General features: G+C 35.4%; 54 protein-coding genes and 2 tRNA genes (1 of these 56 running past the window's edge). 18 read left to right on the forward strand and 38 right to left on the reverse strand.

Annotated features, from left to right (window positions below; all coding sequences use genetic code 11):
• Window positions 1–194: 194 nt before the first annotated feature.
• The 5 genes from VB776_RS18250 to VB776_RS18270 form a co-directional block, all read right to left on the reverse strand.
• Entirely contained in the window at window positions 195–1,187 is a 993-nt protein-coding gene (locus VB776_RS18250; protein ID WP_323698316.1) for an aspartate-semialdehyde dehydrogenase, read from the reverse strand.
• A gap of 40 nt (window positions 1,188–1,227) precedes the next feature.
• Entirely contained in the window at window positions 1,228–1,725 is a 498-nt protein-coding gene (locus VB776_RS18255) for a hypothetical protein (RefSeq protein ID WP_323698317.1), read from the reverse strand.
• Window positions 1,726–1,926: 201 nt separating this feature from the next.
• A complete protein-coding gene (locus tag VB776_RS18260; RefSeq protein WP_323698318.1) occupies window positions 1,927–2,499 on the reverse strand; it encodes a 5-formyltetrahydrofolate cyclo-ligase in 573 nt (190 codons plus the stop codon).
• A 150-nt stretch (window positions 2,500–2,649) separates the two neighbouring features.
• Window positions 2,650–5,202 (reverse strand): M14 family metallopeptidase, encoded by a 2,553-nt coding sequence (locus VB776_RS18265; protein WP_323698319.1) that lies wholly within the window; start codon window positions 5,200–5,202, stop codon window positions 2,650–2,652.
• A gap of 196 nt (window positions 5,203–5,398) precedes the next feature.
• Window positions 5,399–5,791: a TraR/DksA family transcriptional regulator gene (locus VB776_RS18270; RefSeq protein WP_184130671.1), complete on the reverse strand. Its 393-nt coding sequence runs from the start codon at window positions 5,789–5,791 to the stop codon at window positions 5,399–5,401.
• Between the two features lie 419 nt (window positions 5,792–6,210).
• Here VB776_RS18270 and VB776_RS18275 point away from each other — a divergent pair, with 419 nt between their 5' ends.
• Window positions 6,211–7,485, forward strand: coding sequence for a Glu/Leu/Phe/Val family dehydrogenase (locus VB776_RS18275; RefSeq protein ID WP_323260467.1), 1,275 nt, complete (start codon window positions 6,211–6,213; stop codon window positions 7,483–7,485).
• A 51-nt stretch (window positions 7,486–7,536) separates the two neighbouring features.
• Here the strand turns inward: VB776_RS18275 and VB776_RS18280 are convergent, their stop codons facing one another.
• From VB776_RS18280 to VB776_RS18295, 4 genes are all read right to left on the reverse strand, one after another.
• Window positions 7,537–8,301, reverse strand: a complete 765-nt coding sequence (locus VB776_RS18280; RefSeq protein ID WP_323698320.1) for a phosphoglycerol geranylgeranyltransferase — start codon at window positions 8,299–8,301, stop codon at window positions 7,537–7,539.
• Window positions 8,279–8,677: a hypothetical protein gene (locus tag VB776_RS18285; protein WP_323698321.1), complete on the reverse strand. Its 399-nt coding sequence runs from the start codon at window positions 8,675–8,677 to the stop codon at window positions 8,279–8,281. Before VB776_RS18285 ends, VB776_RS18280 begins: the two co-directional genes overlap by 23 nt.
• 140 nt (window positions 8,678–8,817) lie before the next feature.
• Window positions 8,818–9,171 carry a phage holin family protein gene (locus VB776_RS18290; RefSeq protein WP_323698322.1) on the reverse strand — a complete coding sequence of 118 codons (354 nt, stop codon included), beginning with the start codon at window positions 9,169–9,171 and terminating at the stop codon, window positions 8,818–8,820.
• A 28-nt stretch (window positions 9,172–9,199) separates the two neighbouring features.
• Entirely contained in the window at window positions 9,200–10,510 is a 1,311-nt protein-coding gene (locus VB776_RS18295; RefSeq protein ID WP_323698323.1) for an Nramp family divalent metal transporter, read from the reverse strand.
• A 244-nt stretch (window positions 10,511–10,754) separates the two neighbouring features.
• Between VB776_RS18295 and VB776_RS18300 the strand changes: the two genes are divergently transcribed.
• A complete protein-coding gene (locus VB776_RS18300) occupies window positions 10,755–11,420 on the forward strand; it encodes a metal-dependent transcriptional regulator (RefSeq protein WP_323698324.1) in 666 nt (221 codons plus the stop codon).
• 413 nt (window positions 11,421–11,833) lie between these two features.
• On the opposite strand, the gene eutC is transcribed toward VB776_RS18300, so the two are convergent.
• The 4 genes from eutC to VB776_RS18320 all read right to left on the reverse strand — a co-directional run bounded on the left by eutC (window position 11,834) and on the right by VB776_RS18320 (window position 14,437).
• Complete coding sequence (gene eutC / locus VB776_RS18305; protein ID WP_323698325.1) at window positions 11,834–12,589, reverse strand: ethanolamine ammonia-lyase subunit EutC; 756 nt, start codon at window positions 12,587–12,589, stop codon at window positions 11,834–11,836.
• Window positions 12,590–13,135: 546 nt separating this feature from the next.
• Complete coding sequence (locus VB776_RS18310) at window positions 13,136–13,684, reverse strand: hypothetical protein (RefSeq protein ID WP_323698326.1); 549 nt, start codon at window positions 13,682–13,684, stop codon at window positions 13,136–13,138.
• Window positions 13,685–13,734: 50 nt separating this feature from the next.
• Complete coding sequence (locus VB776_RS18315) at window positions 13,735–14,064, reverse strand: hypothetical protein (RefSeq protein ID WP_323698327.1); 330 nt, start codon at window positions 14,062–14,064, stop codon at window positions 13,735–13,737.
• Between the two features lie 79 nt (window positions 14,065–14,143).
• Entirely contained in the window at window positions 14,144–14,437 is a 294-nt protein-coding gene (locus VB776_RS18320) for a hypothetical protein (protein WP_323698328.1), read from the reverse strand.
• A gap of 188 nt (window positions 14,438–14,625) precedes the next feature.
• Here VB776_RS18320 and VB776_RS18325 point away from each other — a divergent pair, with 188 nt between their 5' ends.
• The gene (locus VB776_RS18325; RefSeq protein WP_323698329.1) at window positions 14,626–16,038 is read left to right on the forward strand and encodes a hypothetical protein; all 1,413 of its coding nucleotides are present in this window, start codon (window positions 14,626–14,628) and stop codon (window positions 16,036–16,038) included.
• Window positions 16,039–16,683: 645 nt separating this feature from the next.
• Window positions 16,684–17,388 carry a hypothetical protein gene (locus VB776_RS18330; RefSeq protein ID WP_323698330.1) on the forward strand — a complete coding sequence of 235 codons (705 nt, stop codon included), beginning with the start codon at window positions 16,684–16,686 and terminating at the stop codon, window positions 17,386–17,388.
• A 112-nt stretch (window positions 17,389–17,500) separates the two neighbouring features.
• Here the strand turns inward: VB776_RS18330 and VB776_RS18335 are convergent, their stop codons facing one another.
• Window positions 17,501–18,880 (reverse strand): ethanolamine ammonia-lyase subunit EutB, encoded by a 1,380-nt coding sequence (locus tag VB776_RS18335; RefSeq protein WP_323698331.1) that lies wholly within the window; start codon window positions 18,878–18,880, stop codon window positions 17,501–17,503.
• A 209-nt stretch (window positions 18,881–19,089) separates the two neighbouring features.
• On the opposite strand from VB776_RS18335, the gene VB776_RS18340 reads away from it, so the two are divergent.
• From VB776_RS18340 to VB776_RS18375, 8 genes are all read left to right on the forward strand, one after another.
• Window positions 19,090–21,900 carry a M16 family metallopeptidase gene (locus VB776_RS18340; protein WP_323698332.1) on the forward strand — a complete coding sequence of 937 codons (2,811 nt, stop codon included), beginning with the start codon at window positions 19,090–19,092 and terminating at the stop codon, window positions 21,898–21,900.
• A gap of 232 nt (window positions 21,901–22,132) precedes the next feature.
• Window positions 22,133–23,413 (forward strand): hemolysin family protein, encoded by a 1,281-nt coding sequence (locus VB776_RS18345; protein WP_323698333.1) that lies wholly within the window; start codon window positions 22,133–22,135, stop codon window positions 23,411–23,413.
• Between the two features lie 182 nt (window positions 23,414–23,595).
• Entirely contained in the window at window positions 23,596–26,433 is a 2,838-nt protein-coding gene (gene uvrA, locus VB776_RS18350; protein ID WP_323698334.1) for an excinuclease ABC subunit UvrA, read from the forward strand.
• 49 nt (window positions 26,434–26,482) lie between these two features.
• Entirely contained in the window at window positions 26,483–27,142 is a 660-nt protein-coding gene (locus VB776_RS18355; protein WP_323698335.1) for a hypothetical protein, read from the forward strand.
• A 62-nt stretch (window positions 27,143–27,204) separates the two neighbouring features.
• Window positions 27,205–28,089 (forward strand): PPK2 family polyphosphate kinase, encoded by an 885-nt coding sequence (locus tag VB776_RS18360; protein WP_323698336.1) that lies wholly within the window; start codon window positions 27,205–27,207, stop codon window positions 28,087–28,089.
• A 53-nt stretch (window positions 28,090–28,142) separates the two neighbouring features.
• Window positions 28,143–28,862 (forward strand): RluA family pseudouridine synthase, encoded by a 720-nt coding sequence (locus VB776_RS18365; protein ID WP_184130612.1) that lies wholly within the window; start codon window positions 28,143–28,145, stop codon window positions 28,860–28,862.
• Window positions 28,863–28,890: 28 nt separating this feature from the next.
• Window positions 28,891–28,962, forward strand: a tRNA-Arg gene (locus tag VB776_RS18370).
• A gap of 179 nt (window positions 28,963–29,141) precedes the next feature.
• Complete coding sequence (locus tag VB776_RS18375; protein WP_323698337.1) at window positions 29,142–30,035, forward strand: Fic family protein; 894 nt, start codon at window positions 29,142–29,144, stop codon at window positions 30,033–30,035.
• A gap of 1 nt (window position 30,036) precedes the next feature.
• Here VB776_RS18375 and VB776_RS18380 read toward each other — a convergent pair whose 3' ends face one another.
• The 7 genes from VB776_RS18380 to VB776_RS18410 all read right to left on the reverse strand — a co-directional run bounded on the left by VB776_RS18380 (window position 30,037) and on the right by VB776_RS18410 (window position 36,026).
• Complete coding sequence (locus VB776_RS18380; protein ID WP_323698338.1) at window positions 30,037–30,657, reverse strand: ABC transporter ATP-binding protein; 621 nt, start codon at window positions 30,655–30,657, stop codon at window positions 30,037–30,039.
• A gap of 75 nt (window positions 30,658–30,732) precedes the next feature.
• Entirely contained in the window at window positions 30,733–31,509 is a 777-nt protein-coding gene (gene lpxA / locus VB776_RS18385) for an acyl-ACP--UDP-N-acetylglucosamine O-acyltransferase (RefSeq protein WP_323698339.1), read from the reverse strand.
• Window positions 31,510–31,545: 36 nt separating this feature from the next.
• Window positions 31,546–32,940, reverse strand: a complete 1,395-nt coding sequence (locus VB776_RS18390; RefSeq protein ID WP_323698340.1) for a bifunctional UDP-3-O-[3-hydroxymyristoyl] N-acetylglucosamine deacetylase/3-hydroxyacyl-ACP dehydratase — start codon at window positions 32,938–32,940, stop codon at window positions 31,546–31,548.
• The gene (gene lpxD / locus VB776_RS18395) at window positions 32,933–33,967 is read right to left on the reverse strand and encodes a UDP-3-O-(3-hydroxymyristoyl)glucosamine N-acyltransferase (RefSeq protein ID WP_323698388.1); all 1,035 of its coding nucleotides are present in this window, start codon (window positions 33,965–33,967) and stop codon (window positions 32,933–32,935) included. Before lpxD ends, VB776_RS18390 begins: the two co-directional genes overlap by 8 nt.
• Window positions 33,968–34,021: 54 nt before the next feature.
• Window positions 34,022–35,254, reverse strand: a complete 1,233-nt coding sequence (locus VB776_RS18400) for an HD domain-containing protein (protein ID WP_323698341.1) — start codon at window positions 35,252–35,254, stop codon at window positions 34,022–34,024.
• Window positions 35,255–35,349: 95 nt separating this feature from the next.
• Window positions 35,350–35,502, reverse strand: coding sequence for a hypothetical protein (locus VB776_RS18405; RefSeq protein WP_323698342.1), 153 nt, complete (start codon window positions 35,500–35,502; stop codon window positions 35,350–35,352).
• Between the two features lie 107 nt (window positions 35,503–35,609).
• Window positions 35,610–36,026, reverse strand: a complete 417-nt coding sequence (locus VB776_RS18410) for a hypothetical protein (protein WP_323698343.1) — start codon at window positions 36,024–36,026, stop codon at window positions 35,610–35,612.
• Between the two features lie 135 nt (window positions 36,027–36,161).
• Here VB776_RS18410 and VB776_RS18415 point away from each other — a divergent pair.
• Window positions 36,162–36,235 (forward strand) — tRNA-Ile (locus tag VB776_RS18415).
• Between the two features lie 177 nt (window positions 36,236–36,412).
• Here VB776_RS18415 and VB776_RS18420 read toward each other — a convergent pair.
• The 8 genes from VB776_RS18420 to VB776_RS18455 all read right to left on the reverse strand — a co-directional run bounded on the left by VB776_RS18420 (window position 36,413) and on the right by VB776_RS18455 (window position 45,557).
• Window positions 36,413–36,739, reverse strand: coding sequence for a helix-turn-helix domain-containing protein (locus VB776_RS18420; protein WP_323698344.1), 327 nt, complete (start codon window positions 36,737–36,739; stop codon window positions 36,413–36,415).
• 25 nt (window positions 36,740–36,764) lie between these two features.
• The gene (locus VB776_RS18425) at window positions 36,765–37,070 is read right to left on the reverse strand and encodes a type II toxin-antitoxin system HigB family toxin (protein ID WP_323698345.1); all 306 of its coding nucleotides are present in this window, start codon (window positions 37,068–37,070) and stop codon (window positions 36,765–36,767) included.
• A gap of 279 nt (window positions 37,071–37,349) precedes the next feature.
• Entirely contained in the window at window positions 37,350–40,487 is a 3,138-nt protein-coding gene (locus tag VB776_RS18430; RefSeq protein ID WP_323698346.1) for an efflux RND transporter permease subunit, read from the reverse strand.
• Window positions 40,488–40,790, reverse strand: coding sequence for a DUF190 domain-containing protein (locus tag VB776_RS18435; RefSeq protein ID WP_323698347.1), 303 nt, complete (start codon window positions 40,788–40,790; stop codon window positions 40,488–40,490).
• 12 nt (window positions 40,791–40,802) lie between these two features.
• Window positions 40,803–42,176 (reverse strand): magnesium transporter, encoded by a 1,374-nt coding sequence (mgtE, locus tag VB776_RS18440; protein ID WP_323698348.1) that lies wholly within the window; start codon window positions 42,174–42,176, stop codon window positions 40,803–40,805.
• A 280-nt stretch (window positions 42,177–42,456) separates the two neighbouring features.
• The gene (locus VB776_RS18445; RefSeq protein ID WP_323698349.1) at window positions 42,457–43,503 is read right to left on the reverse strand and encodes an efflux RND transporter periplasmic adaptor subunit; all 1,047 of its coding nucleotides are present in this window, start codon (window positions 43,501–43,503) and stop codon (window positions 42,457–42,459) included.
• Window positions 43,504–43,505: 2 nt separating this feature from the next.
• On the reverse strand, window positions 43,506–44,765 hold the full coding sequence (locus VB776_RS18450; protein ID WP_323698350.1) for a TolC family protein: 1,260 nt from the start codon (window positions 44,763–44,765) through the stop codon (window positions 43,506–43,508).
• A gap of 150 nt (window positions 44,766–44,915) precedes the next feature.
• Entirely contained in the window at window positions 44,916–45,557 is a 642-nt protein-coding gene (locus tag VB776_RS18455) for a transposase (RefSeq protein ID WP_323698351.1), read from the reverse strand.
• Window positions 45,558–46,050: 493 nt separating this feature from the next.
• On the opposite strand from VB776_RS18455, the gene VB776_RS18460 reads away from it, so the two are divergent.
• The gene (locus VB776_RS18460; RefSeq protein ID WP_323698352.1) at window positions 46,051–46,755 is read left to right on the forward strand and encodes a hypothetical protein; all 705 of its coding nucleotides are present in this window, start codon (window positions 46,051–46,053) and stop codon (window positions 46,753–46,755) included.
• Window positions 46,756–46,895: 140 nt separating this feature from the next.
• Here VB776_RS18460 and VB776_RS18465 read toward each other — a convergent pair whose 3' ends face one another.
• Together VB776_RS18465 and VB776_RS18470 are read right to left on the reverse strand one after the other, a co-directional pair.
• Complete coding sequence (locus VB776_RS18465) at window positions 46,896–48,104, reverse strand: NADH-quinone oxidoreductase subunit D (RefSeq protein WP_323698353.1); 1,209 nt, start codon at window positions 48,102–48,104, stop codon at window positions 46,896–46,898.
• Window positions 48,105–48,350: 246 nt separating this feature from the next.
• Window positions 48,351–48,905 carry a DUF4833 domain-containing protein gene (locus VB776_RS18470; RefSeq protein ID WP_323698354.1) on the reverse strand — a complete coding sequence of 185 codons (555 nt, stop codon included), beginning with the start codon at window positions 48,903–48,905 and terminating at the stop codon, window positions 48,351–48,353.
• Between the two features lie 383 nt (window positions 48,906–49,288).
• Between VB776_RS18470 and VB776_RS18475 the strand changes: the two genes are divergently transcribed.
• Together VB776_RS18475 and VB776_RS18480 are read left to right on the forward strand one after the other, a co-directional pair.
• On the forward strand, window positions 49,289–49,969 hold the full coding sequence (locus tag VB776_RS18475; RefSeq protein WP_323698355.1) for a response regulator transcription factor: 681 nt from the start codon (window positions 49,289–49,291) through the stop codon (window positions 49,967–49,969).
• Window positions 49,966–51,333, forward strand: coding sequence for a HAMP domain-containing sensor histidine kinase (locus VB776_RS18480; protein ID WP_323698356.1), 1,368 nt, complete (start codon window positions 49,966–49,968; stop codon window positions 51,331–51,333). The genes VB776_RS18475 and VB776_RS18480 overlap by 4 nt, the downstream gene beginning before the upstream one ends.
• Window positions 51,334–51,379: 46 nt before the next feature.
• Here the strand turns inward: VB776_RS18480 and VB776_RS18485 are convergent, their stop codons facing one another.
• Genes VB776_RS18485 through VB776_RS18510 form a run of 6 tightly spaced genes read right to left on the reverse strand, consistent with a single transcriptional unit; the run spans window position 51,380 to window position 55,465 of the window.
• Complete coding sequence (locus VB776_RS18485) at window positions 51,380–51,991, reverse strand: hypothetical protein (RefSeq protein ID WP_323698357.1); 612 nt, start codon at window positions 51,989–51,991, stop codon at window positions 51,380–51,382.
• A 15-nt stretch (window positions 51,992–52,006) separates the two neighbouring features.
• Entirely contained in the window at window positions 52,007–53,299 is a 1,293-nt protein-coding gene (locus VB776_RS18490) for an LVIVD repeat-containing protein (RefSeq protein ID WP_323698358.1), read from the reverse strand.
• 55 nt (window positions 53,300–53,354) lie between these two features.
• Window positions 53,355–53,744 (reverse strand): hypothetical protein, encoded by a 390-nt coding sequence (locus VB776_RS18495; protein ID WP_323698359.1) that lies wholly within the window; start codon window positions 53,742–53,744, stop codon window positions 53,355–53,357.
• 4 nt (window positions 53,745–53,748) lie between these two features.
• Window positions 53,749–54,288: a hypothetical protein gene (locus VB776_RS18500; RefSeq protein WP_323698360.1), complete on the reverse strand. Its 540-nt coding sequence runs from the start codon at window positions 54,286–54,288 to the stop codon at window positions 53,749–53,751.
• Between the two features lie 5 nt (window positions 54,289–54,293).
• A complete protein-coding gene (locus VB776_RS18505) occupies window positions 54,294–54,935 on the reverse strand; it encodes a hypothetical protein (RefSeq protein ID WP_323698361.1) in 642 nt (213 codons plus the stop codon).
• Window positions 54,935–55,465 (reverse strand): RNA polymerase sigma factor, encoded by a 531-nt coding sequence (locus VB776_RS18510; RefSeq protein WP_184130546.1) that lies wholly within the window; start codon window positions 55,463–55,465, stop codon window positions 54,935–54,937. The genes VB776_RS18505 and VB776_RS18510 overlap by 1 nt, the downstream gene beginning before the upstream one ends.
• 306 nt (window positions 55,466–55,771) lie before the next feature.
• Here VB776_RS18510 and gatB point away from each other — a divergent pair, with 306 nt between their 5' ends.
• Window positions 55,772–57,229: an Asp-tRNA(Asn)/Glu-tRNA(Gln) amidotransferase subunit GatB gene (gene gatB / locus VB776_RS18515; RefSeq protein ID WP_323698362.1), complete on the forward strand. Its 1,458-nt coding sequence runs from the start codon at window positions 55,772–55,774 to the stop codon at window positions 57,227–57,229.
• Window positions 57,230–57,259: 30 nt separating this feature from the next.
• On the opposite strand, the gene VB776_RS18520 is transcribed toward gatB, so the two are convergent.
• Window positions 57,260–57,442 carry a hypothetical protein gene (locus tag VB776_RS18520; protein WP_323698363.1) on the reverse strand — a complete coding sequence of 61 codons (183 nt, stop codon included), beginning with the start codon at window positions 57,440–57,442 and terminating at the stop codon, window positions 57,260–57,262.
• A gap of 20 nt (window positions 57,443–57,462) precedes the next feature.
• Here VB776_RS18520 and VB776_RS18525 point away from each other — a divergent pair, with 20 nt between their 5' ends.
• Window positions 57,463–57,671, forward strand: partial view of a TlpA disulfide reductase family protein gene (locus tag VB776_RS18525; protein WP_323698364.1) — the start only. 931 nt of this gene lie beyond the right edge of the window; 209 of the gene's 1,140 nt are visible here — the first part of the coding sequence; it begins with the start codon at window positions 57,463–57,465; its stop codon lies off the right edge, out of view.

The raw sequence follows: 57,671 nt of genomic DNA on the forward strand, positions 1-57,671 counted from the left end.
AAAATCAAACAAAATTGTATTTTTTAAATAAAGCACCTCAGATGAAAGCAAAAATCCACCCAGAACATGAGTGGATTTTATCGTAAAGCAATATCGAAAAACAATTTTCAAGGGAAGCCGAAATAGCCTAAAAAATAAAAAGCCGAGATAAACATCTCGGCTTTCATTTTACTATCAAACAAACCTGTAAACTACTAAATAAGATTGTTTTTAGCCAAATACTCTACAATTTGTACAGCGTTTGTAGCAGCACCTTTACGAAGGTTATCCGCTACAATCCACATATTAATGGTGTTTGGTTGAGTTTCATCACGACGGATACGTCCTACAAAAACTTCATCCTTACCATGAGCATTGATTGGCATTGGATATACAAAATTCTTAGGGTCATCTTGTAAAATGATTCCCTCTTCATTTGCTAAAATATTTTTTACTTCTTCTACGTCGAAGTCGTTTTCAAATTCAATATTTACTGCTTCAGAGTGTCCACCAATTGTTGGGATACGAACAGTAGTGGCTGTTACTGCAATCGAATCATCCAACATGATTTTCTTGGTTTCATTCACCATTTTCATTTCTTCTTTGGTATAACCATTATCCAAGAATACATCAATGTGTGGTAAAACGTTCAAGTCAATTTTGTGTGGATATACCGCTGGTACATCTGTACGTCCTTCACGTTCTGCAAATAATTGATCAACGGCTGCTTTTCCTGTTCCAGTTACTGATTGGTACGTAGAAACAACTACACGCTTGATTTTATATTTTTTGTGCAAAGGATTCATTACTACAACCATTTGAATTGTAGAACAATTCGGGTTGGCAATAATTTTATCTTCTGGTGTTAATGTAAATGCATTAATTTCTGGTACTACTAATTTTTTAGTAGGATCCATTCTCCAAGCTGAAGAATTATCCACCACTGTAATACCTGCCGCTGCAAATTTAGGAGCTAATTCCAAAGAAGTACCACCACCTGCCGAGAAAATCGCCACGTTTGGTTGCATCTTAATAGCATCATCAAAACCAACAACGGTGTATTGTTTACCCTTAAATTCTACCTGTTTACCCACTGAACGCTCAGAAGCTACTGGTATGATTTCTGTTACAGGGAAATTACGTTCCGCTAACACTTTAAGGATTTCGCCACCGACCAAACCTGTGGCTCCGACTACTGCTACTTTCATTGTTGAAATTGATTATGAATTAATTTATATAAAAAAATGCTTAAAAATTATGCTTTAGCCCAATTCCCAAAACAGCTTGATGTTCGGGTGTGGTTTGAACATTCAAACCGATTTGGTTACTACTGATTACTTCGTTGTAACGATTAATTGCCTTTGATAAATGCACGTTTGACTTTACATTTAAGTAGGTCGAAATCAATAATGTACTTCCAACAGTTGACCAATAAAAACCGCTTGAAACTTTATCTCTATTAAAAATCGTATAAAGCGAAAGCCCAGCGGGAACGATATTAATTAACTTTACTAACCTTTGTTGTTGTTTGTAAGTCAGAAATTCCACATTTACTTTTGGATCTCTTGCTTGCAACAATGGTATTTGTAAAGCCGAAGCATTATCAATTATTTGGCGATCATAAATAAATTTTACTCCGAATAATTGCCGTTTTACTGAAATCGGATACAAGGTTCTTTTTTCTTCCTGAGCAAAGGTTTTGAAACCTAAAAACATCAAAAAGCCTATTAAAATCTTAGTTTTCATGGTTTCTTTCTAATGATTTATCCTTCAAATAAATCACAGGGTTGAATACTCTTCTGAATCGTTGAAATTTAATTTCCTTTAGAAGTCAGGGAAAATAAAAAGTTTGCAAAATTACTTGATAAAATTGGAAGAGAAAAGGAATATCTTAGGAATAGTAGAGTAAATATGTAGGAAATGTTGTTTTTTATTGAAATTTTGCTTTTATCCGAGCGAATAAAGACGATTTGGTGTAATACAGTAATCAATTTTGATGTCAAACTCATTTACATCATCAATTTTATCAATCGGTTCTTCAAGACATAAACCGATTTTAATAAGGTTCGGAGAACAAGTTTGGAGGAAACGGTCATAGAATCCTTTTCCATAACCAACTCTGTTTCCTGTTTCATCAAAAATTAATAAAGGGACAAGTACCATTGATATTTCAGACGGAGTAATTAATTCACCAGAAACGGGTTCTGGAATTTCCCATTTATTTTCAACAAGTTTATTTTCATCGTACAGAAAATGTTCCATTTCGAAAGTATTCGGAATACATTTTGGCACAACAATTTTTACTTGTGGAAATTCATCTTGAATTCTTTTAATCAACAAAAAAGTATTGATTTCATTTTGCTTGATGATTGGCAGAAAAGTATGAAGGTATTTTACAGTATCAAGCTTGAAATGTTGAAAAAAAAGCTCGACAATCGCCTGACTTTTTGCCAATACTTCTGTTTGAGAAAGAGCTTTTCGTTTAGAAAGATAATATTTTCTGAGGGCTGGTTTGTTCATTGTAAAAGCTTTAAGTAATGAGCGATGAGCTTTAATTAAATCAAAAAAGCCCTTAAATTTCTCTATTACATTAAAGAAATCTAAGGGCTAAATTGATAATAAATCTTAATTTTTCAAAACTCCTCAGTCAACACTCCCAACTCCGCACTTTTAGTCTTCCTCTCCGCCACGTACTCCTGAAAGTATCGTTGAGCCAAAGAAAATAGCATTCAAAAACAATTTGTTTGTGCCATACCAGAACGCTCTGAAATTTGGATTATCAGTCATCACAATTACTTTTCCTGCTCCGAAAGACGTTGCTACTACCGAAGGAGTATTTTTCATCAATTTCTTATTTCTTTCTGTTACGTAGCCACTCACAAGCGGGTCGTTTGTATAAATTAGTGGTGCATTGTACGGATCTTTGATTTTTTCTAAGTAAATATTATTATCTCTGAAAACACTTAAAGTTTGGTCTTTATATCCATAACCAATCGGATGCGTAGGGTCTAATTTTACTTGGAAAATCGCACCACTTGTTTGTTGCGCACCTTTGTAGCGTTCAGCCAAAGCATAAGGTTTAAACGAAGCAGTGTCAGCAGGAATTGTTTTGATTTTTACAGGCGATAAACCTTTGGCAACAGCCCATTCTACAGCATCGGTCAAAGTAATCAACGTTCCGCCATTGCGTACCCATGTTTTTATTTTCTCTTCATTCAATGTACTGTACTCGCCACTTGAAAGAATCAAAGTATTGTATTTCTCTAAACTCATGCGATTTACTTGCGTAATATCCGACATCGTTAATGGAATATTTACTCTGGTATCTAACAAATGCCAAATTTCACCTGCATCGTTTGGATTCACGCCTGCACCCGTTAGCATCAATACTTTTGGCTGACGCATCTGTGCGAAATAACTACTTCCTAAATCAATGCCCGAAGGCGTTAATCCAGTTTGCAAAGCATAAAAATCAATACCATCACGTTCTGCAAGTGTTTGAAGAAGCGTTTTTAAAGCCGCAAAATCAGCTTGCTGGTTTGACCCAAAAGTTACTTCAACCGTTCCATAGCTAAAGTTTTTCGTTCCGCCTTCAAAAACACCTGTGAAAGGTTCTGTGGCTACTTTCAGCTTGTAGCCTTTTTTCTGTAATTCATAAGCTGCTCTTGGGGCAAAATATCCGTCCCATTCAAACACATAGCCATAAGTAGTATTGCCAATAATTTTTCCTTTCGGGAAATCATTTTTAGATAATTTATCACCTAAAGTAAGTGCAACTTTTGCTTCTGAATAAGGCACATTAAAACAATGTGGCATCGACCAAGCCGAAATATCATAGAAAAGGGAATCTTCGAAAGTTGTTCGTTTTTCAAAAATGCCTTGTACTAAACGATATTGTGGTTGGCTTAATGGTACAACGAATGCTTCTCCTTTTTTGAAAGTTTTTCCGTCTAAAACTTCATCTTTCGATACATTGAAAACATCAATTTCGTGTTGGCGAAGAATGTTAATCATTTCCCAAACTTTTACTTTATCATTTCCACCGCCAAAAACGAATGCTTTTGTTGCCGAAGTAGATTTTTCTTGATAGAAATTTCTTTGATAATCTAACAAATCTTGACGCATAGCCTTAGCCGCACGCAAAGTAGAAAGTGTTGTTACAAACTGATTCCTTACGGTAAAAGCAAAACTCATATTGCCATTTTGAGTTTCCTGTAAATGTCCACGTGAACTGGCTTGTTCAAATAAAATACCAATACTTCCTTGGACATCTGGAAAAGTAGAGCCTTTTCCGTAATAAAAATCGTCGTAACCTTCTTTGGTGAAGTATAATGAACCGATTTTATCTAAAGCCGTAGCATGGAATTTCCCGATTAATTCTGTTAGGTCAATATTCTTTTTCGGAGTAAGTGGATGCGTTCTCGCTGGAATGCCAGGCTGGAAAAAGAAAGATGAATTTGGACCCATTTCGTGGTGGTCAGTCAGAATATTTGGTTTCCATTCATGGAATTTCTGGATTCTACCTTTACTTTCTGGGTGTTGCGTATAAAGCCAATCACGGTTTAAGTCGAACCAATAATGGTTAAAACGACCGCCTGGCCACATTTCATTCAATTCACGGCTGTTGGGGTCAGCTACCAAATTGTTACTTTTATTCGCATTTACCCAACTTGAAAAACGTTCGCCGCCATCTGGATTGATTCTTGGGTCGAGTAATATCACAGATTCATTCAAAATAGAATCTATTTCAGCACCTTGTGCTGCCGCCAAATAATACAAAGCCAATACCGAAGCATTTGTTCCACTTGCTTCGTTTCCGTGAACAGAATAACCCATCCAAACTACGATAGGCATATTTTTAGTATCTAAACTGGAAGATTTATCTGGTTCAACCAATTTGTGGTGGTCTGTTTTAATTTTATCAACGTTCGCAAGATTCTTTGGGGAAGAAATCGTTAGGAGTAATAATTGGCGGTTTTCATAGGTACGCCCGTACTCGCTGAGTTCTACTCTGTCTGACAATTCGGCTACTTTTTTCATGTAGCCCAAAAGTTGTTCGTGTTGAATGTGCCAGTCGCCTACTTGATAGCCCAAATATTGTTGTGGCGTAGGAATTTTAGGGTCGTAACTAATATTTTGCGGTAAATAGTAGCTGTTGGGAACTTGTGCAAAAGCAGTTTGAACAAGCATAAAAAACAAAAAAGCGGTTAACCGCTTTTTCATTGAAATGTTTATGGGAGAATTGTTATTCATATTTATTAGTTTGATGATGATAATGCAGGATTGTAAAGGAGCTATGATATACACAGCTCAGAAGTATTTTAAATTTTTGAAGAGTAAAACAAAGACACAAGAAGTTTTATTGAAGAGATTTTATAAAACCCTACAATCTTTAATGCTAAACTTGCTTCTTTGAAAACTAACGTTGTTTCATCAACTTAGCTTCAATTGTTTGTTGTGTATGCGGAACGGCTCTCAAGCGTTCTTTTGGAATTAATTTTCCAGTATCAATACATACACCATAAGTACCATTTTTGATACGAATCAAAGCATTTTCTAATTGCGTAGAAAATTTTTGTAAACGTGCTGCTAATTGACTCATACTTTCTTTTTCTGAAGTATCGGCGCCATCTTCCATTGGTTTTGAGCTACCCGCAGTCACATCAGTTCCTGGGTCATTACGTTTGTGCAATGCCTCACGAATGTAGTTTAGCTCGCCACGTGCATCTTCAAGTTTGCTCGTGATAAGTACTTCAAATTCTTTTAGCTCTTCCTCAGAGTAACGAGTTTTTTCTTCTACAATAGTGTTCATATTCTAATAGGGCTATTTGGGTTGAAGATTTTAATTAATAGCGTTTAAAATTTACGCAAAGATAAATGGTTCAAACTTAAATTTGCAATATTTCAAGAATAAATAAAATTTTTCTAAAATTTTATAATTCCTTAATTTTTGAAATTAACCAATGAATATTTGGCAAATGAACCTATCTTCCATAAAGTTAAAAAGCAAAACGCAAAAAAACCTCAAAATTATGTTTTTTGATTGAAAATCAGGTATTTCTACTTACGTTAAAAGTACTTGTTTTTGTTGTTTGAAGAGTGTTATGTTTGTGCATTATCAACAAAAACTAATCTCAAGCATTGATTACCATTCATTTAGAAAAAAACAGAAAATAGTATTTTCTTAATATTATAGTTTTCAGAAGGTTGGCAGTCGATGATATAAAGACAATGACTTACATAGAACCCGCTCCGATTAAGGACAAAGAGAATCCGCTAGAATCCATGATGCAACGCTTTGATAAAGCTGTTGAGTTATTGGGAATCTCTGATGAAATGTATTACATCTTGAAAGTACCTGCCCGTCAGGTAACTGTAGGCTTACCCATTACGATGGATAATGGAAGTATTAAAGTATTTGAAGGTTATCGAGTGATTCACTCCAATATTCTTGGTCCTTCAAAAGGTGGTATTCGTTTTGATCCTGCTGTAAACATTGATGAAGTAAGAGCTTTGGCTGCTTGGATGACTTGGAAATGTGCCGTAGTGGATATTCCTTATGGTGGTGCTAAAGGCGGTATTGCTTGTAATCCTCGTGAAATGTCGGCTGGCGAAATGGAACGTTTGATGCGTGCTTATACGGTTTCGATGCTAGATGTTTTTGGACCAGACAGAGATATTCCTGCACCAGATATGGGTACTGGTCCCCGTGAAATGGCTTGGTTGATGGATGAGTACTCTAAAGCAAAAGGAATGACTGTAAATGCTGTTGTGACAGGAAAACCACTGGTTTTGGGGGGGTCATTGGGTAGAACAGAAGCTACAGGTAGAGGAGTAATGGTTTCTGCTTTGGCTGGGATGGATAAATTGAAAATTAATCCTTATAAATCATCTGCGGCTGTTCAGGGTTTTGGAAATGTGGGTTCGCATGCTGCTAATTTATTGCATGAACGTGGCGTAATGGTAAAAGCGATTTCTGATATTTCAGGAGCATATTATAATGAAAATGGTATTGATATTGAAGGGGCAATTAAGTTCAGAGATTTGAATAAAGGTACTTTGGAGAATTTTCCGGGTGCTGAAAGAATCAGTCATGAAGAATTACTGACGTTGGATGTTGATGTACTTGTACCCGCTGCTAAAGAAGATGTTATCAACAATGAAAACGCTCCTTATATTCAAGCAAAATTAATTGTAGAAGGTGCTAATGGCCCAACATCAGCATCTGCCGATGATATTATTAATGACAAAGGAATTTTGGTTGTGCCAGATATTTTGGCAAATGCAGGAGGAGTAACGGTTTCGTACTTTGAATGGGTTCAGAATAGAATGGGCTATAAATGGAATTTAGACCGTATCAATCGCCGTTCTGACAGAATTATGAAAGATGCTTTTGATAAAGTATTCTTGACTTCGCAACAATTTAAAGTACCAATGCGTATTGCCGCTTATATTGTGGCAATTAAAAAAGTAGCAGATACTTATAAATTCCGTGGGGGTTATTGATAAATGTTTAGGATTGTCAGCTTTTCAAAAAGTTGACAATCCTTGTTATCTTTAAGAATTAACAAATCGCTCGTTAAAACCTCTTACCGTTTTTGCGATTTCTTGAATTAAATCTACTCTTTCTTCAATTGCGTTACCAACCACAATTACGTCTGCGCCAGCTTTTAGGGCATCTTGGGCTTTCTTGGCTGAATTAATTCCTCCACCAACAATTAAAGGAACTTCAATAGATTGCTGTACGGCAGCAATCATTTCTGGTGAAACAGCATTATAAGCTCCAGAACCAGCATCCATATAAATCAATTTCAATCCTAACATTTCACCAGCCATTGCTGTACAAGCTGCAATGCTTGGTTTATCGTGTGGAATTGGTGTTGTATTAGAAATATACGAAACCGTTGTTTGGCGACCGCTATCAATAATCATGTAGCCTGTTGGTAATACCTCTATGCCACTTCTTTTGAGAATAGGAGCGGAAATTACTTGTTGTCCAATCAAATAGTCAGGATTTCTTCCTGAAATTAAAGATAAGAATAATACGCCATCAACTTGATTAGTAAGATGTAAGCTATTTCCAGGGAATAGAATAACTGGAATATCACTACTTTTTTTAATTTCAATAATAACCATTTCCATAATGTGACTGGTAATTAAACTACCGCCCACAAAAAAGAAATCTACAGCTTGTTCCTTACTCAAGGCTATTAAATGCGAAAAGCTGTCTTCATTGACTTTGTCTGGGTCAATCAAGACAGCAAATGCTTTTTTGCCTTGGGCTTTTAGCTCGTAAAATTTATTGAGAAGATTTCTCTGCATGATTTTCTTTTAAAATCGAAAGGGCTTCCATGACTTTATCTTTGGCAATTGCCATTAAAAATGACAGCATGTAGCCTTTAATAGATGAAATAAGCCAAGATTCTTTCGTTTTTTCTTTTTTTACAACAACAGGTAAATTACTATTTTCTGATACCTTAGTTGTTACTTTTTTTTCGGAATCTGAACTGAAAAAACTAAAAATCAAATAAGTGGTAGCCAAAACGCCACCCACAATCAGTGCGGTTGTGCCGATACGAGTCGCCTCTGATTTAAGGTCACTTACTTGTCCGTCAATCGTTTCTTTATATGCTTTTGCTTCTAAATGTAATTCTCGTTTACGTTCAGAGATTTTTTTGGGGCTAACTACTGGAAACATAATCTTCACGTGGTTCTGTTATTGTCTAAGCAAAATTCATGACTAAACTTACCAATACAATAACTGTGTACGTATCTAAAACTATTCAAAAGTAATAAAAATTGCTTTTTTGACTGAAAATTTAAAGAAAGAATTCAATTTTAATTTTCCTGAAATACTGTTTCAGCTTCTTCTTCAATACTTTTTGTGATTGTATCAGGTTTAAGTAAGGTTTTTCCAAGATGAAAAACGTAAGCTACAACAATTGCCAATAAAATTGTAACCGCAAGAAAACCAAGATATTCACTTTTGAAAACATGGTTTAAAAATAAAGCCAAAGTCAGTAATGAAAACATAAAAAGCATTCCCGCAGAAAGTATAAGGATTGCTCCGATAACCAACTTTTTAATCGTTTCTTGAACACGTTCTTCTACTTCAAGTTTGGCAATTTCAATATGCGTTTGAACGTACTTATAAATATTTTCAATCAATCCGTTTGTCTCTGGTATTTTCATGGCTTACCTATTTTTTCAATACAAATAACTAAAAAATAGTATCCCAAAGCAAATATCCATTCAAGGCAATGATAATAATAGCTACAATCCAAGAGCAAACTTTCATCAATTTTGAGTTCACAAATTCGCCCATTTGCTTTTCGTCACTTGTGAAAACAATCAAAGGAACAACGGCAAAACTAAGTTGTAAGGATAAAATTACTTGGCTCAATACTAATAAATCTCCCGTACCTTTTTCTCCATAGATAATCGTAACAATCAATGCTGGAATTACTGCTATTAAACGAGTAATAAGTCGTCTCAGCCAAGGTTTGAGTCTTAAATTCAGAAAACCTTCCATTACAATTTGCCCAGCCAAAGTACCTGTTAAAGTAGAGTTCTGACCAGATGCTAATAATGCTACGGCAAAAAATATACCAGCGAATTTTACACCTAAAACAGGGTCAAGTAAATGATAAGCATCGTTGATGTCTGCCACATTTTGATTACCTGTGTTGTGGAAAGTTGCCGCTGAAATAATCAGAATGGCAGCATTGATAAAAAAGGCAAGTGATAGAGATAAGTTAGAATCTATCGTGGCAAAAAAGATGGCAGAACGTTTTCCTTCACTATTTTTTTCAAAATTACGAGTCTGAACAATGCTAGAATGCAAATACAAATTATGTGGCATTACGGTTGCTCCCAAAATTCCGATGGCAACATAAAGCATTTCTGGATTGGTGATAATTTGAGGTTTGGGTAAAATACCTCCCAAAATTTCCTTCACAGATGGTTGAGAAACAAAAATTTCATAACCAAAACAGCAAAAAATCATGAAAATCAAACCAGCAACGATACATTCTAAAGCTCTAAAGCCTTTTCCTTGAAAGTATAAAAGTACTAAAACATCTAAAACCGTAATGACAACGCCTACTGTGAGGGGCAAGCCAAAAAGTAAATTAATGGCAATGGCAGAACCAATTACTTCTGCTAAGTCGCAGGCGGCAATGGCAATTTCACACAAAACCCACAAAGTAATAGCAACAGGTTTTGAATAAGCATGGCGACAAGCTTGTGCTAAATCTCGTCCAGAAGCAATGCCTAATTTTAAGGAAAGATGCTGAAGTAGCATTGCAAAAAGATTGGAAATCAGAATGACAGAAAGTAACGTATAACCAAATTTTGAGCCTCCAGCAATGTCTGTCGCCCAGTTCCCAGGATCCATATAACCAACAGCTACCATTAAGCCTGGCCCTGTAAAAGCCCATAATTTTTTATAAAATGAACCTGTTTTAGGCACATTTATTGAACCATATACTTCTGGTAATGAATGATTAAAAATTGTGTTTTTTATATTCATATTAAATATGCGATGTAATTGTAAGGTTTGTTGAATACAATAATCAATATTTTCTTTTATAACCTGATGAAATGATTTACAATGAATGCTTCATGATTACCGCTACATAAGTAATGTAAATTTATTTTTTGTTAAGTACAATTCAAAATATTTTTTTAGATTAATCTAAAATTTAATTATTTGCTTATAAAATAATATCTTTGTTCAGCTAATAAAGCTATTATTATCCCTAAAAATTGCCATCATGACTTCATTCACGGAAGAAAACTACCTTAAAATAATTTATAAGCTTTCTGCGGAAACCGACAGTGAAGTCAGTACGAATGCAGTTGCAGAACTGACACTTACTAAAGCGGCATCTGTTTCAGATATGCTTAGGAAACTCTCAGAAAAACAATTAGTTAATTATCAAAAATATCAAGGTGTTAGGTTAACAGAACTCGGCGAAGCCGTTGCATTGAAAGTTATCAGAAAGCACCGTTTATGGGAAGTTTTTTTGGTAGAAAAGTTGGGTTTCAATTGGGATGAAGTACACGAAATTGCAGAACAATTAGAACATATTGATTCGGAAGAATTGGTTGAAAGATTAGATGAGTTTTTAGGTTTCCCGAAATTTGACCCACACGGAGACCCTATTCCAGATACTTTCGGAATTATGCCTGAATTGAGGTATCAGAATCTTTCAGAAATTAGTGTTGGGCAGAGCGTTGTGATGATGGGTGTTTCTGAGCATTCAGCAACTTTTTTACAGTACTTAGCCAAAATGGGCTTGACGTTGGGTTGCCATATTGTTGTGAAAGAGCTAAACGATTTTGATAAATCACTTAATGTAAAGCTTGGCGATTTATCAAATCATTTTATTAGCCATGAAGTAGCCAAAAATTTACTCGTAAAAAGTATTAAAAACTAAGAACATAAAAAAACCTAACAACGCCGCCACGTTGCTAGGTCAAAAAATCTACGTTACAAGAACGCAATACAAAGGTACAAAAAATGGAGTTTAAGTCAAGCATTTGCTAAAAATAGCAGATGTATTTTTTTGAATTTTGTACGAACTAAGATTTTTCTTTTATAAACGCCAAGAATTTATTGACGAAACAAAAAATCTCTTCTTTACTTTTTTAACTAATTTTTGCTGAAATAAGCCTTCTTTTTATAGATTATCTTTCAATATAATACCTTTTTTGAAATTTAAGATTGCTTCTATTTTTTGCTAGTTTTAATATTTCGAATAAATTGAATGGTATATCAGACATTACATTCTCAGTAAAGCATATTTAATTATTCAGTTTAAATGAAGACTAGCGATAAACACTCAATTTTTTAAAGTATCATTTTGTCATTCATTTCATCTTTCAGCTGTACTCCGCTAATCTTTTTTACTTTTATTTCATTGAGTAAATAGAAAATCTTTTCTGAAGCTAGTTCATAATTTAATCCTTCTGGGCGAATATTTGAAACACAATTTCTACTTTCGTCGGTCAGTCCTACTTTGGGTTGATAAGTAATATACGCACCCATGCTATCAGGAGATGTTAGTCCGGGGCGTTCGCCAATTAAAATGATTACGATACTTGCCTTTAGTAAAAATCCGATTTCATCGGCAATGGCTACTCGTCCTTGTTCTACAATACAAATCGGTGCGATTTCCAAGTTTTCTGCTTGAAGTTTAGGAATTAATTGATTTAAAAAAGGGAAAGCATGTTCATTAATCGCACTTGCCGAAAGTCCATCAGCAATTACAAAGCAAATGTCTGATTCGCTGGCATCTTCTTCCAACAAGATTTTTCTGGATGCTTGGTTAATTGTTCTTCCTAAATCGGGTCTTTGTAAATATTGAGGACGAGATTTTACTTCACTTTGTAACCGTAATACTTCTAAATTAAAAGTACTTAGTAAAACTTGAAATAAGTCTAAAACCTTTAATTCAGAATACACCGCATCACGAGCTTGTGCATGGTCTGCTTGGAATTTCAACAATTCAGCCGTTGGCAAACTATGTCCAACCCGACCACGAGCAATACGAGCGGGCGTATAATTTTGCAAAAATTGCCATTGGTCTGCTTTGTTGATTTCCATGATGTGATTCATTGAGTGATTTAATGAATGAGTGATTTAGTGATTAATCATTGAATTAAGAAAATGATTGTTTAATTGTATTAATGTAATTAGGGATTGACGATTGGTATTTTAATTATTTGATTATCAAATTTTTAGAAAAAAACGTTGCTTAAATTTTATTCGTTTTTATCAATAGGGTGGGAATTTATTCCCACAAATCTATGAATATTTTTATAATCCAATTAATACCCAATGAATAATATGAATGACGGGAATAAATTCCCGTCCTATTGATAATATCATTCAAAAACTCATCATATTATGACGGGAATAAATTCCCGCCCTATTGAAAAGAAACAACTCCTCGCTCAGTCTTAGAGTTTTCTAAGACCTAAAACTAATGATGTGTCACTCTTTTTTTATTTTAGGTCGTAGCGCAATGCTACAATTAATTGTTAGCGAAAAACTCGACCAAACAGTAAGCCAAACTTTTAGAGGAAGGTTAAGTATTTCGGATTGGTTGTTGAATTAATAGGTTTGGGGTTTCAATCATACTCTGAAAACTTATTTATTCATTTTATGTGAAAAATCTGTGCTTTTTACAGTTTGTTTTTTGATAACAGTCTTTTTGGTTTTTAATGTTAGAGAGTCTTTCATCTCTAGCCTATTTTTTGATTCTTCTATTCCTATTTTTTTATTGTTGGGGTATAAATAAATGAATATAGTAAAAACAAAAGCTAAAATGGTAAATATAATTCCAATAGTACTCAAATAAGTACTATTTTTTGCATGTTTAATATTTTCCCTTTCTCTTAACTCTCGTTCAATATATAGATTGCCTTCTTTGCTAAGTCTAACAAGATATTGATGAACTTCATTTTCACTTCCCCCCAACCTATTTATTCCTTTAGATGTTTTTTGATACATTCCTAAAGGAGTTTTGTAGCGTTCAATATAGTTATTTTCTTTAAGATCATTTAGGATTCTATGTTTAGCTTTATCCGTTTCATAACATAGTTCATTTAGTTTATTTTCAATATCATACCATTGACTATTTGAGTCAGTTTGTCTCTCCTTCAAATGAGACAGTATTTGTAGTATTTTATTACTCATCATTTTATTTATTTTATCAAAAAAACATTTGTTTGTATAATTTAGATATCTTACTCCCTATTTAATACTTTAAAAGTCAAAGATATTTTTTTCAACATATCTCTTTCAACTTTTAAACAATATTCTTGAAAACCAACTACATCTCCATTTGACATATCTCCAGTTAGTGATGGATAATCAGTATTTTTCCCTTGTGCAATTGTAGTAAATGTTACTGAAGAATCTATTTTCTTCAATTCTCCGTTAATACTCAGAGTTGCACTACTTTTTATTAGCAAAGCATAATTATCTTCTTCTTTATGAATCTCAACTTTTTTTAATATTTCTACTGTTGAGCTATTCTCCCATTTTTCGATTACTTCTTGTAAATCCGCTTTCATTGTTTTTCTGTTAAGTCAACTGTTCCCTTTTAATTATAAATATGAGATTATTAAATTTTTAACCAATATTCAGCTTTTATTACTTCGTAAATTCAAATTTTACTACTATTGTGCTTTCTGGTAAGTTAACAAGTAATGTGTTTACATAAGATATTACTTGAACTTCTTGGTCGTTTTCAAAAACCAGATATTCAGATATATCATGTGCCTCCATTTCCTTTATTATACTTTGTTTATCTCGTTCTGATTTTATATTAATAGGAAGCACCATTGGCATTTCCTTCACAGCATGAGACATTTTCACACTATCTGGGATAAAACTATCTTTACAAGCAAAAACAATAAACCCTTTATTTCCTTCTTTTCGTGACATTACTTTAATGATTTGAAATTATGTTATTGCGTACTCTAAAAGGTTTTCCGCTTCCCCTTTTATTTATAATTATCAAAAAACTTAACAAACCACTTTATAATTTTAGGTATTGTCAAGATATATTGTGTGAATCGTGTGATTCACATATTTTTCACATATTTTTGAGGTATTACAACCTATTCTAAACCATGTTAACAAGACCTTTCTTTGCTTTTTCTTTACTTCTTTTAGCGTGCTTGTTGGCTACTAATTCATGGGCTACTTATCTTACTTGGGCAGATTATCCCAATGGTCGGCTCTATCGGATTGATACAGAGAAGAAGATTTTAGAACAAGAAATCAATACTGAAAACTGGCAAAGGGTAGCTCCTATAAATTTTACAGGTATCAATCCAATAGATTTCCCTTTGAAAACAAGAGTTATCAGTATTGAAATTCCTAGCAAAAAATGGGAGCGTTATTTATTGATAGATTGTACCAATCAAGTCTATCATTTTGATTTTAAAAATTTAACCCTTACCAGAATTGACCGCACTTTTTTTCGTGGCTATAACTGTTTATCTACAAGGTTTATGCGAAAAGATACGCTCTATAGTTTTGGAGGCTATGGCTTTTGGCAGACTAATAATATTCAAACTTATTTTCAATCAAATACTCATGAATGGGAAAGTATCTTACCCATCAATATTCCTCCTAAAGCAATTAATCATGGTTTAAATGCTTATTTATCCAATTCAGATTTGTTTTTTTCTGCTTACAATAGTTTTCATATAGATTCAAAGAACAGTGGTAAAAGTGAATATGACAGAGATGCGTTTATGTATTCTTTTCAAACTAAAAAGTGGAAGAATTTAGGTGCGGTTTCTAACCAAAAGGTCATTGAAGTATTAACTCAAAAAGATAAAACACCCATTATCTGGACAGGAGAATATTTTCTCTTAGAATATAAAGAAGATGCCGTCATCAAATTTCTATTGATTGACCCTGTAAATAACCTTGTGTCAATTTGGCAGGATAGCCAAAAAGTATTTGGTTCTCAGATAGCTAAAACAATTGAAGAAGACCCTTTTGCATTGTACTGCTGGCATAATACGCTCTACTTTGTAAATGATACAGAAGTAACTAAACCATCTTTACGCCATAATATAGCGATTGCAACAATAATCAAAGAAGCAATACCAGACGGAAATCTATACAATCCTTATCGACATTGGTATTGGGCATTGGGTTTTGCTTTGGGTATAATATTAATTGTCTTTTTGATAATGAGGTTCAATCGTAAAGTATTTAACCATCCAATTGATACGACTCAACCAGAAATACTAACAACATTTAGTGAAATAGAAATTAAAGTACTAGACGTTTTGAAAGAACATTTTGAAGGTGTTGGCGTAGATAGTAATCAAATCAATGAGTTACTTCAAATCAGTGATAAGCTTCCAGATAATCAAAGAAAAATCAGGAATGATTTTATGAAAGCACTTAATCAAAAGCTAACAATAGTTTATCAAGTTGAAGAAGCGATTATTAAAAAGCCTTCTGTTCATGATAAACGTTATTATTTTTATCAATTATCAAAAATTGTGTTTGATAAAATGTAAATATGTCAATTCAATCTTTATATATGAGGCTTTCATTTAGTGATATGTCAATTCAATCTTTATATATGAGGCTTTCATTTAGTGATATGGCAATTCAATCTTTATATATGAGGATTTCATTTAGTGATATGTCAATTCAATCTTTATATACGAGGCTTTCATTTAGTAATATGTCAATTCAATCTTTATATACGAGGCTTTCATTTAGTGATATTCCTATTCAATCTTTATATACGAGGCTTTCATTTAGTGATATGCCAATTTAATCTTTATATACGAGGCTTTCATTTAGTGATATGTCAATTTAATCTTTATATACGAGGCTTTCATTTAGTGATATGTCAATTTAATCTTTATATATGGGGCTTTCATTTAGTGATATGTCGATTTAATCTTTATATACGAGGCTTTCATTTAGTGATATGTCAATTGCATCTTTATACATGAGGCTTTCATTTAGTGATATGTTAATTGCATCTTTATATACGAGACTTTTGTTTAGTGATATGCCTTCTTCATCTATATAATGGAATAATTATCAGTTATTTATAAAATAAAAATGCTACAATCGGTAGAAGTAATTTGCTCTTTTGTTAACTTTATGTACAGATAAATTAATATTTCCACCTTTAAATCATTCTACCAATGGCAACAACAACAGAGGCTACCTTCGGTGCAAAACTTGCTAACGCAATCACCCTTTCAACACATTTAAAAAGTTTCACAGGTTACTTCCCCCCAACATCCGAAATTACGATTGATGCTTATGATGCTTTAATTGCTTCCACTAAAATCGAAAACACTAAAGTTATTACCCAGCGAGCTGGCTACTCTGCCGCAGTAGAAGCAAGGCTAAAATTATTTGCCAACGAAACAAATTCCGTCGCCAAACTGATTAGTCCAATTTTGGCTACAGTTAGGGCTTCATTAGGGAAAAATGCCAAAGAAGTAGCTGATATTTCTGCCATTGCCGAGAAAATTAGAGGGAAGAGTGGTCCTAAAGTAAAGGAAGGAGAAAATGTTAATTCCATAAGCCAATCAGAGCTTTCTTATGGAAGCAAAACCCAGAATTTTTCAGATTTAATCAGTATTTTAGTCAGTTTAGGAACTGCTTACAATCCTGCCAATGAAAATGTAAAGCTGATTACTTTACAAGCCAAGCTTGAAGCAATCAACATAGCAAATATCAATGTTGCCACTAAGCTTGGCTTATTAAAAACAGTATCTGACCAGCGTAATACTTATTATGAAAAGTTGTCTGAAGTTACCCAACGCATCAAAGAGTCTGTAAAAAGCCAATATGGGGTAGCCTCAGTTGAATATAAATTAGTGAAAGGTTTGAAAGTGTGATTACATATTACGGTTAACAATGAGGGTTGAACATCCTGTAAATTTTAAAAGCCATCAATATTATTGGTGGTTTTTTTATGAATATTGGTAAGGACTTTTTATTACCTAGCATTTATTCCTCTAATCTAAACATGGCATTTAGTAGTTGCTGATTCCCCATCTTCAAGCTCATTTTCTCATCAAAAATATTCATTTTCATCAACCAATCTTCAAACTCTGGGGCGGGGCGTAAGCCTAATAAATGCCTTACATAAAGGGCATCATGAAAAGAAGTACTTTGGTAATGAAGCATCACATCGTCTGCTCCGGGAACACCCATGATGAAATTACAACCTGCTGTTGCCAACATAGTAAGCAAAGTATCCATATCGTCTTGGTCGGCTTCGGCATGATTGGTATAACAAACATCTACGCCCATTGGCAAGCCTAAGAGTTTTCCACAAAAATGGTCTTCTAAACCTGCTCTGATAATCTGTTTGCCATTATATAAATACTCTGGCCCAATAAAACCCACAACGGTATTGACCAACAAAGGATTAAAATGCCTAGCCACAGCATACGCACGGGTTTCACAAGTTTGTTGGTCGAGTCCGTGATGAGCGTTGGCAGAAAGTGAACTCCCTTGTCCCGTTTCAAAATACATCAGATTGTTGCCTACAGTTCCTCTTTTTAGCGAAAGTCCAGCTTCGTAGCCTTCTTGTAAAATATTCAGATTGACACCGAAAGAAGTATTCGTCGCCTCTGTTCCGCCGATAGATTGAAAAACTAAATCGACGGGTGCATTTTGTTCAATAGCTTTTATCGTTGTAGTAATATGGCTCAAAATGCAAGATTGCATCGGAATGTCAAAACGTTGTCGAACAGCATCCAACATTTCAAGTAAACGAATAACGGTTGGAACATTATCAGTTGCAGGATTTATGCCAATTACTGCATCGCCACTTCCATAGAAAAGTCCGTCAATCATACTAGCGGCAATTCCTTTAAAATCATCTGTTGGGTGATTCGGTTGAAGGCGAGTAGAGAAATGTCCTTTTAAGCCAATTGTGTTGCGAAATTGGGTGATTATTTCACATTTTGAGGCAACAGTTACCAAATCTTGAACACGCATTAACTTACTTACTGCTGCAACCATTTCGGGCGTTAAACCTTTTTGTAAAGCTTGAAGCGTAAGCGTATCAGTACTTTCTTCCAATAAAAAATTTCTAAAATCACCAACAGTTAAATGACTAATTGGGGCAAAAGATTTTTCATCATGTGTATCAATAATCAAGCGAGTAATTTCATCTTCTTCATAAGGAATGAGGTGTTCGGTAAGAAAGGTTTTTAAGGGAACATCCGCCAAAGCCATCTGTGCCGCTACTCTTTCTTCGGCAGTACTTGCTGCCACACCAGCCAATTCATCGCCCGAACGCAAAGGACTAGCCTTTGACATCAAGGTTTTTAGATTAGGAAAATGATAGTTTCGGTTTCGGATGTTGGCTTGATACATGATGAATTGTTATTTACTTGTGCAAAGAAACAGTTTTTAAGCATGGACTCAAGTATAATTTTGATTAATCATTCCCGTTATTCATCTTAGGAATGTTATCTTGCATTATTATTAAAGTAATCTACTTTGTATCTGTATTGATATAACCCCAAGATACAACAAACTTAAACAAACTTCCTCTCGATGGGGTCAGAGAGTCCTCTATTATCATGAAAAAAGTTACTACCCTTATCGCTGTGGTAGCGTTGAGTTTTATCTCAAGCTTTTCGGTGATGGCTCAAGAAGATTTGAGCAAAAAACTCCTTCCGATGGATCCTAAAGTAAAAACAGGAATCCTTCCAAATGGTCTCAAGTATTACATCATGAAAAACTCTGAACCCAAAAATAGGGCTCAATTGCGTTTGATGGTGAAAGCCGGTTCTATTTTGGAAAATGATGAACAACAAGGCTTGGCACACTTCATGGAACACATGAATTTTAACGGAACTAAAAACTTTCCTAAAAATGAATTAGTTGATTTTCTTCAAAAATCGGGTGTTCGCTTTGGGGCAGATTTGAATGCTTATACTGGTTTCGACGAAACGGTTTATATGTTGCCAGTTCCGACAGATTCAATCGAAGTATTCAAAAAAGGAATGCAAATTTTGGAAGATTGGGCACATAACGCTACGCTTGAAGCCTCGGAAATTGATAAAGAAAGAGGAGTAGTTTTGGAAGAATCTCGTACTGGAAAAGGAGCGCAAGCACGTATGCGAGATAAATTTTTCCCGATTATTCTTAAAAATTCGCAATACGCCAAACGCTTGCCGATTGGAAAAGATGACATCTTGAAGAATTTCAAATATGATGTATTGAAACAATTTCATCAAGATTTTTATCGACCAAATTTAGAAGCTGTTGCTGTAGTTGGCGATGTAGATGTAGCGATGGTCGAGAAAATGATTATCGAAAAATTTAGCGGTATTCAGAATCCTGCCAACGAAAAGCCAAGAACAAAATATAGAATTGAGCTAACTGGTGGAACAGATGTAGCCATCATTACCGACCCAGAGCAACCCAACACGATTGTGCAGATTATGCACAAACAAGAAAAACGTAAAGACGTTACTTATCAAGACCGTCGTGATGGCATGGTTCGTTCATTGTTCAATCAAATGCTTTCGGCTCGTATTCAAGAGCTTACTCAAAAAGCAGATCCTCCTTTCCAATTTGGTTATGCAGGTTATGGCGGTTTCTTAGGTAATTTGGATGCTTTCAACTCTGTGGTTGTAGCAAAAGGTGGAAATATTGAAAAGGGTTTGAAAGCGATTTTGGAAGAAGTAGCTCGTGCAAAGAAATTTGGTTTTACAGCTTCTGAACTACAAAGAGCTAAAACTCAGTACATGGTCGGACAAGAAAGAGCGTACAAAGAAAAAGACAAAACTGATTCAGAAGGTTTGATTGAAGGTTTGGTTGGAGCTTTCTTGGAAGATGAAAATCTTACTTCAACAGAATTTAGCTATGAATTTACCAAGCAATATTTAGAAGCGGTGAAACTGGAGGAAGTAAATGCTTTAGGAAATTTATTGATTAAAGATGATAACCGTGCGGTGATTTTGATGGCTCCTGAAAAGGACAAAGCTACTTTGCCAACAGAAGCACAAATCAGAGAATGGTTGAACGGAACTGGAAAAGACGTAACAGCTTATGTTGACCAAACCGTTGATAAACCTTTGATTGCGAAATTACCAACAGGTTCTAAAGTAATTGCTACCAAACAAATTCCAGAAGTAGGACTTACAGAATTTACTTTTGCCAACGGCGTAAAAGCGGTTTTGAAACCAACAGATTTTAAAAATGATGAAATCTTGATTGGTGGATATAGTTTTGGGGGAACTAATTTGTACGGAGACAAAGATGCCGACAATGCAAGAGTAGCCTCTACAGTTGCGTCACTTGGTGGTTTGGGTGAATTTTCAACCGTGAATCTTCGTAAAATGATGACGGGAAAAGTAGCGAGAATTAGTCCATATACTACAGGAACGAGCGAGAATATTACAGGTTCAAGTAGTCCAAAAGACTTTGAAACGGCTTTACAAATGTTGTATAGTTACTTCACACAACCACGTTTTGATGCCGATGTGGTAAAAGGCTTTTTAGCAAATCAGCGTGATAATTTGATTAGTCAGCAAAAAACTTTGACACCTGAAAAAGTATATGGTGATTCACTCAATGCTATTTTAAGTAATTATGCGCCAAGAAATGCCCCAATGACGAGCGAAAGAATGGATAAAATAGATGCCAATCGTGCCTTCCAGATTTATAAAGAACGCTTTGCTGATGCTTCGGATTTCACTTTCTTCTTTGTCGGAAATTTCAAAAACGAAGAAATTAAACCTTTACTTGAAAAATACTTAGGTGCTTTGCCATCAACAAAACGCAAAGAAACGTACAAAGATTTAGGAATTCGTTCACCGAAAGGAAAAATTGAAAAGACAGTTTACAAAGGCACAGAGCCAAAAGCAAGAGTAACCTTGGTTTGGGCTGGTGATTTTGACGGTACAACGGAAAGTGCAACACAAGTAGAAGCTTTATCGGAAGTATTAGAAATTAAATTGACTGAAACCCTCAGAGAAGAAGAATCAGGCGTTTATGGAGTTGGCGTTAGTGGCAGTACGGCTAAAATTCCAGCTAAACGTTACACTTTCCGCATAGCTTTTGGTTGTGCGCCAGAAAATGTGGAGAAATTGGTAAACCGTACTTTGGCTGAAATTCAAAAAGTAAAAGAAAAAGGTGCTGAACAGACAGATATTGATAAATTCAAAGCTGAAACTAAACGTCAAACAGAAACACAATTGCGTGATAATGGGTTTTGGGTTAATTATTTACAATCTCAATACCAAGAAGGAGATGATGTAAAATACATTTTGAAAGAAGAAGAAGCCTTGAAAAAAGTAACGGTAGAAAGTACCAAAACGGCTGCTAAAAAGTACTTTGCTGACAATCAGATTAAAGTAATTTTATTGCCAGAAAAGAAGTAAAATTAAGATTTTTAATAAGGAATAAGGCTTGGGAACTTTATGTTTTCAAGCCTTATTATTTTATAAATGCAAACCTATTCAATGAATTAATGTGTGTAGAAAAGTATTTCATAAAAGGAATCAACCGATATTTACCACATTCCGCATAAATTTGTCTTTTAATCTTTAAATTAGAAGGATATATACCACACGGTGGCTTTCAAGCGAATGCCTTGAAGCTACTTCCCAAATTATGGAACTCTTCATTATTTTTATTTTAATATTAATCAATGGTATTTTCTCGATGTCCGAAATAGCATTGGTTTCCTCACGAAAAGCTCGCTTGGATGCTTCTGCCAAAAAAGGAGATAGTAATGCAAAAATTGCATTAGAAATTGCCAATGACCCAAATAGATTCTTTTCTACCGTTCAAATCGGGATTACTTTAATTGGTATTTTAACAGGTATTTATAGCGGAGAAAAAGTAACCAACGATATTGAAGCTTTTGTGGCTCGCTTTGCTTTACTTGTTCCCTACCAACATAGCATAGCCGTTGCAATTGTGGTGTTGTTAATTACGTACTTCTCTCTAGTTTTTGGTGAATTAGTACCGAAACGAATCGGATTAACCAATCCAGAATTTATCGCCAAAGCCGTTGCTCGTCCGATGAATATGATTTCTACCCTTACTGCTCCTTTTGTTTGGTTGCTTACTTTTTCTTCTGATTTACTGATTAAAATTCTGAATATCAAGCCTTCTACCGATAGTAAAGTAACCGAAGAAGAGATTAAGGCAATTGTTCAGGAAGGTGCTGACAGCGGTGAAGTACACGAAATTGAACAAGATATTGTAGGCAGAGTTTTTAGTTTGGGCGATAGAAAAGTTTCGTCTTTGATGACGCACCGTAATGATTTGGTTTTCATTAAAGCATCCTATTCTGTCGAGAAAATTGTTGAAGTAATTAGCGAAGAACTGCATTCACTTTATCCTGTTTATGACAAAGACAAAGACCATATTATTGGCATTGCTAGGTTGAAAGATTTGTTTTTACCACTTAGTCAGGCGGATTTTAATTTACAATCTTACTTACAAGCACCACAGTTTATCATGGAAACGGCTTCTGCTTATCAGGCTTTGCAACGTTTTAAAGATAGTAGAGTTCACTATGGTATTGTTATTGATGAATACGGACAAACACAAGGCATTGTTACGCTGAATGATTTACTGGAAGCTTTGGTAGGAAACGTTTCTGATTTTGACCACGAAGGTTATCGACTCGACCAGCGTGCAGATGGTACTTGGTTAGTCGATGGACAATATCCTCTAGCCGATTTTCTTCAATATTTTGAGCTGAGCGAATACATCAGCGAATATCCTTTTAATACTTTGGCAGGCTTACTGTTGAATGAGCTTGGACAAATTCCTCAACAAGGCGATACCATTGTTTGGCAAAATCTTATTTTTGAAATCATTGATATGGATGGTGCTAAATTGGATAAGGTTTTGGTGAAAAATAATGTAGATACAGAATAACTAAACATCTCTTTTAAATTGAAGTTTTGGTAGATTATTACCAAAACTAATTCTTCTTGTATTCATAAAGTCAAGTAATAATCTTTATTGAATAGCGGTCTTTTTTGGTAACTTTATAAGATACTTTGTTGTTAAAATGAAGATTGTCGTCATTTGCTTACTCACAAACTTGAAATTTATCCATGCCCAATCATACAAAATCTGATATTACAGGTTACGAACAAATAGAGATTCTCGGTGCAAGAGAACATAACCTTAAAAATATTGATTTAACCATCCCTCGCAATAAACTTGTAGTCTTCACTGGAATTTCTGGCTCTGGAAAGTCTTCTTTGGCTTTTGATACCATTTATGCCGAAGGGCAGCGTCGTTATATGGAAAGCTTTTCGGCTTATGCTCGTAGCTTTTTGGGTAATATGGAACGCCCCGATGTGGATAAAATCAATGGACTTTCGCCCGTAATTTCTATTGAACAAAAAACTACTTCTAAAAACCCTCGCTCTACGGTTGGTACGGTTACGGAAATTTACGATTTCATGCGTTTATTGTTTGCTCGTGCGGCGGAGGCATTTAGCTATGTAACGGGAGAAAGAATGATTAAGCAGTCTATCGACCAAATCATTGAAGTAATCTTGCAAGATTATCAAAATCAGAAATTGATTCTTTTGGCTCCAGTCGTAAAAGGTAGAAAAGGTCATTACCGTGAACTCTTCGTACAAATTGCTAAATTGGGTTATACCAAAGTAAGAGTCGATGGCATAGTGATGGACATTCAGCCAAAAATGCAACTCGACCGTTTCAAAATTCATGATATTGAAATTGTTGTTGATAGAATTATCGTAAAAACAGAAGAACGTTTTCGTTTGTCGCAATCCGTTCAAACAGCCTTGAATCAAGGAAAAGGTTTGATGATGACTCGTGATGAAAAAGGAGAAGTACGTAATTTTTCAAAATACTTGATGGACCCGATTTCGGGGATTTCTTACGATGAACCTTCGCCAAATAATTTTTCTTTCAACTCGCCTTATGGCTGGTGTCCTACTTGTCAGGGCTTGGGAAAAGTAGAAGAAATTACGGAAGAATCAATTTTGCCAGATAAAACACTCAGTATCAGCAAAGGAGCAATTGCACCTTTGGGCGAGTACCGTGATATGTGGATTTTCAAGCAATTAGAAGTATTACTGAAACCATACAAAGTAAATTTGACGACTCCCTTGGAGAAATTTCCAGAAGAAGCCATCAAAATCATGTTGTATGGCACAGACGAACCTGTGCCAGTTCCTTCAAAAAAATACGAAGGAACAGACTGGAATACGAAGTACGAAGGCATTATTGTTTTCTTAAAACGTCAGCAAGAAACAGGTTCAGAGAAAATTCAAGAGTGGTTGAAAGACTTTATGGTCGTGAATACTTGTCCAGATTGTAAAGGATTACGTTTGAAAAAAGAATCATTGCATTTCAAGATTGACAAAAAAAATATTGCCCAATTAGCAGAATTAGACATCGCTGAATTGGCGGAATGGTTTGTAGGTTTAGAAGACCGCATGAACGAACGCCAAAATGTAATTGCCAAAGAGATTTTGAAAGAAATCAGAAAAAGAATTGGTTTCCTAACAGGCATTGGGTTGGAGTACTTAACGCTGAATCGTTCACTAAGAACATTATCGGGTGGCGAAGCACAGCGTATTCGTTTGGCAACGCAAATTGGTACGCAATTGACTAACGTTTTGTACATCATGGACGAGCCAAGTATTGGTTTACATCAGCGAGACAACGTAAAATTGATTCAAGCCTTGAAAGATTTGCGAGATTTGGGCAATTCAATTTTAGTAGTTGAACACGATAAAGATATGATGTTGGCTTCTGATTATGTGGTGGATATTGGGCCGGGAGCGGGTCGTCATGGTGGTTCGATTGTCGGACAAGGAACGCCCGAAGAATTTTTAAAGAATAATTCAACAACGGCGAAATTTCTGAGCGGAGAAATTGGGATAGGAGTACCCAAACAACGCAGAAAAGGAAATGGAAATTTCCTGATTATCAAAGGAGCAACAGGCAATAATTTAAAAAATGTTACGCTGAAATTACCACTTGGGAAAATGATTTCGGTAACGGGCGTAAGTGGTTCGGGGAAATCTTCTTTGATTCACGATACCATGTACCCGATTTTGAATCGTCATTTTTTCAATGCTAAACGTGAACCAATGCCGCATAAATCGGTAGAAGGTTTAGAGCATTTGGATAAAGTAATAGAAGTGGACCAGTCGCCAATTGGTAGAACGCCACGTTCAAACCCTGCTACTTATACAGGAATGTTTACGGACATTCGTACACTTTTTGCCGAATTGCCAGAGTCAAAAATCAGAGGCTACAAAGCCGGACGTTTTAGTTTTAACGTAAAAGGCGGACGTTGTGAGGATTGTGAAGGTGCGGGCATGAAGAAAATAGAAATGGAATTTTTGCCAGATGTACACGTAGCTTGCGAAACTTGTAAAGGAAAACGTTTCAATCGTGAGACTTTAGAAGTACGTTTCAAAGGAAAATCTATTGCAGACGTACTGGACATGACGGTAGAACAAGCCGTAGAATACTTTGAAAATCAGCCAAAAATTGCCCGAAAAGTACAAATGTTGAAAGAAGTAGGTTTGGGTTACATTACAATTGGTCAGCAAGCGACAACACTTTCGGGTGGCGAGGCACAAAGAGTAAAATTAGCCGAAGAACTTTCAAAAAGAGATACAGGCAAAACCATGTATATTTTGGATGAACCCACCACAGGTTTACATTTTCAAGATATTAAAGCATTATTGGAAGTACTCGACCGTTTGGCGGATAAAGGCAATACTGTGTTGATTATTGAGCATAATTTAGATGTTATCAAAGTATCAGATCATATCATTGACGTTGGTCCAGAAGGTGGACAAAAAGGCGGACAAATCATTGCCGAAGGCACACCCGAGCAAGTAGCCAAAGTAAAAGGTAGCCATACAGCGAGGTTTTTGAAAGAGGAGTTGGTTTGAGTGTGGAGTTTTAATCTAATCTGAGGAAAATATAAATATTACAGCTTCTATGGAAATAAACCAGTTTTATATCTTGATTAAAGAGAATCGTTGTGAAGACTTTATAACATATTGCGAAAAGTATAAGGAGGAAATAAAAACTAACCCATATTTATCACAACCTTTAAATACTCTAATATATGAAGAAATAGGGAGGGAATTAGAAATAACCCCTCTGAAACCCATTATAAAAGATTGGATAGAAACACTATATTTAGCACACTCAGGTAATATATTAAAGCTTTCAAATGAACAATTTGAAAAAATTACAGTAGCTCAAATTAAGGTTTCGGAAGGAAATATAGAAGCTTGTAGGAGTTACGCCAAACTTTTTCCTGATAACCCTATTTGTAAAGAAATATTGGATACAGAAATAGAAGAAAGTAATAACATTATTCCACTTTTCCCTAAAAATAAGGAAATACCTGTTTTTGAGAAAGATAGTAAACCCTTAACTATAAAAGAAAAAATGAAAATCAGTATACTTAACAAGCTTAATCAAAAATCTAAAAGAATAACAATAAGTAACTTGTACGATAATATGAAGTTAATTAGTAATGACTTTAAAGAAGATTTATATTATACTTGCTTGAGAGAATTGAGGAATGATAGGAAAATATCTTTTGGCAATATTAATAATATTGATACAGAGGTACATTTGATAAGTTAGTATAAAGACACAGCCCATGGCGAAAGCAAAATATTGTCTCTCTCCCCAAAAGCAATCAAATCATGAAAATAGACATCAAAGACTTTGAGTACAACGGTGAAAAGAAATTTAAAATCAAAAATTCAGTTACTAAAGTTAAAGATTTTTATGAATCTGCGGAGGAGTATGAGTTGATGATGGCTGAGATAAAAGAGGTAATTGATAAACGCCAAAGTTTGATGTATGCTGATGACCGTTATGCGATGTTGATGATTTTTCAGGCTTCGGATGCGGCAGGAAAAGATGGAACTATCAAAGCGGTACTTTCGGGGATTAATCCTGCTGGAATTTCAGTACATAGTTTTAAAAAGCCTACTCAGGAGGAATTAGACCATGATTTTATGTGGCGAAATATGGTAAAAATGCCTGAGAGAGGAAAAATGGTTTTTCACAATCGTTCGTACTACGAAGAGTTATTGGTGGTAAAAGTACATCCTGAGATTTTATTAAAAAGTGAAAGACTTCCTTTAGAGCTTACCAAAGATTTGGATAAAGTATGGGAGCATCGCTATGAGGATATTCGCAATTACGAAAAATATTTGAATAGAAACGGAACTGTTGTGCTAAAATTCTTTCTGAATGTATCAAAAAAAGTACAAGCTGAACGCTTGATTGAACGCATTAAAGACCCAACGAAAAACTGGAAATTTGAAGAAGGCGATGTAAAAGAGCGTGAATTTTGGAATGATTATCAAGCGGCTTACGAAGAAATGGTAAACCAAACCGCCGCCAAACATGCTCCTTGGTATGTAGTGCCAGCAGACGATAAAAAGAATATGCGATTGATTGTCAGCAGTATTATTTTACACCATATCAAGGCTTTAGAAATGGCGTATCCAGAAGCAGATGAGGCTCGCCAAGCTACTTTGCTACAACTCATCAAGGTAATCGAGCAACAAAATGAATAAGCTAATGTGAAACTATTTTGGTAAATTGCAGGCTTAAAGACAAAAAGATTACCATGCGACTGAATTTCAAGGACTTAATTATATTTGAGAACGACGATTATATTGTTATCAACAAACCTCCATACATTGCTTCATTAGACGAACGCCAGGCTGATAATTCGCAGAGTATTCTTCGTTTAGCAAAAGAGTACTCAGACGACGCTCAGTTGGCTCACCGTTTGGATAAAGAAACTTCGGGTGCTTTAGCAATTGCCAAAAATCCTGCGGCGTATCGTCATTTAGCGATGCAATTTGAACACCGTCAGGTAGAAAAACGCTATCACGCTGTCGTGAATGGTGCAAATGATTTTGAAATGATTTCAGTCTATTTGCCCATCGCTCAGAAAAGAGATGGAACACAAGTAATGATTGACCGCCAGAAGGGAAAAGAGGCTGAAACAATCTTCAATACCATCAAAGTATATCGTAATCATACTTTGGTAGAATGTATGCCTGTAACGGGTAGAATGCACCAAATCAGGATTCATTTGGTATGTTTGAAAGCTCCAATTGTTTGTGACCCAACGTATGGCGGAGAGTTTATTTACTTATCTGATTTAAAAAGAAAATTTAATCTAAAAAAAGATACAGACGAGCTTCCTTTGATGAAAAGAGTAGCCTTACACTCTCGTTCTTTAACCTTCAGATTATTGAATGATGAGATTATTAAGGTAGAAGCTCCTTATCCGAAAGATTTTGAGGTTTTGGTAAAGCAGTTAGAGAAGTTTTCGTAATTTTGCGACCATCCAATTCAAGGCTCTCGGCTCCGTAGTTCAATGGATAGAATGTAGGTTTCCGGTACCTAAGATGAAGGTTCGATTCCTTCCGGGGCCACAAATAATCAGAATAAACCCTTAGCATTTAAAATGTTAGGGGTTTTGTTTTTTATTGGGGTACACTTTGTGAAAAAGTTTTAATACGGCAATATTGTTACTGTTATCGGCAAGGTAAATCGAAGAAAGTATGTTTATTTATGCTATATTTGCCGATAACGGCATGTAATAAGAGCAATTATGAATTATATTTCAGTAAGTGAATTTGCAAAAAAATGGAATATTCCAGAAAGGACTGTTCGAAATTACTGTGCTACAGGAAAAATACAAGGAGCTTTCTTAACAGGTAAAACTTGGAATATTCCAAATGATGCTACTATCCCTGAAAAGGGGAATAAGAAGAAATTTAGTAATAATCCCTTACTCAATCATCTCAAAGAGCAAAAGGATATGAAGCTCAATGGGGGTATTTACCATCGTACACAGATTGACTTGACCTATAATTCAAATCGTATTGAAGGAAGTAGGCTGACACACGACCAAACCAGATATATTTTCGAAACCAATACTATTGGGGCATCTCAAGAAAGTATAAATGTTGATGACATCATAGAAACCACCAACCACTTTCGCTGTATTGATTTAATCATTGACAAAGCAAAAGTCAAACTAGCTGAATCTTTGATTAAAGAGTTACATTTTCTTTTAAAATCAGGGACTTCTGATAGTAGAAAAGATTGGTTTAACGTTGGGGAATACAAAAAATTACCAAACGAAGTCGGGGGTAATGAAACTTGTCCACCTAAAGAGGTTGCTACAAAAATGACAGAACTACTTGCTGCTTATCACAACATCGAAAAGAAAACGTTAAAAGATATTATTGATTTTCACTATCAGTTTGAAGTTATTCATCCCTTTCAAGATGGTAACGGACGTGTTGGTCGATTGATTATGTTTAAAGAATGTCTTGCCAATAATATTGTACCGTTTATTATAGATGAAGACCTAAAGTTTTTCTATTACAGAGGTTTGCAAGAATGGAATCATATAAAAGAATATTTGTTAGATACTTGTTTTACCGCTCAGGATAATTACAAAGCGATTCTTCAGTATTTTGAAATAGTATTCGAATAGATTATTGCTTAAAATCATGAATATTGAAAACCTTATCACAGAAATCATATTCTGAGGGTTGATTGGAGCAGATAAATAATAAACGATTCTTAGAATATTCCTGTACATTCTTTAAGTACCAGTTGCAAGCGTTATTATCAAGGTTAGAAGTTGGTTCATCAAGCATCAAAATCTCGCAATCAGACAAGAAAGAGAGTCCTAATTTTACTCTTTGCTTCATTCCAGATGAGAAATACTTTATCTCTTTGTTTTTAGCCTGCGGTAATTCTATAAAATCAATGAATTGACTGATAGTAAGTTCGTCTCTTAATGGTTTAAACTTGATATGAAAGGCTAGAAGTTCGCTTAAAGTGAAGTCTTCGATAAGTTCTAAGTAAGGAGCAGTAATGCTAATGTGTTGATAGAAACTATCAACTTCAAGAGTTTTATCGCCATCTTGAAAACTAACAGTTCCTTCGCTATGAGGCATAAAGCCCGAAAGTACTTGAAGTAAGGTAGATTTTCCACTACCATTTGCACCCGTAAAAGTATAGGAGTTTCCAGTATGAAAGGTCAGATTTACATTTCTGAAAATCCATTCATTTCTGAACTTTTTACCAAGATTTTGAGTGATGATGTGCAATTTACCTGTGCTGATTAAATTTTAAAGGTTGATACTGAATATTCTAAACATTCAGTATCAACCTTTTGAAGAATATTAAGAAAGTCCTTTCATGATACCTCTTTCAGAATTACGGATGAAGTTGACAATTTCATCACGTTCAGAAGAAGCAGGAAGATTGATTTCAATTTGCGTTAAAGCATCAGAAGTATTTAAGTTTTTCAAATAAATATACCTGTATGCTTCTTGAATTTGTGAGATTTGTTCTTCTGAAAACCCACTTCTTCTTAAGCCAACAGAGTTAATACCTACATAGCCAAGTGGTTCACGGGCAGATTTTGTATAAGGAGGAATGTCTTTTCTTACTAAAGCTCCTCCTGAAATCATTACATGTTTTCCGATTTTTACAAACTGGTGAACGGCAGCTGTACCACCAAAACGAGCGAAATCTCCCACTTCTACGTGACCAGCCATTTGCACATTGTTGGCAATAATTACATTGTCGCCAATGATACAATCATGAGCAATATGGCAATAAGCCATGATTAAGCAATTTTTACCAATTTGTGTTTTATACTTATCAACAGTACCTCTGTTTAGGGTTACACATTCACGAATAGTTGTATTATCACCAACGATGGCAAGTGTTTCTTCGCCCTGAAATTTTAAATCTTGTGGAATAGCAGATATTACAGCACCCGGGAAAATACGACAATTTTTACCAATTCTTGCACCAGGGAAAATCGTTACGTTTGAGCCAATCCAGCTACCTTCACCAATTTCCACATTTTGATGAATCACCGTAAAAGGCTCTACGACCACATTCTGAGCAAGTTTGGCGTCGGGATGTATGTACGCTAAGGGTTGTGTCATATTTTTATTGATAACAACGAATTTTATTCGTAATAATTAACTCTTTCTTACTAAGCTTGCTGTCATGTCAGCTTCACAAACTACTTGTCCACCCACATAAGCTACACCGTGCATTTTTGCGATACCTCTTCTGATAGGAGCCAATAAATCACATTTGAAAATGACAGTATCGCCCGGAACTACACTTTTTCTAAAGCGACAGTTTTCGATTCCTACCAAATATGGCCAGTAGTTTTCTGGGTCTGGAACAGAGCTAAGTACAAGAATACCACCTGTTTGTGCCATCGCTTCTACTTGCATAACGCCCGGCATGACAGGATTGTTAGGGAAGTGACCCATGAAATAATTTTCATTCATGGTTACGTTTTTGATACCAACAACACTTTGGTCGTCCAAATAAATGATTTTATCAACCATTTGGAATGGATAACGATGAGGAAGTAATTGATAGATTCTCTCGAAAGTAAAGATTGGTGGTTGTTTTGGATCATACTGAGGTACTTTGTTTTTCTCAGTTTCCAACATCAACTTTTTGATTTTCTTGGCTAGTTCAACATTAGCAGCATGACCCGGACGAGCGGCTAAGATTTGTGCTTTGATAGGACGACCCACTAAAGCTAAATCTCCAACCATATCCAATAATTTATGGCGAGCCATTTCATTATTGTAATACAATTCTAAATTATTAAGAATACCTTTTTCTTTAGAAACGCTTACTTTTGGTTTGCCCAAAACCATTGCTAAGTGGTTAAGTTCATCCTCAGAATAATCACGGTCTGCAATGACGATGGCATTTGATAAATCTCCTCCTTTGATTAAATCTGCTTTATATAAAGCTTCTAATTCATGAACAAAACAGAAAGTACGGCATTTAGCAAAGCTTTCATTAAACTGACTGATGGCAGTTAAATTAGCATGCTGACTTGTTAAGAATTTAGAATTATAATCAACCATGGCTGTTAAGCGGTAGTCGTTAAGCGGCAAAGCTGCCAATTCTACACCTCTTTCAGCATCTTTATATCTTATTTCAGAAGGAATTTCAAAGAATTTACGATGTGCCTCTTGCTCTTCTAAACCAGCATCCAAAATAGCTTCTACAAATTTGATAGAACTTCCATCCATAATTGGCGGTTCTGGCCCATCTAATTGTATCAAAACATTATCAACCTGACAGCCTACCATTGCTGCTAATACATGTTCTACTGTATTGATTCTAGCTCCGTTATGTTCGATGGTTGTTCCTCTTGAAACATCAACAACGTGATCTACATCGGCATCAGCAATAGGCTGATTCGGTAAATCTATTCTTTGAAATTTGTATCCATGATTGGTAGGAGCGGGTAAAAATGTCATATTGGCTACAACACCTGTATGTAAACCAACACCAGACATCGTAACCGATTTCTTGATGGTATGCTGTTTGTTATTCATTGCTTTTTAACTTATTTTCTAATTCTCTCAATCGTTTTTCTGTAGCAGGGAGTTTACGAATAAGAGCCTGTGTTTTCAAGTAGTCTATATTTTCTGTGGCAGGAGTTCCGCTTAAAATCATTCCTTCTTTATTAGGAGCTTTAGAAACACCTGATTGCCCCATTACGATGGTTTTATTTGGAACAGAGATATGTCCATTAATACCAACTTGTCCGCCAATCATACAATTTGCCCCTACTTTTGCCGAACCTGCAATACCTGTTTGTGCCGCAATTACTGTATTTTTACCAATTTCTACATTGTGTGCAATTTGAACCAAATTATCAATTTTTACACCTTCTCTAATAATGGTAGAGCCGATTGTGGCACGGTCAATCGTTGAATTTGCACCAATACTCACGTAATCTTCTAAAACTACATTTCCTAATTGGGGAATTGTTTGATAAGTACCATCAGCTTGCGGAGCAAAACCGAAACCATCTGCACCAATTACTGCATTGGCATGAATGGTACAATGATTGCCGATACGAGTATTTGGATAAATTTTTACACCCGAATAAAGGGTACAATTATCACCAATAATACTTGCTTCTAAAACCGTTACGTGAGGATAAATTTTTACGTTTTTACCAATTTTACAATTATCAGCAATATAGCTAAAAGCACCAATATATTCGCCTTCGCCAACTGTAGCCGAACTACTGATGAAAGAGGGCTGTTCAATTCCTTTCTTCTGATTTGCGATGAATTTTTGGTATTCTTGAAGAAGTGTAGTAAAGGCAGAATAGGCATTTTCAACTAAGATTAAAGTAGAAGAATATTCCTTTTTAGGCTCAAATGTTTTATCAACAATTACAGCAGTTGCCTGAGTAGTATATAAAAAATGCTCGTATTTAAGATTCGCTAAGAAGGAAATACTGCCTTTAGTTCCATCTTCAATTTTGGCTAATTGGTTAATTTTAAGGCTTTTATCGCCTTTTACTTCTCCATTTAGCATCAGAGCAATTTGTTCAACGGTAAATTCCATTCTTGGGGTGGTGGTCGTTGGGTTTTGTTTTTGGACGGCTTCGCCTAACATATTTTACCGCAAATATACATTCTTTGCCCAACATATATAATATTTTTTGACGATGTTACTTAATGCTTTTATTGTTGGTAAATCAGATGCTTCGGCAATATCCAATACTCTTTTGTCTTTTGTCAGAATATTAATGTTCTGTTTGCCAGATACATAAGCGGCATTAGAAGTATTTCCTTGGATGATTAAGTAAGGCAAATCACTTTCTTGAACACTTGGATTACTTAGTAAATCAATTTGAATTTTTTCAAGATAAGATGCTTCAATAGGAGCGTCTGAAATATGAATTTTGAATAAATCTCTATCTAACAACATTTTACTGATGTTTGAAAGTAATTTGTCTGGATGTTTTGCCCAAATTTTCACACAAGCCCAAATGTCATAATCGTCCATTTCGGCAAAGGCTTCTAGGTAAGATATATCGGCAATAAAGTCTTCTAAACGTACTTCATTTTTTAAAAAAATCATGAAAGCGGGTGTTGCAAAAACATTTTCGCCTGCTCGGATTAATTCTCTGGCTCTGGTAATGATTTGTATCAACATCGTTTCGGCACAAATAGAGGTTTTGTGCAAATACACTTGCCAGTACATTAGTCGGCGTGCAGTAAGGAAGTTTTCGATAGAATAGATACCTTTTTGTTCTACAACTAATTGATTATCGACGATATCCAACATTTTCAAGATTCTGTCAGCACCAATAAATCCTTCACGAACACCCGTAAAAAAACTATCACGGTTCAAGTAATCCATTCTGTCAACATCTAATTGACTAGAAATTAGTTGCGTGAAAAATTTTCGTTCATAATTGCCTGTGAACATTTTTATTGCCAAAGTCAAAGCTCCACCCAATTGGCGATTTAATTCTTCCATCAATAAAAATGAAATGTGTTCGTGTGGTACTTTATCCAAAATGACCGATTCTAAGACATGAGAAAATGGGCCGTGACCGACATCGTGCAATAAAATAGCAATCTGTGCTGCTTCTAGTTCAGCATCAGAAATTTCGTGTCCTTTACTGCGTAAAGTCATTAAGGCTTCGTTCATCAAATACATCGCACCCAAAGCATGATGAAAACGAGTATGCAAAGCACCAGGATACACATATTCAGCCATGCCCAATTGCTTGATTCTCCGCAAACGCTGATAATAAGGATGCTCAATCAAATCAAAAATTAGCTCAGTTGGTATATTGATAAACCCATAAACAGGGTCATTAACGATTTTGCGTTTGTTCATGTGTTTTAGTTGTGAATGAGTGAGTTTTGAATTAGTGAATACTTTCAAAATCTTACTTCTTGTTTCTTATCACTTTCGTCTCTCAGTCCAAAAGTCTATCTCAAAATCTTGTCTCTTGCTTCTTGGCTCTTACTTCTTTCGTCTTCAAATCCTCCAGTCCTAAAGTCTTCCAGTCCCCATAAAAGTCCTTGTACCAAAATCTTGTCTCTTACATCTTGCTTCTTGTCTCTTACTTCTTTAGTCTTCAAATCCTCCAGTCCTAAAGTCTTCCAGTCCCCATAAAAGTCCTAAAAAACAAAAATAGCGATACAAAAACTGCATCGCTATTTTTTTTAATTATTTAGTCGTTAAAAACTTAATTATTACCGCCTTCTCTACGACCACCTCCATTTCCGCCACGACCTCTCATTTCTTCTTGTAATTCAGCATATTTTGTTAATTGTTCAGCCGTGAAAATTGTTTTCAATTTTTCATCTTGAGCTTTAGTCAAATCACGTAATTCTTGCATCGCTGCACGTCTGTCAGAAGCATTTCTGATTGCTTCTCTTTTCGCCGTTCTTTCTGTTAATAAAGGCTTAACTTGATTTACTTGTTCGGTCGTCAAAGACAAAGCCTTTGTCCATCTTTTTAATTGAGCGTCAACTCTTTGTTCAGGTGTCATGTCTTGACGTTGACCATTCGATGCTTCAGCATTTTGAGCTACCGAAGTCTGAACATTTACGATAAAAGTAGCGGCTAATAAGCTCACTGCGAAGATTAATTTCCTTTTCATTGTTAAGATTTTTATTTTAAACGACGTTTAGATGAATAAGAATTGAAAAGGTTTAAAAGTATTTTTAAAAAGATATTTTGTAAAAATGCTTTTAAAAATCTAATTTTGCACCACAAAGAACTCAAACGCTTTGTAGGGCCTATAGCTCATTCGGTTAGAGCAACTGACTCATAATCAGTAGGTGCTTGGTTCGATTCCAAGTGGGCCCACAAAAAATCCCTCATAATCAATTGATTGTGAGGGATTTTTGTTTTTAAATATGTTTTTCTAAACGTTATTATCATTGCAAGTATCTTTAAATAACATACTTTCTACCTTGAATAAAAAAACCTGTCTCGCTTTGGTTAGTGGACAGGGTTTTGTTTTGGGAAGGGTTGAATAATACTTTATAATCCTGAAGGTATCAAAAAATTAATTGGAATATTTAATCCTTCGCTCAAACGTCTAATCATTGATACACTTAGTTCCTGTTTCCGATTCATCACCTTTGATACCTTGGTCTTATCTCCAATGAAAGGGATTAAATCACGCTGTTTTAGGTTATCTTGTTCCATCCTGTATTCCAAATACGCTATGGGGTCGCTGGCTTGCATCGGTACGTGTACGTCTTCGTATGCTTCTATCAAAGTGATAAGCATTTCCAATTCTTGTCCCTCTTCGCTTTCTTTTGCAGGTTTTAATTTCATCAAAGCACGAACCTTGTTCAATGCCATTTTGTGATATTTTTCGTTTTTGATATTATCCATCATATTCAACTGTTTTAACGTCTATTTTATCGTATTCTTTGTGTGTGCCTATCCAAATGATAAAAATCATTTGATACTCATAATCTATTTCAGTAACCAGCCTGTAATCATTCCCTTTGATATTGAATACAACTCTGTTATTTGAAATAATGCTGGCATTACCATAAGTTTGTTTTACATCGTTTGGTGTGTTCCATTCTACTTGCTTCACGATATTGAACCAATCTAATAACGGAAACTCTGCTGGCGGATGAATTAACCAAAAGTCTCTTAATGTACTTTTTGCAATGATTCTCATGTTTAAATACAATATATTGTTGCGAATATAGCAACTATTTAAAGCGTATCCAAAAAAGTATCTTCCTTTCTGTTCTCGAAACTACCAAGATGATTTTTAATTGTTAAAATTTGGGAGTATCCTAATTTTCAGCTACTTATCGTGTATATAAAAAGATTCTTTTAACAAATGTGTTATCGTATTAAATCAACAAAAAGAGAGTGCCTTTGAAAGCACCCTCCGTATTATATAAAGCAGATTAGGATAAATATAAAATCTCTTAAAACTTCACTTAAAAGCTTACTCTTGTTCTTCTTGTTTGTTAATTTTTCTATTCTTTTCCGCCCATAAATAAAGCGATGGCAAAATCAGTGGAGCAAAAATTAAAGTACTGGTTAGTCCGCCAATGATTACTGTTGCTAAGGGTCTTTGTACATCCGAACCAATTCCTGACGAAATTGCCGCAGGTACAAGACCAATAATAGCAACTACTAAAATGGATAATAAAGCTCTCAGTTGCTCTTTTGATGATACCAATACATTTTGTCGCAATTCGGTATCGTTTTCACCTTTGGCTCGATTAATGGCTGAAACTAATAATACGCCTGCCATTACCGAAATCCCGAAAATACTTACAAAACCTACGCCAGCCGAAACGTTGAAGTAATAACCACGCATCAACAAAGCCACAATTCCTCCACCCAAAGCAAATAAAATACAACTCATCGTTACTAAAGTATTGGGCAAATTCTTGAATAACATAAACAAGAAAAGAAACACCAAAAGTATCGTTAAAGGAATGGTGAAAGCCAATTGTTTGCCTGCACGTTCAAGGTTTTCGTATTGTCCACCGTAAATGATTTGATAGCCTTTAGGCACGTGTACTTTAGCGTCAATTTTATCTTGTAATTCTTTCACAAAACTGCCTTGGTCTCTGCCTTTGATGTTCGTCCGCACCGTCACCATTCTTTTACTTCCGTAGCGGTAAATATTGGTTTGTCCTTCCACAAAATGAATATCTGCCAATTGACTCATCGGAATTAAAGCTCCATTTACCGAAGGCACAAGAATATCTTTGATGGCATCAATAGAGTTTCTAAACTGTGGCAAAAAGCGAATCACAATGTCGTAGCGTTTTGTGCCATCATACAAAGTTGAAATCGTTTTTCCACCAATAGCCGCTTCAATCATGTTTTGAATATCAGCTACGTTAATACCAAAACGAGCCGCAGATTCACGATTGATATTGATAGCCAATTGGTCTTGCGGGCCTTCTTGCTCAATATTTACGTTGTCTGCACCGGCAGTTTGCTTTACGATTACGGCAATACTATCGGCTTTTTGTCGCATCATTTTCAAGTCGTCGCCAACAACAGAAATAGCCAAATCGGCGGCACTTCCTGTTACGATTTCCATTACTTGGTCGATAATCGGCTGACCCGAAGAAAAGGAAACCGAAGGCAATTGTTGTTGTAAATCAGTCTTGATTTTATCCACCAATTCTTTTTTAGAAATGGTTTTACTCCACAAACTATAATCTTTTAAACCAACCAAAATTTCGTTTCTGTTGGCTGGAAATGGGTCTGTTCCATCATCATTTCTACCTGTTTGGGTTATAACAAATGAAATTTGGGGATATTTGGCAATGGTACTTCTGATTTTAGCAGCATAACTGGCATTTTCTTGAATGGTAATACCCGCAGGAAAATTTCCTCTAAGGAAAATCGAACCTTCGTCCAGTGTTGGCAAAAATTCCGTTCCGAGTTTTATACCGCAGAAAATGAATATTCCAACAATAGTGAAACCGATTATTACGGTTTTTTTGTATTGATTCAACAACTTTTCTAAAAGATTTCCGTAGTGTTTCGACAAAAAATCCAGCACATAATTTTTATGCTCCTTCATCGGTTTGTCAAAATCAGCTAAGGCTTTTCTGTAACTGAACGAAATCAAAACAGGAATAAAAGTAAGTGCCGCCAACATCGAGCCAATTACGGCAAAAGCCAAAGTAAGTGCCATTGGCGAAAACAGTTTTCCTTCTACACGAGTCATCAATAAAATAGGCATATAAGCCAAAATGATGATGGTAACGGAGAAAAATATTTCACGACCTACTTCTTGTGCCGAAAGTAAAGTGATTCTGATAATGCCTTGTTTTTTCTCTTCGATAGTGGCAGTTCTGTACTTTCGGATGAGATGTTCTGCCATCAAACACGCTCCGTCAACAATAATCCCAAAGTCGATAGCTCCCAAAGAAAGTAAATTGGCTGGAATGCCCGTCAAACGCATTAAAATAAACGCAAACAAAAGGGAAAACGGAATCGTTAGGGCTACCACAATGGCACTTCTGACACTTCCTAAGAAAAATATCAAGAGAATCACAACGATTGAAATTCCTTCAAATAAAGTATGAGCTACGGTTTCTAAAGAATGGTCAATCAAGAAACTGCGGTCGTAAAGCGGACGTAAATGCACGCCTTCGGGCAATTCACTGGCTTGTAAATCCGCCATTTTTTCTTTCAAAAGCTTCAATACTTCACTTGGATTTTCGTAACGTCTTAACAAAATAATGCCTTCTACGCCACTTTTTACATCCAATTTATCCTTTGTAACGGTATATCCCAATACGCCGCTGGCGGGCGGAGGAGTAATCTCAACCGTAGCGACATCACGGATAAAAACGGGCATTCCATTATCCGATTTCAACACAATATTTTCAATATCTTTTTCTGTTTTAATTGCCCCTAAGCCACGAACAGCAAAGCCTTGTCCACCACGAGCCAAGATATTTCCGCCTGTATTTTGGTTATTGACATTTACCGCATCCGTCACATTTTGTAAAGTAATGTTATACTTTCTGAGTTTTTCGGGCGAAGTAATGATATGATATTGTTTTAAAGGTCCGCCAAAAGTTACCACATCAGCAATGCCCGGTACTTGTAACAACGCTGGTTTAATGACCCAATCTTGTAAATCTCTTAATTGCGTTTGACTAAAATTCGCTGGTGCTTCTACCACATAGCGATAGATTTCCCCAACGGCAGTACTCATCGGTGCTAATTCTGGATTTACGCCATCGGGCAACGTTGCCGAACTCAAACGCTCAATTACTTGCTGACGAGCGAAGTAATCGTCTGTGCCATCTTTAAAAGTTAATTGCACAACCGATAATCCAAAAATAGTACGACTTCTACGGTCTAATACATTGGGCGTATTTTGTAAGGCACGTTCTATCGGTACTGTTACTTGTTGCTCCACTTCTTCAGCGGCCCTACCGTCGTATTGTGCTACTACAATCACACAAGTATCAGCAATGTCTGGATAAGCTTCAATTTTCAATTGTGTAAAGCACCAATAGCCTACCGCCATCAGCACAGTACTTATCGCAATCACAATCCAGCGATTACGAAGGCTGAATACTAATAAATTCTTAATCATTTATGTCCACTGTTCTACTTGGTTCGTAATAATAAATCCACTTTTTACTTCTACTCTCAGTGTTGTCAGCACAGCTTTTACTTTCTCGGTATCGTCGATGAAAGTAATCATGATGGGCGTTTCATCGAAACTGAATAAATCGTTTGGGCGATGGAAATGATTGTTTGACCCAAAACCCGAAATGCCTTTAAAAACCGTTAATCCTTTGATTTTCTGGGCAATCAAAAATTGTACGATAAACTCATGTAAGGATTTTGTTCCAAAGAGTTCATCTTCATCTATAAAAATCTGAGCTTGAAGCATAGCCTTTTTTTGTTAAAGCAACGTTCCTTTCAACAAGAATGCTGCGATGCTGAAATAAATGATGAGTCCAGTTACATCCACTAAAGTAGCCACAAATGGTGCTGACGAAGTGGCTGGGTCGAAGCCTAATTTTTTTAAGACTATCGGTATCATTGAGCCACTTAATGTTCCCCACATAACGATGCCAATAAGCGAGAAAAATATCGTTGTGGCTACCAATAAATAATGTTCGGTATAATTAAACCAGTGGAATTGTTGCCAAAGAAGTATTCTGATAAAACCTATTGTTCCAAGAATAATTCCGAGAATAATGCCTGATGAAAATTCTCTTTTCATCACAAACCACCAGTCGCTAAAAGTGATTTCTTTCAAAGCCATTGCACGAATAATTAAGGTGGCAGCTTGTGAACCACTATTTCCACCGCTTGAAATAATTAAAGGAATAAAGAGTGCTAAAACTACGGCTTTTGAAATTTCATCATCGAAATAACCCATTGCAGAGGCAGTAAGCATTTCACTGAGAAAAAGTACAATAAGCCAACCTGCTCTTTTTTTGATGAGTGTAAAAATAGGCGTTTTCACATAAGGGAAATCCAAAGATTCTAAACCCCCAAATTTTTGAATGTCTTCTGTATCTCTTTGTTCCGCAAAATCCAGTACGTCGTCGGCGGTGAGTACGCCAATCAAAACATTTTTGTCTGTAACTACTGGCAATACATCTCGGTCGTATTCTTTGAATTTATCAATGGCAATTTCCTTGGTATCGTCAATGGTCAAGCTTACACAAAAGCCATCTAAAAGACTTTCAATGGTTTTGAAAGATTCGTTCAGTACCAATTTCCTAATCGGAATATCATCGACCAATTTTCCAGTTTCATCAATGACATAAATTACATTGGCGGCTTCGGTGTCGTTTGGATGATTTCTCAAATGTTCAATCGCTTCGCCAACGGTCATTTGTCTTGAAATCGTAGAAAAATCGGTATTGATCAATCGGGCAACGCTGTTTTCTGGATAACCGAAAAAATCATGAATTTCAGCTCGGTTTTTCTCAGAAAGGTATTCAATAAAGTACGACTGCTCTAAGCCTATTAAATTTGAAAAAAACTCGAATCTATCATCAGAAGGCAAATTATTTAGAATAGCTGAGGCTTTCTCTTTAGAAATTCCTTTGATGATTTGTACTTGCCAGTCGAAATTGAGATAAGCAAATACTTTCGCTTGCGAGTTTTTGGGTAAAGAAATAAATGATTCCGTAGCAATATCCAAAGGCAAAGAGCCAATGAGTATAGCGACATCGTTTGGGTGAACAAAATTTTTGTTACTTTCTAAACCCAATAAAGTACTGAAATCGCCCTTTAAAATTCTTGTTCTAATATCTTTCATGGCTTTTATTGGCTATCAGCTTTCGGAAATCGGCTGTCAGGTTTTAATTTCTTAGTCTTTTACCTTCTCCATTTTTCATGTACTTGTGTCGTTCCTACGGAACTTGATTATGTACAATTTTCATGACATCATTGCTACCGATACATCGTCCCTGACGGGACTTGAACTATAATTCTTCAAATCCATAAGCCCAAGACCCTAAAGTCTCAAAAAGAAAATCTTGTGTCTTATGTCTTTCATCTTCAAGTCCTAAAGTCTAAAATCCTCAAGTCCCCAAAAATCAATACCCAAAACTCAAACCCTTCAACTGCATTACTCCTTTAACAGCCACCGCTTCGCCATTTTGCAAGCCACTAAAAACCACAATTCTATCTCCAATCTGATTCCCAATATTTACTTCTCTGCGTTCAAAAGTATTGTTCACATTCTTTACAAAAACATAAGTTTTCCCTTGAACCGTTACGACCGCATTTTTATCAATATTGATATGCGAACCTTCACTTACGCCAAATAAAACTGTTGCAAACATTCCTGCTTTTAGTTTCTGTTCTGAATTGTTTAAGCTAATTCTGAGCTTCACCATTCTGGTCGATTCGTCGATAACATCGGCTACTTCTTCAATTTTTCCTGTAAATTTTTCATTCGGGAACGCCGTAAATTGTAAAGTACAATTTCTTCCTTCTTTGATTTTACTGATTTGATTTTCAGGAATATCACAAATAATAAAAGCCTTTCCAGCACTTGCTTTTCTCAATGCTTCTGGATTAAATCCGCCTGTTTTCAGCTTTGTTTCATGTTCGATAATGGCGGTTTTTTCGTTTGCTAAATCGTTTTGAACCATCGCCAATTCTGTTTCTGCACTTAATAAATCTACTTGTGCATTGGCTACGTCTTTGCCAGTTCCTGCTCCATTTTTTTGTAAATCTTCAAAGCGACTCACTTCTACTTTCTTGCGAGCAATAATGGTTTTCTTTTGTTGAATGATTGTCGCACGCTGACGAATATTCTCTAAGTGTTGCAAAAGCGAAGTGTAATTGCTGGCTAAATCTGAGTTTTCAAACAAAATAATATTTTGCGAAGCACCTTCTTGTGAAGAAACCACCGTTGCCGACACTTTGGCTGGAGCGGTAATTTCATCATTGAGCGAAGAACTTCCCAAGGTTTCTGTGGCAAAAAACTGCATACTTGTCGAAGTTGGGAAAACGACTTTTATGCCGTTTTCCTGTACCATTGGCAATACATCTACTGGTTTGGTTACCTGATTTTCTTTTCCTCCACAAGCCATCATTCCGACCGACAAAAGGAGTACACTGCTTATATTTTTCATCTTTATTGAGCCATTTGATTGATTAAACCAGAAGCATAAAGTAGCTTAATATAGCTCTGGCGATATTGTTGTAATGTATCGTAATACTGTTGTTGCGTATCCAGCCAACTTCTTTGTGCTTCTAAATAATCCACAATGGTAGTACCTCCGTGCAAATAGGAATACTTTACGCTACTCAGAATACTTTCTGACTTCGAAAGCAAATCTTTGAATTGCTCTATATTTTGTTTCTGAGTTTGGTAAGTATTACAAGCCGTCGAAAGCTCAGTTTGTATCAATGTTTGCGTGGCTTGTAAACCTTTTTCAGCTTGTTGTTTTTGTAAATACGACTTCTTGATTTCCCCTTGATTTCTTGAGAAAAAAGGTAAATCTATTGCTCCATAAAAACCTATGTATGGAGCTGTATTTTGTGGGTTATAAATCATTCCCAAAGTTGGTTGGGGTGTAGCCAGCGATTTTTGTAATTTGATATTACTCTCTGCCGCCTGAATACTTGCTTGATAGGCTTGAATATCACTTCTATCGGCTAAAGCTTGTTGTAAAAGAGCCTCTAATTTGGTAGAGAATGTAAAAGAAAAATCGTCATTTACGTCAATGTCAATATTGTCTTGCGTTCCCAACATAAACTTCAAATTCGATAATTCATTCTGGTAAACTCTGTCGTTTGATTTGAGTTGTAAGTCATATTGATTCGCTAATAAAGCTGTACGAGTAAGGTCGGTTGAAGTAATTACTTCTTTACCTAATCTGATTTTATTGATACTCACCAAACTATCAGTATTCGCTTTGGCAATCTGTAAAATGTCTAATTGTTTACGAGCCGTCCAAACATCCAACCATTTTAAAGCTACATCTTGTAATACATTACGTTCGGTTTCGACAAATGCTTTTTGTGAAAGCACCGTGTTTTTTTGTGCCACATCTATTTTAGCTTCACGCTGTGCTGGGAGTTGAATTACTTTCGTTAATTGCCACCATACTTGTCGGTTCTGGGCATTTGTCCAGTTGGTATTGTTGGGATATGAAGCCGAACGAGCCAGTACTAAAGTCTGATTATTCAGATTCAGGTTAGGACGTAATTGTGCCGTAACAATATCGGCTTGACTAATGCCAATGTTGAGCTGTTGCGTATTCAGCAATGGGTTATTTGCTTTGGCTGCTTGTAATGCCTTTTGTAAAGTATAAATTTCTTGGGCTGAAGAGGGTTTATAGCTTAACAAAAGCAGCGTAATAATGAAAGTGATTTCTCGGAGCCGCATCATTTTGTAAATCTTTAATTGATGTTACAAAAGTGGAGGATTCAAGGGAGAAAGGCAGTTAGAGAGCTTTTAGAAAATTATTAGAAAAATATTAGAACGTAACACGGGTTTCCAACTCGTGTATTTATTACGGGTTGAAAACCCGTGTTAAGGCTACATGATGTCATTATAAATCTCTTTGATATACGACCATTTCCAATCTTTCTTAGCTTTACATAAACCTGCTTTTACTGGATTGTTTAGTACGTAGTTCAAAATTCTATGCAGTTCATCACGGTCACGAATAAGTCTGTCATAACTTTCTTCTTGCCAAAAAGGGCTATGCTTTTCTAAGATTTTATTACACTCAAAACCTGAAAAACGTTTAATTGAGTGCATATAATCTTCTAAGTAGAAAGGCGAATCAATTTCTGTTTCATCGTATAACCTTACCACAATATGTACATGATTAGACATGATACAATAAGCATAAAGCTCTATTTTTTTATTGTCCCAAAAGTGTAAAGCTTTTGCTACAATCTTAGCAAAAGCATCATCTTTTAAGTAATGATTTCCCTCTTGATAAGAATCATAAAATTTATCTCTCTTCCCAAAATCACGTCTGCCAAGTTTATCTAAGTCTGCAATTCTATTATTTGATGTTTGTATAATCTTTGCTTTCTCTTGGGCATACTCTTCTTTCCTGCGGTCGGATACTGCTTTAGGAATACTTCCATGAAGATTATAGGTGACAAAAAATATACCGCCAAGCGGTTGTAAATGGGGTAAATTTCTTCTGTAAAACTGCTTTTTCATATTTGTAGATGGTTTTATATTTCCGTAGCACGAGTTTTCAACTCGTATTTTTTTGTTGAAGGGTTGGAAACCCGTGCTACGGTTCTGTATTATGAGTTTTCAACTTGTACAAAACAACAAGATAAGTTTCGTATTTTACATTAAGTCTATTTCGTTTTGACTTATTGTTATTTCATTTTACGTTAAGCTTATTTTGTTTTGCCTTATTGCCATTTTATTTTACGTTAAGTCTATTTTGTTTTGCCTTATTGCCATTTTATTTTACGTTAAGTCTATTTTGTTTTGTCTTATTACCATTTTATTTTACGTTAAGCCTATTTCATTTTGCTTTATTATCATTTCATTTTACGTTAAGCCTGTTTTGTTTATTAATATTTTCATTACCAGTAGATTGAGCGAAATATTTATGTGCATTTTGAGTTAGATATATTCATTTTTTCGATATTTTTATTCAAAAATTTATCAATCTGTTCACCTTTAAATAAATCTACTCATGGCATCTACTACAGAAGCAACCTTCGGGGCTAAAGTTGCTAATGCAACTACAATTTCCACACACTTAAAAAGTTTTGTTGGCTATCTTGCCCCCACAGCCGAGACCAGTATTGAACAATACGACTTACTGATTGAATCTATCAAAACTGTCAATGCTGATGCTGTTCATAGAAAAGCAAATTATTCTGCTGCTGTGGAAACAAGGCTCAAGCATTTTTCAAAAGAAGCCTCTTCGGTTGAGAAAATGATGAGTCCTATCTTGGCAACAGTTAGAGCTAAACTCGGAAAAAATGCAAAGGAAGTATCAGACATCACATCGATTGTTGTTAAAATTAGAGGTAATAATAGAGCAAAAGTAAAAACGTCGGATAAGGAAAAAAGTATCAGTCAATCGGAGCAATCTTACGGAAGTAAAACACAGCATTTTGTGGATATTGTGAATATATTAATCAGTTTAGGTACTAATTACAGTCCCGCAAACGACTTAGTAAAAGTAACAAATCTTCAGGCGAAAATTACAGCCATCAATACCGCAAATAATATTGTATCAAGTACTTATGGATTGCTAAAAGTAAGTGCAGATTTACGAAATACTCAATTTGAACAGCTTTCTGAAATCACCCAACGTATCAAAGAATCTGTGAAAAGTCAATATGGAGTTAGTTCTGTAGAATATAAATTAATTAAAGGGTTGAAGGTTTGAATTGTAGCATGAGTTGAAAACTTCTGTAAAACGAGTTTTCAACTCGTATTTTTTTTATTGACGGGTTGGAAACCCGTACTACGGTTCTGTATTATGAGTTTTCAACTCGTCTTTGTTTTTTTACGGGTTGGAAACCCGTTTTACCTATCTACTTCGCCCATTACTAAATCCATTGAGCCAATGATGGCTACTAAATCCGCCAACATTGCTCCACGACTTATTTCTGGAATGATTGATAAATTATGTAACGAACAAGCTCTGGCTTTTAAACGTACAGGAATATCCGAACGTCCGTCGGTGCGGAAAAAGAAGCCTAATTCTCCTTTGGGGTTTTCGGCACGAGCATATAAATCCATCGCCTGTGGACGAATCTTTTTTGGGACTAAAGCTTGTGGATTGAATTCGGTAGTACGTTTATGGTCATTGGTGAGTTGAATTAAACATTGTTCGATAATCTTGATAGATTCATCGCATTCTAATACTCTAACATAATTTCTATCCCAACAATCGCCCACTGTTCCCATTTCGCCTTTGCCCACTGGAATATCAAAATCTAATTCTGGATAAACAGAATAGCCATCTACTTTACGTAAATCAACTTTTAGTCCCGAACCTCTAAGTACTGGACCAGTACAACCATAATTAATTGCCAAAGCCATTGGTAATACGCCAACATTGGCTGTTCTTTGAATGAAGATTTTGTTTTCGATAATCAACTCTCTCAGCTCAACCATTTTAGGTTTTAAGTAATTGATAAATTCTGTACAACGTTCTTCAAAACCAACGGGTAAATCATAAAACAAACCACCTACCCAAATATAATTATAGAGCATTCTTGCTCCTGTAATCCATTCTAATAACCGTTGAATATGCTCACGGTCACGCATTACCCACAAGAATGCGGTATATGCACCAATATCTAAACCATAAGTACCCACAGCAACAAAGTGCGAAGCCAAACGATTTAATTCTGCCACCAAAACACGAATATATTCAATACGTTTGGGAAGTTTTCCTTCTAAATCCAAGAGTTTTTCCACACCCATTACATAAGCGTGTTCTGAATTCATGGCTGCTAAATAGTCCATTCTATCCACATAGGGTATGATTTGATTGAATGGTAAAGATTCAGCATGTTTTTCAAAACAACGATGTAAATAACCCAAATGTGGCACAACATCCACTACCAATTCACCATCAGAAACCACTTCCATTCTCAAAACACCATGCGTTGATGGATGCTGAGGACCAAGTGATAAAATCATTTCTTCCGATTTCAAATCCTTTAACTGATGTTTGTTAGGATCAGAGAGTCGAAAGTTTTCGGGTTTATATTGATATTGAATCATGTTGAGTTTGGAGTTTTGAATGCTGACTGAGGAGCTTTTTTGAGTGTTGAATGTTGAGTTGTGAGTGAGGAGTTTTTTTTGAGTTTTGAGTTGTGAATGTTGAGGGAGGAACTTTTTGAGTGATGAATATTGATTACTGAGTGAGGAGTGATATTCTTATTCAAAAGTTAAAAACTCCTCCCTCAACATTCACAACTCAGCACTCACATCACTCCTCATTCAACACTCAACACTCCAAACTCAAGACTATGGTTTGAATTTCTCGTAAACTTCTTTGCCTGTTGCTGGGTCTTTCCCCCAAAGTTCTACATATACCACCGACGGCATCATGCCGCTTTCGTCAACTTTTACAAATACTTTTTTAAGAATTTGCATTTTCCCGTTAATTGGGAATAATGCTACTGGTTCGCCTTGAGGTGTAATTTTTACGACAAACTTTCTTTTGCGATATGCCAAAAAGTGTCCGTCATAACTTTCTTTTTCGGTAGCAACTTCTTTGGTATATAAACCATAAGCAAGTGTACGTTGAATATTGGTCAATTCTTGTTTTCGCCCACCTTCATTATATTTTATCCAATAAGTATGTACTGGATTTTTGGGATTTAGTTTTTTATCTGCCGTCAGGTTGGCATCATAAATAACCGTATTTGAATTAGAACTTCGCTGAATATAAAATAAACTAATATTCGTTTCAGGAGGCGTTGGGAAGACATCGGTTGAAGGAGTTGTCTTATTTTTTTGAGCTAAACTATTGAATACAAATAGAATAGAGAGGATAATGATTGTTTTTGAAAATCGCATTAGTAAAGATATTGTTTCCTCTAATTTTCAATTTACACATCAGAGGACAAGCAGTTAAAATGTCTTGTTGATTGCTTTTATCCAATTTATTTTCTTTTAAAAAGAGCTTTTGTCATTGGAAGGCTCAAAGGTAACAAAGCTTATCAAGATTTTTGTTCCTTAAAAGGTATTTTGCATAATTTTCTACGAAGGTATTTCAATTTTATTGTTTGAAAAATACTTAAATGAGTAAACGGTTATTTATTCAAAAAGATGCTTAGATAAAGGCTTCATCATAATTGTAATTTTGTATTTTTAACAGATTCATTTGCGAACGACAATCGTCATCAATAATTCATCTAAATTTGTAAATACAGAATAAGTATTACCTCAAATATAAAATCATGAACATTCTCATTATTGAAGACGACGAAAGGATTGCCTCTTTGGTAAAACGAGGATTAGAAGAAAACGATTATAGCGTTACACTTGCCTACGATGGCATGATGGGGCGAAAACTGGCTTTACAAAATGATTATGACTTAATCATCACGGATATAATTTTGCCGAAACTCAACGGTTTAGAACTTTGTAAAGATATTCGTTCAGCCAAGCCAGAGACTTTAATTATTATGCTTACTGCTTTGGGAACAACCGACGATAAAGTAGAAGGCTTTGATGCTGGAGCAGACGATTATTTGGTAAAACCTTTTGATTTCAGAGAATTGCACGTGCGTATTCGGGCTTTAATGAAACGCAATAATGGCAAGACAAACCATCAAGGATTTATCTTGAAATATGATAATTTAGAATTGAACAACCAGACAAAAACTGTAAGTCGTTCAGGAATTGATATTAATTTAACACCCAAGGAATTTAAACTACTAGAATACATGATGCAAAATGCAGAAAGAATTCTGAGTAGAACTGAAATCGCTGATAAAGTTTGGGATACACATTTTGATACAGGTACTAATTTTATTGATGTGTATATCAATTACTTACGCAAAAAAATTGATAAAGATTTTGAACCTAAACTCATTCATACAAAATCTGGAATGGGTTTTATCTTTAAGGCAGAATGACGATCAGAGAAAAACTAAGTTTACTTTTTACTTTAATTACCGCAGCTATCTTGATGATTTTTGCTGCTTTAGTCTATTATTCTGCTTATCAAAATCGTGAAACAGAGTTTTACAATCGCTTAAAAAAAGAAGGAATTACGAAAGCCAATCTTTTTTTTACGGCGAAAGTAGATTCAAAAACACTACAAACGATTTACAAAAATAACCGTGAAACTATCAATGAAGTAGAAGTAGCAATTTATGACCCCAACTTCAAATTACGCTACCATGATGCTTTAGATATTGATTTTGTGAAGGAAACCAAGCAAATGATTGATGAAGTAAAGCAAAAAAACGAAGTGCGTTTTTATCAAGATAATTGGCAAGTAGTAGGTTTACTTTTTAGTATTGAAGGAGAAAAACATATTGTGATGGCTGCCGCTTATGACCAATTTGGCTATAAAAAATTAGAGAATCTTAGAAATACCATTCTGATTATTTTCATTGCTTCCATCATTCTAATTTATGCGGCAGGTCGATTTTTTTCTAAAAAAGCACTGTCGCCCGTGACGGTCATTGTGAATAAAGTAAAGAAAATTACGGCTTCAAACCTAGATTTACGCTTGAACAATACAGAAGGAAGAGATGAATTAGCTGAATTATCAAGTACTTTCAATGAGATGCTCGACCGTTTGGAAAAATCGTTTGATGCCCAAAAACAATTTGTCTCAAACATTTCGCACGAGCTGAGAACGCCTCTTGCGTCGATGATTACTGAGTTGGAACTTTCAACACATAAAGAGAGAAGTATTTCGGAGTATCAAAGCGTTATTCAAAACACTTTAGCAGATGCCCAAAAACTCGCTCGACTTGCCACCAGTTTATTAGATTTTGCCAAAGCGAGCTATGACCCTTCTGAGATTTCATTCAGGGAAACTCGTTTAGACGAAGTACTTTTAGACGCTCGCCACCAAGTACAACGCCAAAATCCAACTTACTTAGTGGATATAATTTATGAAAATGAAGTTGAAAATGACGAAGAGCTTTCAATGAATGGCAACGAATATTTATTAAAAGTAGCGTTTGCGAATTTGATTGAGAACGCCTGTAAGTTTTCAGACAATAAAAAATGTGTTATTTCAATTGCGGTTCAGCAACAAAAAATAACGCTGGGCTTTACAGATGAAGGAATTGGTATTTGTGAAGAAGAAATCGCTCAAATTTTTACTCCTTTTTTCAGAGGAACAAACAAAAAATATACTGACGGAAACGGTATAGGTCTTTCGCTTACACAAAAGATTGTCAAGCTACATCATGGTGAAATTTCTGTGAAATCTGAGATTAGTAAAGGCACAAAATTTAGTTTGATATTTGAACATTTGTAGTAAACCTAAATGCTTTTTTTGAGTAAATTTTTAGCGTTAAAAACCGCTAAAAATTTACTCCCAATCTAACAACCATTCTATTTAACTCATACTCTTTCGTAGTGGAAGAAGGATATTCTGGCGTTCCCGAAGTCGTTACTGTTTTGAAGGCATTGTGTTTATAACCAACACTTAATATAAAGTTTGCCTGCCCACCAGTAGGAATTAATAAGCCAAGCACTGGACTAAGTGCTAAACCTCCAGTAGCTGTCTGATTATCGGATGCGTCATCATTCAACCAAGTAAAGCCATAGCCAGCGTCAACACCAATGTAGGGTTTTACTTTTTTAGTATTTGATTTTCCATAAGTATTTCTGATACCGACTGATACTGGCACAATTTGCATAGCATTAAACCAATCAACACCAACAGTTACACCAGCCGAAAGCTTATCAAATATTTTATAGCCATTATAAGATTGAATCGTAAAATTTGTTCTGCCATCCACAGGCGTAGCATACGATAGTTGTGTAATTTGGTAGGATTTGCCAAACAAACCACCGAATTCAGTGTAATTGACGTACTTATTTTGAAAGAAGCGTTCAATTTTACTTGTTTTTTCTTGAGCAAAACTTACTGAAAAAATGAAGCAAAACAATATAGTTAGTCTGTTTTTCATATTCTTTAAGGCTTATTAGTTTTCTTTTTTGACCAATATTTTACTTAATAACTTTAGGTTATTGGCATCTCTGTAATCGTATTGATACAAACCATCTTTACCGATAAGCATTAAAGTTCCATTCAGCGGAATTACATCAAAAGTATCCATGTCTTTGAAATGTTGAATTTGCTGAACATCCATAGGATTGCTAGCATTGAAGGTCTTCAAACCGCCTTTTCCTTCACAGATAAAAAGTTTTTTATTATCTATTCCCAAACCATAAGGACTTTCCATATTATATGATTTCTTCAAAACAGGCGTTGCAGGATTCGAGACATCAATAACATCTAATTGATTAGCAATTGCAGCACCACAACGAGTAAAGTTATTCACCGAACGAAGTGTAACATAGGCGATATCATCTTCAACCACTACGGGATCGCAAGCACGAACGTGGTCTAAACGAGATAAATAAGTAGGATTATTTGGATTTTCGTTATTCCAAATTTGCATGCCAGTCGTTGTTCCTAAGAATAATTTGTCTTTATAAGGAAAAATGGTTTCTATCCCAAACCCTAATTTAATAGAAGCATCTTTTACAGGTTTTTCAGGAATTGCCAAATTAAAAAGCTTCATTTCATCGTTAGTAACAGCGTATAAATGATTGTTCACGATGGCAAATCTTGCCGTAGAACCACCAACCCCAGCACCATTGGTTGCGGTAGCTTTATTACTACTTCCAGAATAAAAGCTTGATAGACTCCAAGAATCATACATCACAGGGTAATAATAAGGTCTTGGGTCGCAAGCTACTTCTTGAGTGGTGGTGTACCATTTCCATTTTGAATCATAAATGGTTTGATTATTTGCGTTATAACTCCAAGAAATTCCATCAGCAGTACCATAAGTAAATACTTCGTTAACTCTTGATACTTCTTTAATTGCAGTAGGATTACTAATATCGAAGGCAACGAAATCGGTATAACTATCCGCATAAAGGATATTTCCTTGAACAGCGATGTCAATATTTCCTAATACTTGAACAAAAGCAATAGCTTTGGGTGCAGCAGGATTTGAATTGTCGATAATATGAAAACCTTTTTTTACTTCGTTGATAAACAGGTAATTATCTTTCACGTAAATCTTTCCGGGATTCACTAAATCTTGTGGGGCTAGTGTTTTTACACTTGTTCTGAGTTCATTTAATGAAATCATCACTGATTCATAACCTCTGTAAGTATTGGTTTCTACACATTTATCCTTACAAGAAGTAAAAGCAACCAACAAAACAAAGAATGTAACTGCTCTAAGTACAAGTTTTTTCATGATTAATGTGCCTAAAAAGGCGTTTGGAGGTTAAACATTCTAACACGAATATTATTTATTTAGCTGTACAAAGTCCATTTACACAATCAACAGTAGGAACCAATAGTAAAGCACATGGTTCATCTCGCTTCCCTTTATACTTGATACTCATCTTTCTTTGAAAATCCGTATAAGTTTTTACCTTTTCAATCAATACTTTTTCATCTACTTTAGATAAAGAGTAAATTAAGTGACCAGATGGGCCTCCACACGATTGCTCACCAATTTCCATCACTTTACAGTCATCACCAGCACAAGCTCTGTTTTGTGCATACGTTTGTACTTCTGTCAATAGTTGAGATAGCTTTAGATTATCAGCTTCTAAGTCTGCCAAAACGTCTTTCTCTTTACAAGAGAATAATAGTACAAAAGCAAGAATGTGACAAATGAGTTTGATTGCTTTCATGACTTTATTTCACTTTAATACTTGAATAAATTGTTCCTAATTTCTGACCAAAAGCGGGTAAGTATTTAGGGAAAGGCTGATTCATAATATCTGTTTCACGATAAAAAATAGTATCGTCAATTCTCCAAGATTTAACAGCTTTTCCTTTTTCCTTTCTTTGCAAGAATAACATCCCTCCATCTGCACAACCAGGGCATCCAAAAGTTCTACTTTCAACACTTGAAAGCTCAGTCGGATATTCACTCAATACAGTTTTTACTTTATCATATTCACTATCAGGTAGTTTAAATCCTGAAAACTGATATTGTTCTTGGTCTTGACAAAAAACATTACTGGTGTCTGCGTAAAGTTTTCCGTCATTAATCATATAAATAGCCGAAGCTCTACAGCCCCAACCTAAGCCTACATGACCAAAAACTAGGTAATCTTCAAGTGTTTCCGCACTTACTTTTTGAGAAGAATTAAGTACTTCTACTTCATTTCTTGAACAAGCTAACATTCCTAAAACAATTAGGAAAACGGATGATAAAATGAGTCTTTTCATGTTAATTATTGTTGATAGGTTCCTACTCCAACGGATACTTTTACATTTTTAAAAATTGACTTTTTCTGAGGTTTTGGTTTTGTTGGTTCATAATATGGCGTTGTTTCAACAGGTGCAATAATGCTCGGTTGTTGCCATTCACGAGTAACATTTTTGGTTGATAAAGGTGTTAATTGCTCAATAGAATCTGCAAGTTTTGTACGTTCTAAAGGTTCTTCTTCTACAATTTCTAAAGGTTGCTCTTCCGATAATTCTATCGGAAGAGTCTTTGTTTTAAGGGGTAATTCTGGGACTAGAGGTTGAATGTTTTTCTCAATTTTTTCATTGATGATAGGTGCAGAACTTTTCAACAATGTTTGTTTTTCTAACTTGATTTCCTCCTGTAGAGTAGGTTGAATTTCATTACTAATGCTGGTATTGGCAATAAAAACCCAATAACCTATACCAAGCAATGCCACTAAAGCACTCCCTAAATAGTAGAATGGGAAAGTATTTTTGGGTGTTTGAGGTAACGATGAAGGACTAGCCTCAACATCCAAGCTTTGCTCTATCTTATCCCAAAGGGTGTCTGATGGAGTCAAAGAGGCATCGTCAAAGGCATTTTGCCATTGTTCCTCAAATGAATTATTTGTAAAATCGTTCATCATTAGCTATTTACGGATAATTGACTTTGTAAAATGGCCTTAGCTCGTGCATATTGTGACTTTGATGTTCCTTCTGTAATATTTAACATTTCAGCGATTTCTTTGTGTTGATAACCTTCGATGGCATAAAGGTTAAAAACCGACTGACAACCCTTCGGTAATTTGCGAATCATTTCAATTAATTCTTTAAAATGAATGCCTTCAATACTTGTCAAACCATCGGTAAATTGATTTTCGTATTCTTGTACATCACTCATTCCTTGAAAATGCTGTTGCGCACGAATATGATTGATGGCAACATTGATAACAATTCGCTTAATCCAAGCACCCAAGGTACTTTCTCCTCTGAACTTACTTAAATTCTGAAATATCTTAATGAATGCTTCTTGTAATACATCTTCTGCCTCCTCTTTATTTTGGGTATAGCGAGCACAGACCACCAACATTCTACCAGCGTAAGCATTGTATAGCTTTCGTTGGGCGTTTCGGTCATTTTGCAGACAGGCCTGTATGAGCTGTTCTTCGTTTTCCAAAATCTATTAAAATTTAATTAAAGAGGCTTATGTAATGGTGAATTAGCGAATTTACCTTCTCGAGGCTGGTGTCTTCTCCAGACCTCATTCAACTGTTCTCATTGTTCCTTTTATCTATGAACAATTTTATCAAACAACGATAGAGCTAACCGCTACATTACAAAGACGTTAAAACCTTTCAAACAGTTGGAAAAGCATTTAAAAAAATTATATTTTTCTTTGTCTTTACTTACTTATCAACACTAAAGCCACTAACTATTGGCTTTTTATTATCTTTGCATTCTAAAATTTGAAATTTTACCTTCTGTGAATCAAGAAATAAGAGACAAATACGAAGTCGTAATCGGCTTAGAAGTACACGCTCAGTTACAAACTGAGAGTAAAATTTTTGCGGCCGACGCTGCTTCATTTGGTGCTTCACCTAACACACATATTTCGCCCATTACACTCGGACACCCAGGCACTTTACCAAAATTAAATAAAAGAGCCGTTGAATTTGCGATGAAAATGGGCATTGCCTGTAATTCACAAATTACTGAAAATCAATATTTTGACAGAAAGAATTACTTCTATCCAGATCTTCCAAAAGGCTATCAGATTACGCAAGATAAAACTCCTATTTGTATGGGCGGTGGTGTTCATGTAAAACTTTCTACAGGCGAAAAAACCGTTCGTTTTCATCATATTCACTTAGAAGAAGATGCAGGAAAATCTTTGCATATTGATGGTTCAAGTGATAGTTTGTTAGACTATAACCGTGCAGGAACGCCATTAATTGAAATGGTGACTGAACCAGAAATTAAATCTGCCGAAGAAGCCGCAACTTTTATGACCGAAGTACGAAAACTGGTTCGTTACTTGGGTATTTGCGATGGCAATATGGAAGAAGGCTCACTTCGTTGCGATGTAAATATTTCTGTAATGCCAGTTGGTAGTAAAGTTTTCGGTACAAAAGTCGAAATCAAAAACATGAATTCAATGCGTTTTATTCAAAAAGCCATTGAATATGAAATTGTTAGACAAATTGATGCCGTTGAAAATAACGAAAAAATCATTCAAGAAACTCGTAGTTTCGACCCAGCAACGGGACGTACTTCAGGAATGCGTGAGAAAGAATCAATGAATGATTATCGTTACTTCCCTGAGCCAGACCTTGTGCCTTTGGTGATTTCAGAAGAATGGCTTTCCTCGGTAAAAGCACAAATGCCAGCTTTACCTTGGGAGCTTCTAGCAAAATTTACCAAAGAGTATGGTTTGCCAGAATACGATGCACACGTTTTGACTGATTCAAGAGAAATTGCCGAATACTTTGAAGCTACTTGTAAGTTTACAAAGCATTACAAAGCTGTTTCAAATTGGATTATGGGTACAGTAAAATCATATTTGAACGACCATAATTTAGAGATTACTCAACTAAGTATTACACCAGAGCAATTAGCACAATTGATTCAATTGGTTGATGATGGAAAAGTAAGTAATACAACGGCTTCGCATCAGATTTTTCCTGAAATGATTGCTGATAATACTAAAACGCCTTTACAAATTGCCGAAGCGAAGAATCTGATTCAACAAAGCAATACAGATACACTTCAAACGTTAGTGGATGAGGTTTTAGCCAATAATCCAGCCAAAGTAAAAGAATATAAAAATGGCAAAAAAGGACTTTTAAGTATGTTCATGGGTGAAATCATGAAGAAATCTAAAGGTTCGGCTGACCCTAAAGTAACCACAGCTTTATTGCAAAAAACCTTAGAAAATTTATAACAGATTTGTTTTTAGATTCCTTGTATTTGTCTAAAACTTGTGCGTCAGCATTTTTCGAAATTCCGCTGTTTGAGCGGAGCGAGTCGGTTCGCCGATGCGATTCGGAATTTCTTGATTTTCTTTTGTTACTTTTCTTTCATCAAGGAAAGAAAAGTAAGGTCTTTCAAAATAGAAGATTACGTTCAAATCAATACAAATCAAAAATAAATACATGTTTAATTCATCCACAAATCATGAAAAAAATATCACTTATCGTTTTATTCGTACTGGTAAATATTTACACTTTTGCCCAGACAAAAACGGTTGTCATCACAGGAAAAGTAATGAATGTTGTGCCTGATAAAAAGGTGTTACTTCAAGAAATTAATGGTCGTGGAACTGCCGTAACGATAGATTCTGCCCAAGTTGCTGCTGATAAATCATTCAAATTCAACAGTAAAAT

It is taken from the genome of Arcicella gelida (genome assembly GCF_034931025.1).
Lineage (GTDB): Bacteria > Bacteroidota > Bacteroidia > Cytophagales > Spirosomataceae > Arcicella > Arcicella gelida.

Coding starts and splice junctions, on each gene's coding strand:
- VB776_RS18360 (WP_323698336.1), top strand. CDS start 27,205: ATGAAAATAGACATCAAAGACTTTGAGTACAACGGTGAAAAGAAATTT.
- VB776_RS18475 (WP_323698355.1), top strand. CDS start 49,289: ATGAACATTCTCATTATTGAAGACGACGAAAGGATTGCCTCTTTGGTA.
- VB776_RS18345 (WP_323698333.1), top strand. CDS start 22,133: ATGGAACTCTTCATTATTTTTATTTTAATATTAATCAATGGTATTTTC.
- VB776_RS18420 (WP_323698344.1), bottom strand. CDS start 36,739: ATGGCATTGAACAAGGTTCGTGCTTTGATGAAATTAAAACCTGCAAAA.
- VB776_RS18490 (WP_323698358.1), bottom strand. CDS start 53,299: ATGAAAAAACTTGTACTTAGAGCAGTTACATTCTTTGTTTTGTTGGTT.
- VB776_RS18270 (WP_184130671.1), bottom strand. CDS start 5,791: ATGAACACTATTGTAGAAGAAAAAACTCGTTACTCTGAGGAAGAGCTA.
- VB776_RS18285 (WP_323698321.1), bottom strand. CDS start 8,677: ATGTTTCCAGTAGTTAGCCCCAAAAAAATCTCTGAACGTAAACGAGAA.
- lpxA (WP_323698339.1), bottom strand. CDS start 31,509: ATGACACAACCCTTAGCGTACATACATCCCGACGCCAAACTTGCTCAG.
- VB776_RS18500 (WP_323698360.1), bottom strand. CDS start 54,288: ATGAAAAGACTCATTTTATCATCCGTTTTCCTAATTGTTTTAGGAATG.
- VB776_RS18450 (WP_323698350.1), bottom strand. CDS start 44,765: ATGATGCGGCTCCGAGAAATCACTTTCATTATTACGCTGCTTTTGTTA.
- mgtE (WP_323698348.1), bottom strand. CDS start 42,176: ATGAAAGATATTAGAACAAGAATTTTAAAGGGCGATTTCAGTACTTTA.
- VB776_RS18465 (WP_323698353.1), bottom strand. CDS start 48,104: ATGATTCAATATCAATATAAACCCGAAAACTTTCGACTCTCTGATCCT.
- VB776_RS18315 (WP_323698327.1), bottom strand. CDS start 14,064: ATGAAAGCGGATTTACAAGAAGTAATCGAAAAATGGGAGAATAGCTCA.
- lpxD (WP_323698388.1), bottom strand. CDS start 33,967: ATGGAATTTACCGTTGAACAAATTGCTCTGATGCTAAATGGAGAAGTA.
- VB776_RS18495 (WP_323698359.1), bottom strand. CDS start 53,744: ATGAAAGCAATCAAACTCATTTGTCACATTCTTGCTTTTGTACTATTA.
- VB776_RS18365 (WP_184130612.1), top strand. CDS start 28,143: ATGCGACTGAATTTCAAGGACTTAATTATATTTGAGAACGACGATTAT.
- VB776_RS18505 (WP_323698361.1), bottom strand. CDS start 54,935: ATGATGAACGATTTTACAAATAATTCATTTGAGGAACAATGGCAAAAT.
- VB776_RS18290 (WP_323698322.1), bottom strand. CDS start 9,171: ATGAAAATACCAGAGACAAACGGATTGATTGAAAATATTTATAAGTAC.
- VB776_RS18320 (WP_323698328.1), bottom strand. CDS start 14,437: ATGTCACGAAAAGAAGGAAATAAAGGGTTTATTGTTTTTGCTTGTAAA.
- VB776_RS18310 (WP_323698326.1), bottom strand. CDS start 13,684: ATGAGTAATAAAATACTACAAATACTGTCTCATTTGAAGGAGAGACAA.
- VB776_RS18295 (WP_323698323.1), bottom strand. CDS start 10,510: ATGAATATAAAAAACACAATTTTTAATCATTCATTACCAGAAGTATAT.
- VB776_RS18260 (WP_323698318.1), bottom strand. CDS start 2,499: ATGAACAAACCAGCCCTCAGAAAATATTATCTTTCTAAACGAAAAGCT.
- VB776_RS18425 (WP_323698345.1), bottom strand. CDS start 37,070: ATGAGAATCATTGCAAAAAGTACATTAAGAGACTTTTGGTTAATTCAT.
- uvrA (WP_323698334.1), top strand. CDS start 23,596: ATGCCCAATCATACAAAATCTGATATTACAGGTTACGAACAAATAGAG.
- VB776_RS18275 (WP_323260467.1), top strand. CDS start 6,211: ATGACTTACATAGAACCCGCTCCGATTAAGGACAAAGAGAATCCGCTA.
- VB776_RS18255 (WP_323698317.1), bottom strand. CDS start 1,725: ATGAAAACTAAGATTTTAATAGGCTTTTTGATGTTTTTAGGTTTCAAA.
- VB776_RS18250 (WP_323698316.1), bottom strand. CDS start 1,187: ATGAAAGTAGCAGTAGTCGGAGCCACAGGTTTGGTCGGTGGCGAAATC.
- VB776_RS18485 (WP_323698357.1), bottom strand. CDS start 51,991: ATGAAAAACAGACTAACTATATTGTTTTGCTTCATTTTTTCAGTAAGT.
- VB776_RS18325 (WP_323698329.1), top strand. CDS start 14,626: ATGTTAACAAGACCTTTCTTTGCTTTTTCTTTACTTCTTTTAGCGTGC.
- VB776_RS18330 (WP_323698330.1), top strand. CDS start 16,684: ATGGCAACAACAACAGAGGCTACCTTCGGTGCAAAACTTGCTAACGCA.
- VB776_RS18410 (WP_323698343.1), bottom strand. CDS start 36,026: ATGAAAAGGAAATTAATCTTCGCAGTGAGCTTATTAGCCGCTACTTTT.
- VB776_RS18435 (WP_323698347.1), bottom strand. CDS start 40,790: ATGCTTCAAGCTCAGATTTTTATAGATGAAGATGAACTCTTTGGAACA.
- VB776_RS18375 (WP_323698337.1), top strand. CDS start 29,142: ATGAATTATATTTCAGTAAGTGAATTTGCAAAAAAATGGAATATTCCA.
- VB776_RS18355 (WP_323698335.1), top strand. CDS start 26,483: ATGGAAATAAACCAGTTTTATATCTTGATTAAAGAGAATCGTTGTGAA.
- VB776_RS18340 (WP_323698332.1), top strand. CDS start 19,090: ATGAAAAAAGTTACTACCCTTATCGCTGTGGTAGCGTTGAGTTTTATC.
- VB776_RS18520 (WP_323698363.1), bottom strand. CDS start 57,442: ATGTATTTATTTTTGATTTGTATTGATTTGAACGTAATCTTCTATTTT.
- VB776_RS18430 (WP_323698346.1), bottom strand. CDS start 40,487: ATGATTAAGAATTTATTAGTATTCAGCCTTCGTAATCGCTGGATTGTG.
- VB776_RS18480 (WP_323698356.1), top strand. CDS start 49,966: ATGACGATCAGAGAAAAACTAAGTTTACTTTTTACTTTAATTACCGCA.
- VB776_RS18445 (WP_323698349.1), bottom strand. CDS start 43,503: ATGAAAAATATAAGCAGTGTACTCCTTTTGTCGGTCGGAATGATGGCT.
- VB776_RS18335 (WP_323698331.1), bottom strand. CDS start 18,880: ATGTATCAAGCCAACATCCGAAACCGAAACTATCATTTTCCTAATCTA.
- VB776_RS18300 (WP_323698324.1), top strand. CDS start 10,755: ATGACTTCATTCACGGAAGAAAACTACCTTAAAATAATTTATAAGCTT.
- VB776_RS18460 (WP_323698352.1), top strand. CDS start 46,051: ATGGCATCTACTACAGAAGCAACCTTCGGGGCTAAAGTTGCTAATGCA.
- eutC (WP_323698325.1), bottom strand. CDS start 12,589: ATGGAAATCAACAAAGCAGACCAATGGCAATTTTTGCAAAATTATACG.
- VB776_RS18455 (WP_323698351.1), bottom strand. CDS start 45,557: ATGAAAAAGCAGTTTTACAGAAGAAATTTACCCCATTTACAACCGCTT.
- VB776_RS18265 (WP_323698319.1), bottom strand. CDS start 5,202: ATGAAAAAGCGGTTAACCGCTTTTTTGTTTTTTATGCTTGTTCAAACT.
- VB776_RS18280 (WP_323698320.1), bottom strand. CDS start 8,301: ATGCAGAGAAATCTTCTCAATAAATTTTACGAGCTAAAAGCCCAAGGC.
- VB776_RS18470 (WP_323698354.1), bottom strand. CDS start 48,905: ATGCGATTTTCAAAAACAATCATTATCCTCTCTATTCTATTTGTATTC.
- VB776_RS18400 (WP_323698341.1), bottom strand. CDS start 35,254: ATGAACAAACGCAAAATCGTTAATGACCCTGTTTATGGGTTTATCAAT.
- VB776_RS18390 (WP_323698340.1), bottom strand. CDS start 32,940: ATGAATAACAAACAGCATACCATCAAGAAATCGGTTACGATGTCTGGT.